Origin of the sequence: Streptomyces sp. NPDC002870, assembly GCF_042888505.1 — a bacterium.
GTDB lineage: Bacteria > Actinomycetota > Actinomycetes > Streptomycetales > Streptomycetaceae > Streptomyces.
The window spans coordinates 284396-339874 of record NZ_JBIAPW010000002.1; the positions used below are offsets into that span (position 1 = coordinate 284396).

The 55479-nt window shown below is 68.0% G+C and carries 57 protein-coding genes and 3 pseudogenes (1 of these 60 running past the window's edge); 41 read left to right on the forward strand and 19 right to left on the reverse strand.

Going from position 1 to position 55479, the window contains the following annotated elements; genetic code table 11:
• The 3 genes from ACFYWY_RS03745 to ligD all read right to left on the reverse strand — a co-directional run.
• Positions 1-148: the 5' portion of a hypothetical protein gene (locus ACFYWY_RS03745; RefSeq protein ID WP_389179109.1), read on the reverse strand. The gene continues 23 nt to the left of window position 1, outside the view; only the first 148 of its 171 coding nucleotides appear in the window; it begins with the start codon at positions 146-148; its stop codon lies off the left edge, out of view.
• Positions 145-1047 (reverse strand): DNA ligase, encoded by a 903-nt coding sequence (locus ACFYWY_RS03750; protein ID WP_389179112.1) that lies wholly within the window; start codon positions 1045-1047, stop codon positions 145-147. The genes ACFYWY_RS03745 and ACFYWY_RS03750 overlap by 4 nt, the downstream gene beginning before the upstream one ends.
• Before the next feature lie 213 nt (positions 1048-1260).
• A complete protein-coding gene (gene ligD, locus ACFYWY_RS03755; RefSeq protein ID WP_389179114.1) occupies positions 1261-2151 on the reverse strand; it encodes a non-homologous end-joining DNA ligase in 891 nt (296 codons plus the stop codon).
• A gap of 49 nt (positions 2152-2200) precedes the next feature.
• Between ligD and ACFYWY_RS03760 the strand changes: the two genes are divergently transcribed.
• On the forward strand, positions 2201-3295 hold the full coding sequence (locus tag ACFYWY_RS03760; RefSeq protein ID WP_389179117.1) for a Ku protein: 1095 nt from the start codon (positions 2201-2203) through the stop codon (positions 3293-3295).
• Between the two features lie 81 nt (positions 3296-3376).
• Here ACFYWY_RS03760 and ACFYWY_RS03765 read toward each other — a convergent pair whose 3' ends face one another.
• Positions 3377-3985 carry a TetR/AcrR family transcriptional regulator gene (locus ACFYWY_RS03765; RefSeq protein WP_389179120.1) on the reverse strand — a complete coding sequence of 203 codons (609 nt, stop codon included), beginning with the start codon at positions 3983-3985 and terminating at the stop codon, positions 3377-3379.
• Positions 3986-4030: 45 nt separating this feature from the next.
• Between ACFYWY_RS03765 and ACFYWY_RS03770 the strand changes: the two genes are divergently transcribed.
• From ACFYWY_RS03770 to ACFYWY_RS03780, 3 genes are read left to right on the forward strand one after another with little or no spacing between them, the layout of a single operon-like run.
• Positions 4031-4957: a DUF2867 domain-containing protein gene (locus ACFYWY_RS03770; protein ID WP_389179123.1), complete on the forward strand. Its 927-nt coding sequence runs from the start codon at positions 4031-4033 to the stop codon at positions 4955-4957.
• A gap of 42 nt (positions 4958-4999) precedes the next feature.
• The gene (cbiE, locus tag ACFYWY_RS03775; protein ID WP_389179126.1) at positions 5000-6250 is read left to right on the forward strand and encodes a precorrin-6y C5,15-methyltransferase (decarboxylating) subunit CbiE; all 1251 of its coding nucleotides are present in this window, start codon (positions 5000-5002) and stop codon (positions 6248-6250) included.
• A 10-nt stretch (positions 6251-6260) separates the two neighbouring features.
• Entirely contained in the window at positions 6261-6995 is a 735-nt protein-coding gene (locus tag ACFYWY_RS03780) for a cobalt-precorrin-6A reductase (RefSeq protein WP_389179129.1), read from the forward strand.
• Between the two features lie 43 nt (positions 6996-7038).
• Here the strand turns inward: ACFYWY_RS03780 and ACFYWY_RS03785 are convergent, their stop codons facing one another.
• A complete protein-coding gene (locus ACFYWY_RS03785) occupies positions 7039-7665 on the reverse strand; it encodes a precorrin-8X methylmutase (RefSeq protein WP_389179587.1) in 627 nt (208 codons plus the stop codon).
• 116 nt (positions 7666-7781) lie between these two features.
• Positions 7782-8405, reverse strand: coding sequence for a MerR family transcriptional regulator (locus ACFYWY_RS03790; RefSeq protein WP_389179132.1), 624 nt, complete (start codon positions 8403-8405; stop codon positions 7782-7784).
• An 85-nt stretch (positions 8406-8490) separates the two neighbouring features.
• Between ACFYWY_RS03790 and ACFYWY_RS03795 the strand changes: the two genes are divergently transcribed.
• From ACFYWY_RS03795 to ACFYWY_RS03805, 3 genes are all read left to right on the forward strand, one after another.
• Complete coding sequence (locus ACFYWY_RS03795) at positions 8491-8904, forward strand: DUF3291 domain-containing protein (protein ID WP_389179135.1); 414 nt, start codon at positions 8491-8493, stop codon at positions 8902-8904.
• A gap of 1218 nt (positions 8905-10122) precedes the next feature.
• Entirely contained in the window at positions 10123-10716 is a 594-nt protein-coding gene (locus ACFYWY_RS03800; RefSeq protein WP_389179139.1) for a carbonic anhydrase, read from the forward strand.
• On the forward strand, positions 10713-12257 hold the full coding sequence (locus tag ACFYWY_RS03805) for a SulP family inorganic anion transporter (protein WP_389179141.1): 1545 nt from the start codon (positions 10713-10715) through the stop codon (positions 12255-12257). The genes ACFYWY_RS03800 and ACFYWY_RS03805 overlap by 4 nt, the downstream gene beginning before the upstream one ends.
• Positions 12258-12331: 74 nt before the next feature.
• Here ACFYWY_RS03805 and ACFYWY_RS03810 read toward each other — a convergent pair whose 3' ends face one another.
• Both ACFYWY_RS03810 and ACFYWY_RS03815 read right to left on the reverse strand, forming a co-directional pair.
• The gene (locus tag ACFYWY_RS03810; RefSeq protein WP_389179144.1) at positions 12332-12700 is read right to left on the reverse strand and encodes a VOC family protein; all 369 of its coding nucleotides are present in this window, start codon (positions 12698-12700) and stop codon (positions 12332-12334) included.
• Positions 12701-12766: 66 nt separating this feature from the next.
• Positions 12767-13120 (reverse strand): hypothetical protein, encoded by a 354-nt coding sequence (locus tag ACFYWY_RS03815; protein WP_389179147.1) that lies wholly within the window; start codon positions 13118-13120, stop codon positions 12767-12769.
• A 725-nt stretch (positions 13121-13845) separates the two neighbouring features.
• Here ACFYWY_RS03815 and ACFYWY_RS03820 point away from each other — a divergent pair.
• The 7 genes and pseudogenes from ACFYWY_RS03820 to ACFYWY_RS03850 all read left to right on the forward strand — a co-directional run.
• Positions 13846-14400, forward strand: a complete 555-nt coding sequence (locus ACFYWY_RS03820; RefSeq protein ID WP_389179150.1) for a hypothetical protein — start codon at positions 13846-13848, stop codon at positions 14398-14400.
• Entirely contained in the window at positions 14397-15254 is an 858-nt protein-coding gene (locus tag ACFYWY_RS03825; RefSeq protein WP_389179153.1) for an AAA family ATPase, read from the forward strand. Before ACFYWY_RS03820 ends, ACFYWY_RS03825 begins: the two co-directional genes overlap by 4 nt.
• Before the next feature lie 24 nt (positions 15255-15278).
• Positions 15279-15806: a hypothetical protein gene (locus ACFYWY_RS03830; RefSeq protein ID WP_389179157.1), complete on the forward strand. Its 528-nt coding sequence runs from the start codon at positions 15279-15281 to the stop codon at positions 15804-15806.
• 440 nt (positions 15807-16246) lie between these two features.
• A complete protein-coding gene (locus ACFYWY_RS03835) occupies positions 16247-17176 on the forward strand; it encodes a DUF4344 domain-containing metallopeptidase (RefSeq protein WP_389179159.1) in 930 nt (309 codons plus the stop codon).
• A 249-nt stretch (positions 17177-17425) separates the two neighbouring features.
• Positions 17426-17917 carry a VOC family protein gene (locus ACFYWY_RS03840; RefSeq protein ID WP_389179162.1) on the forward strand — a complete coding sequence of 164 codons (492 nt, stop codon included), beginning with the start codon at positions 17426-17428 and terminating at the stop codon, positions 17915-17917.
• A complete protein-coding gene (locus ACFYWY_RS03845) occupies positions 17914-18267 on the forward strand; it encodes a YciI family protein (protein ID WP_389179163.1) in 354 nt (117 codons plus the stop codon). The genes ACFYWY_RS03840 and ACFYWY_RS03845 overlap by 4 nt, the downstream gene beginning before the upstream one ends.
• A gap of 391 nt (positions 18268-18658) precedes the next feature.
• A pseudogene (locus ACFYWY_RS03850) lies at positions 18659-19042 on the forward strand (DUF6596 domain-containing protein); the annotation flags it as partial.
• Positions 19043-19242: 200 nt separating this feature from the next.
• On the opposite strand, the gene ACFYWY_RS03855 reads toward ACFYWY_RS03850, so the two are convergent.
• A complete protein-coding gene (locus ACFYWY_RS03855) occupies positions 19243-19656 on the reverse strand; it encodes a VOC family protein (protein ID WP_389179166.1) in 414 nt (137 codons plus the stop codon).
• A gap of 251 nt (positions 19657-19907) precedes the next feature.
• Positions 19908-20915: a sigma-70 family RNA polymerase sigma factor gene (locus ACFYWY_RS03860; RefSeq protein WP_389179169.1), complete on the reverse strand. Its 1008-nt coding sequence runs from the start codon at positions 20913-20915 to the stop codon at positions 19908-19910.
• 257 nt (positions 20916-21172) lie between these two features.
• On the opposite strand from ACFYWY_RS03860, the gene ACFYWY_RS03865 reads away from it, so the two are divergent.
• Positions 21173-21964 carry an SDR family NAD(P)-dependent oxidoreductase gene (locus ACFYWY_RS03865; protein WP_389179172.1) on the forward strand — a complete coding sequence of 264 codons (792 nt, stop codon included), beginning with the start codon at positions 21173-21175 and terminating at the stop codon, positions 21962-21964.
• 154 nt (positions 21965-22118) lie between these two features.
• On the opposite strand, the gene ACFYWY_RS03870 is transcribed toward ACFYWY_RS03865, so the two are convergent.
• A complete protein-coding gene (locus tag ACFYWY_RS03870) occupies positions 22119-23027 on the reverse strand; it encodes a thermonuclease family protein (protein WP_389179175.1) in 909 nt (302 codons plus the stop codon).
• Between the two features lie 800 nt (positions 23028-23827).
• On the opposite strand from ACFYWY_RS03870, the gene ACFYWY_RS03875 reads away from it, so the two are divergent.
• The 6 genes and pseudogenes from ACFYWY_RS03875 to ACFYWY_RS03900 all read left to right on the forward strand — a co-directional run bounded on the left by ACFYWY_RS03875 (position 23828) and on the right by ACFYWY_RS03900 (position 28108).
• On the forward strand, positions 23828-24781 hold the full coding sequence (locus ACFYWY_RS03875; protein ID WP_389179178.1) for a cytochrome P450: 954 nt from the start codon (positions 23828-23830) through the stop codon (positions 24779-24781).
• 5 nt (positions 24782-24786) lie between these two features.
• Positions 24787-25452, forward strand: coding sequence for a hypothetical protein (locus tag ACFYWY_RS03880; protein WP_389179181.1), 666 nt, complete (start codon positions 24787-24789; stop codon positions 25450-25452).
• Positions 25449-26732 (forward strand): cytochrome P450, encoded by a 1284-nt coding sequence (locus ACFYWY_RS03885; protein ID WP_389179184.1) that lies wholly within the window; start codon positions 25449-25451, stop codon positions 26730-26732. Before ACFYWY_RS03880 ends, ACFYWY_RS03885 begins: the two co-directional genes overlap by 4 nt.
• Positions 26729-27412, forward strand: a complete 684-nt coding sequence (locus ACFYWY_RS03890) for an SDR family oxidoreductase (RefSeq protein WP_389179187.1) — start codon at positions 26729-26731, stop codon at positions 27410-27412. Before ACFYWY_RS03885 ends, ACFYWY_RS03890 begins: the two co-directional genes overlap by 4 nt.
• Before the next feature lie 197 nt (positions 27413-27609).
• Positions 27610-27828, forward strand: a pseudogene (locus ACFYWY_RS03895) (hypothetical protein); the annotation flags it as partial.
• Positions 27829-27880: 52 nt separating this feature from the next.
• Positions 27881-28108, forward strand: coding sequence for a hypothetical protein (locus tag ACFYWY_RS03900; RefSeq protein WP_389179190.1), 228 nt, complete (start codon positions 27881-27883; stop codon positions 28106-28108).
• 158 nt (positions 28109-28266) lie between these two features.
• On the opposite strand, the gene ACFYWY_RS03905 is transcribed toward ACFYWY_RS03900, so the two are convergent.
• The 3 genes from ACFYWY_RS03905 to ACFYWY_RS03915 form a co-directional block, all read right to left on the reverse strand.
• A complete protein-coding gene (locus tag ACFYWY_RS03905) occupies positions 28267-28545 on the reverse strand; it encodes a hypothetical protein (protein WP_389179590.1) in 279 nt (92 codons plus the stop codon).
• Positions 28546-28804: 259 nt separating this feature from the next.
• On the reverse strand, positions 28805-29335 hold the full coding sequence (locus tag ACFYWY_RS03910) for a hypothetical protein (protein ID WP_389179193.1): 531 nt from the start codon (positions 29333-29335) through the stop codon (positions 28805-28807).
• Positions 29336-29813: 478 nt separating this feature from the next.
• A complete protein-coding gene (locus ACFYWY_RS03915) occupies positions 29814-30644 on the reverse strand; it encodes a DUF2182 domain-containing protein (protein WP_389179196.1) in 831 nt (276 codons plus the stop codon).
• Positions 30645-30866: 222 nt separating this feature from the next.
• Here ACFYWY_RS03915 and ACFYWY_RS03920 point away from each other — a divergent pair, with 222 nt between their 5' ends.
• Positions 30867-31121: a hypothetical protein gene (locus ACFYWY_RS03920; protein ID WP_389179199.1), complete on the forward strand. Its 255-nt coding sequence runs from the start codon at positions 30867-30869 to the stop codon at positions 31119-31121.
• Positions 31122-31139: 18 nt separating this feature from the next.
• On the opposite strand, the gene ACFYWY_RS03925 is transcribed toward ACFYWY_RS03920, so the two are convergent.
• Complete coding sequence (locus tag ACFYWY_RS03925; protein WP_389179202.1) at positions 31140-31874, reverse strand: DUF899 domain-containing protein; 735 nt, start codon at positions 31872-31874, stop codon at positions 31140-31142.
• A gap of 293 nt (positions 31875-32167) precedes the next feature.
• On the opposite strand from ACFYWY_RS03925, the gene ACFYWY_RS03930 reads away from it, so the two are divergent.
• A complete protein-coding gene (locus ACFYWY_RS03930) occupies positions 32168-33028 on the forward strand; it encodes an SDR family oxidoreductase (RefSeq protein WP_389179205.1) in 861 nt (286 codons plus the stop codon).
• A gap of 7 nt (positions 33029-33035) precedes the next feature.
• On the opposite strand, the gene ACFYWY_RS03935 is transcribed toward ACFYWY_RS03930, so the two are convergent.
• On the reverse strand, positions 33036-33200 hold the full coding sequence (locus ACFYWY_RS03935) for a helix-turn-helix transcriptional regulator (protein WP_389179209.1): 165 nt from the start codon (positions 33198-33200) through the stop codon (positions 33036-33038).
• A 29-nt stretch (positions 33201-33229) separates the two neighbouring features.
• Entirely contained in the window at positions 33230-33565 is a 336-nt protein-coding gene (locus tag ACFYWY_RS03940; protein WP_389179212.1) for a hypothetical protein, read from the reverse strand.
• Between the two features lie 207 nt (positions 33566-33772).
• Here ACFYWY_RS03940 and ACFYWY_RS03945 point away from each other — a divergent pair, with 207 nt between their 5' ends.
• The 17 genes and pseudogenes from ACFYWY_RS03945 to ACFYWY_RS04025 all read left to right on the forward strand — a co-directional run bounded on the left by ACFYWY_RS03945 (position 33773) and on the right by ACFYWY_RS04025 (position 50614).
• Positions 33773-34780 carry a methyltransferase gene (locus ACFYWY_RS03945; protein ID WP_389179215.1) on the forward strand — a complete coding sequence of 336 codons (1008 nt, stop codon included), beginning with the start codon at positions 33773-33775 and terminating at the stop codon, positions 34778-34780.
• A gap of 247 nt (positions 34781-35027) precedes the next feature.
• The gene (locus tag ACFYWY_RS03950) at positions 35028-36233 is read left to right on the forward strand and encodes a beta-1,3-glucanase family protein (RefSeq protein WP_389179218.1); all 1206 of its coding nucleotides are present in this window, start codon (positions 35028-35030) and stop codon (positions 36231-36233) included.
• Between the two features lie 54 nt (positions 36234-36287).
• On the forward strand, positions 36288-36704 hold the full coding sequence (locus ACFYWY_RS03955) for a cysteine/serine endopeptidase inhibitor (RefSeq protein WP_389179221.1): 417 nt from the start codon (positions 36288-36290) through the stop codon (positions 36702-36704).
• 77 nt (positions 36705-36781) lie between these two features.
• Positions 36782-37516: a chitinase gene (locus ACFYWY_RS03960; protein WP_389179224.1), complete on the forward strand. Its 735-nt coding sequence runs from the start codon at positions 36782-36784 to the stop codon at positions 37514-37516.
• A 105-nt stretch (positions 37517-37621) separates the two neighbouring features.
• A complete protein-coding gene (locus ACFYWY_RS03965) occupies positions 37622-38683 on the forward strand; it encodes a trypsin-like serine peptidase (protein ID WP_389179227.1) in 1062 nt (353 codons plus the stop codon).
• Positions 38684-38964: 281 nt separating this feature from the next.
• A complete protein-coding gene (locus tag ACFYWY_RS03970) occupies positions 38965-40383 on the forward strand; it encodes a sulfatase (RefSeq protein ID WP_389179230.1) in 1419 nt (472 codons plus the stop codon).
• 160 nt (positions 40384-40543) lie between these two features.
• Entirely contained in the window at positions 40544-42031 is a 1488-nt protein-coding gene (locus ACFYWY_RS03975; protein WP_389179233.1) for a sensor histidine kinase, read from the forward strand.
• A 179-nt stretch (positions 42032-42210) separates the two neighbouring features.
• Entirely contained in the window at positions 42211-43086 is an 876-nt protein-coding gene (locus ACFYWY_RS03980; RefSeq protein WP_389179236.1) for a helix-turn-helix domain-containing protein, read from the forward strand.
• 112 nt (positions 43087-43198) lie between these two features.
• A complete protein-coding gene (locus tag ACFYWY_RS03985) occupies positions 43199-43603 on the forward strand; it encodes a winged helix-turn-helix transcriptional regulator (protein WP_389179239.1) in 405 nt (134 codons plus the stop codon).
• 103 nt (positions 43604-43706) lie between these two features.
• On the forward strand, positions 43707-44402 hold the full coding sequence (locus tag ACFYWY_RS03990) for a response regulator transcription factor (protein ID WP_389179242.1): 696 nt from the start codon (positions 43707-43709) through the stop codon (positions 44400-44402).
• Between the two features lie 125 nt (positions 44403-44527).
• Positions 44528-45748: an ROK family protein gene (locus tag ACFYWY_RS03995; RefSeq protein ID WP_389179245.1), complete on the forward strand. Its 1221-nt coding sequence runs from the start codon at positions 44528-44530 to the stop codon at positions 45746-45748.
• A gap of 132 nt (positions 45749-45880) precedes the next feature.
• A complete protein-coding gene (locus tag ACFYWY_RS04000; protein ID WP_389179247.1) occupies positions 45881-46378 on the forward strand; it encodes a CAP domain-containing protein in 498 nt (165 codons plus the stop codon).
• A gap of 18 nt (positions 46379-46396) precedes the next feature.
• The gene (locus ACFYWY_RS04005) at positions 46397-47227 is read left to right on the forward strand and encodes a glycoside hydrolase family protein (protein ID WP_389179250.1); all 831 of its coding nucleotides are present in this window, start codon (positions 46397-46399) and stop codon (positions 47225-47227) included.
• A gap of 93 nt (positions 47228-47320) precedes the next feature.
• A complete protein-coding gene (locus ACFYWY_RS04010; RefSeq protein ID WP_389179253.1) occupies positions 47321-47977 on the forward strand; it encodes a hypothetical protein in 657 nt (218 codons plus the stop codon).
• A gap of 570 nt (positions 47978-48547) precedes the next feature.
• Positions 48548-48737 (forward strand): annotated as a pseudogene (locus ACFYWY_RS04015) (site-specific integrase); the annotation flags it as partial.
• 322 nt (positions 48738-49059) lie between these two features.
• A complete protein-coding gene (locus tag ACFYWY_RS04020) occupies positions 49060-49356 on the forward strand; it encodes a GYD domain-containing protein (RefSeq protein ID WP_389179256.1) in 297 nt (98 codons plus the stop codon).
• Between the two features lie 826 nt (positions 49357-50182).
• Positions 50183-50614 carry a hypothetical protein gene (locus tag ACFYWY_RS04025; protein WP_389179259.1) on the forward strand — a complete coding sequence of 144 codons (432 nt, stop codon included), beginning with the start codon at positions 50183-50185 and terminating at the stop codon, positions 50612-50614.
• 271 nt (positions 50615-50885) lie between these two features.
• Here ACFYWY_RS04025 and ACFYWY_RS04030 read toward each other — a convergent pair whose 3' ends face one another.
• On the reverse strand, positions 50886-51419 hold the full coding sequence (locus ACFYWY_RS04030) for an HNH endonuclease (protein WP_389179262.1): 534 nt from the start codon (positions 51417-51419) through the stop codon (positions 50886-50888).
• Positions 51420-52213: 794 nt separating this feature from the next.
• Between ACFYWY_RS04030 and ACFYWY_RS04035 the strand changes: the two genes are divergently transcribed.
• Entirely contained in the window at positions 52214-54205 is a 1992-nt protein-coding gene (locus ACFYWY_RS04035) for an NACHT domain-containing protein (protein ID WP_389179265.1), read from the forward strand.
• 400 nt (positions 54206-54605) lie between these two features.
• On the opposite strand, the gene ACFYWY_RS04040 is transcribed toward ACFYWY_RS04035, so the two are convergent.
• The gene (locus ACFYWY_RS04040) at positions 54606-54971 is read right to left on the reverse strand and encodes an excalibur calcium-binding domain-containing protein (protein WP_389179268.1); all 366 of its coding nucleotides are present in this window, start codon (positions 54969-54971) and stop codon (positions 54606-54608) included.
• Between the last annotated feature and the right edge of the window lie 508 nt (positions 54972-55479).

Sequence of the window (55479 nt, forward strand, 5' to 3'; positions counted from 1 at the left end):
ACATGAGCACGCGGGCCGCCTCCCGCAACTCGTCCCGCCCCAGGGCGGCGTACACCGACACCGCGTCGATGTACGCCGCCCCGTCGGCGTTCTCGGCTGCGCGAGCGGGGCATCGGGCTGTCGCAGACACCAGCTGCCCGCTGCTCATCCCTCGGACCGAACACGTACGAAACGGGCGGTCTCGTGGCGTCCGGCTGCCTGGCGCAGTTCGACGAGGAGAGGGTCGGTGAGCATCCGCACGGGCCCGTGGTCCGGGTGGTCCGTCAAATCTTCCAAGCGACCGCGTACCAGCTCGCCGACCTGCCGTGACTGCGTTGCCGTCAAGCGCGGCGAGGTCTTCACAGTTCGATCATCGGGAAGCCGCACGAGAAGTGCATGCGGTCGGTCCGCCGGGCCGAAAACGCCGAGAAGCGTGCCATCCCTCGTATCGGAATGCCGGATCTTCCTCCAGGTCCAGGTTCCTCCTGCCCGATAGGGCGAGCTCAGTGTTTTCGCTACGATTCCTTCGACGCCCACGGCTCTCATGTCGCGAAACCAGACGTGGGCGGTTTCCTCGTCCAGCGTTGCCAGCACACGCTGGAGGGGTGGGCCGACGTCCTTCAGCGCGGCTCCGAGCAGCTCCCAACGCTCCCTGAGGGGCAGGGCCCTGACATCCCGGCCTGGAACAGCGAGGATGTCGAACGCGATGTAGGACACCGGGACTCCCGAGAGCTCGCGATCACTGTGGGACCGGAGCAAGTCGGTGAAGCTCAATCGCCCGTCCCGGTAGGCGCACAATTCACCGTCCAGCACGATTCCCGGTGGCAAGTGATCTCGCAGGTATGCGGCGATCTCGGGGAATTCCTTGGAGAGGTCCCTTCGTGAGCGGGACTGCAAGAAGACTTTTCCGCCCTCGAGGATGAAGGCGAGGGCGCGGAATCCATCGAGCTTGAGGGAGTACTGAAAGCCCCCGGGGGCGCTGCCTTGCTCGGGGATCTCGTCCGCAGGCCGGGGGCGCATGACATCGACGGGTGGTCGCAAGGCCACTGTCGGCGAGCTCTCATCCATGCGGCCAGGTTCGATCTGCGTGACCCTCAGGGCAGGGAGAGGCTCGCCGTCCTCGTCGGCTTGTCACCGGGACAGCCTCAACAGTTACGTGAGCCTTAGTTACGTGAGCCTTGTTCGCGGGCGGCGTGTGCGCGATCGAGGGGAATGACGACGGCCGATGCAGAGCGCTCACCGACTCGGCGAGCGCGACCTTCAGGGGCGGCCCGGGCGCGTTCACGGCAGCGGCCCGGCCGGGAGCCGCCCGGCCCGGTTGAGGTTGATGAGCGGGCCGAGCAGATCCCCGTACCGGTCCAGCCGTGGCGCGATGTCGCCGATCCGGAAGACGAGGCTCTGGTGTGCCTCGATCTCCTCCCAGGTGACGGGCGTCGAAACGGTCGGCTCGGTGCGGGCGCGCAGGGTGTAGGGGGCGGCCGTGGTCTTCGCGGCGGCGTTCTGGCTGTGGTCGACGAAGACCTTGCCGGGCCGCAGGGAGCGCTTCATCCGGTGCAGGATCAGGCTGGGCAGCGCGGCCTCGCCCTCGACGGCGAGGCTCTTGGCGTACGCCGACACCTTCTCGGAGGGGGTGGGCTCCACCGGCACGAGGACATGCAGCCCCTTGGAGCCCGAGGTCTTGGCGTAGGCGTGCAGACCGTCGGCCGCGAGCCGCTCGCGCAGCCAGAGCGCGACGGCACAGCACTCGACGATCGTCGCCGGGGCGCCCGGATCGAGGTCGAAGACCATGCGGTCGGCCACCGCGGGCTCGTCCGCCTGCCACTGCGGCGTATGGAACTCCACGACCAGATTCGCCGCCCACATCAGCGACGCGAGGTCCTGTACGAGGACCTGCCGGGCGTTCTTGTCCTCCGAACGGGGGACGGCGACGCTCCGGACCCAGTCGGGCGTTCCCGGCGGCGGATTCTTGGTGAAGAACAGCTGGCCGTCGGGCCCGTCCGGGTACCGCAGGAAGGACAGCGGGCGGTTGTGGAGATGGGCGAGGATCGCACCCGCCGTGGTGGCGTAGTAGTGCAGGATCTCGCCCTTGGTGGTCCCGGTGGCGGGGTGGATGACCTTCTCCAGATTGCTGAGCGCCAGGCGCCGCCCCTCCACCTCCGTGATCGGCGTCATACGATGAGAATCCCACGAATCCCGGAACTTCGGATGAAAGGGATGAAACGTGCGATCCATATGGAACGGCGCGATCTCCTTCGGTCTCGTCAGCATTCCGATCAAGCTGGTGAACGCCACCGAGAGCCACTCGGTCTCCTTCCGGCAGATCCACACCGTCGACGGCGGCCGGATCCGCTACCGCAAGGTCTGCGAGCTGGAGGAGAAGGAAGCGCCGGCCGCCGAGATCGGCAAGGGGTACGAGGACGCGGACGGATCGATCATCCCGATCACCGATGAGGATCTGGCGGCCCTGCCGCTGCCCACGGCGAAGACGATCGAGATCGTCGCGTTCGTGCCGGCGGAACGGATCGATCCGCTCCAGATGGACGCGGCGTACTACCTGTCCGCGAACGGCGTCCCGGCCGCCAAGCCGTACACGCTGCTGCGTGAGGCGCTCAAGCGGAGCCAGAAGGTGGCCGTCGCCAAGTTCGCCCTGCGCGGCCGGGAGCGCCTCGGCATGCTGCGCGTCGTCGAAGATGTGATCGCCATGCACGGGCTGCTCTGGCCGGACGAGATCCGCTCACCGCAGGAGGCGGCCCCGGACACCGAGGTGTCGGTCCGGGAGGCGGAACTCGACCTGGCCGACGCTCTGATGGACACGCTGGGCGAGGTCGACCTGGAGTCGCTGCACGACGACTACCGGACGGCGGTGGAGGCGATGATCGCCGCGAAGGTGGAGGGCGGCGAGGTGGCTCCAGAGACCGCGCCGGCCGAGCGCGTCGGCGGCAAGGTCATCGACCTGATGGCAGCGCTGGAGAAGAGCGTTCAGGCGGCGAAGGAGGCGCGCGGGGAGGAGGGCGAGGAGGTCGCCGACGTCACCTCGATCAAGGGGCGCAAGCGGGCGGCGGCTTCGCCGAAGTCGACGGGCGGTGCGGGGGCGGGCGCGGGGCCGGGCGCGAAGAAGTCCACCGCGAAGACGGCGAAGAAGACGGCGGCGAGCGCCAAGAAGACGACGGCGACCAAGACGACGGCGAGCAAGTCGACGGCGAGTAAATCCACGGCCACGAAGTCCACGTCCACGGCCAAGTCCACCGCGGCGAAGAAGACGGCGAAGAAGGCCACGGCCAAGAAGGCGACCCCGAAGAAGCGCGCCTCGGCGTGAGGCGGACAGCGCTGCCTGCGCGCTGCGAGGCACGCGGGCACGGGTGCGTCTGCGGCGACTGTTCCGCCTCGGCGGCGCCGTCTATGCCCGGCGCAGCAGGTTGTCCAGCACGGACCGGAGGTAGTCGGCGCGCTCTGCCCCGACGGGCAGCGTCTGCGGCACGGCATGGCTCAGCTGCGTGTGCCCGAGATAGCTGGTGTACGCGAGCAGCCCGCGCTGCCGCGCCTCGTCCTTCGGGAAGCCCAGCTCCTCGAAGAGATGCGCCACATAGCCGACCCGGCGCTCCGTCACCCGCTCAAGTACGGCGGCGACTTGGGGATGGCCGGCGGTCGCGAGCAGCGAGACTTCGAGGGGGTCGTCGGCGGCGGCCGCCGTCACCTGCGCGAAGAGGGTGCGCAGCCGCCGCTCGGGGTCCGGCTCTGACTCCATCGCGGTGATGATCTCCTCGGTGCAGATCTCCTCCCACCGGACCAGCGCGGCCTCGATCAGCGCATCCCGGTTGGTGAAGTGCCAGTAGAAGCTGCCCTTGGTCGTGCCGAGCCGGGCGGCGAGCGGCTCCACCGCGACGCCGGTGAGCCCGCGCTCCCCGATGGCGGCCAGTGCCGCGTCGGCCCAGTCGCGGGCCGAGAGCCTCTTGCGGCCCTGCCCCGGTCCTGCCTGCCGGGCCCCTTCTGCCTGCACCATGTCCATACGCTACCGTACGGTGAAACATACGCCACCGTATGGAGGTGCGTTATGCGCACGGTACGGAACGTTCACGAGCGGCTGATCGACGCCCCGGCGGAGGTGGTCGGCGCCCTGCTCGACCGCATCTCCTCCCCGGACGACCCGCTCAGCCCGAGCCCCGTCTGGCCTCCGATCCGGTTCGACGGCCCCCTCGGCGTCGGCGCGGACGGCGGTCACGGCTTCGTCCGCTACTCGATCGGCGCGTACGACCCAGGGCGCAGCATCCGCTTCGACTTCGGTCCGCCGGGCAACGGCTTCCACGCCCTCGCGACAGAACCGCTGGACGGCGGCCGCTGCCGGGTCAGCCACGTCCTCGAACAGCAACAGGGCCTCAAGGCATGGCTGCTGTGGACCCTGGCGATCCGCCCGATGCACGACACGATGATCGAAGAACTCATCGACAACATCGAACGCGCCGCATCCCCCGCCGGTCTGCCGCGCCCCTACCGCTGGACCCGCTGGGCGCGCCTGATGCACAGCTTGGTCTCGGACCGCCCGACCGCCACAAGCGTCCCGCCGGAAGCCGAACTGGCCCACCAGGCATTCGCTGCCCCGGACTTCGCCGACGCGTACACCCTCCGCCTCCGCCCGGGCATGCCCCGCGACCCCCAGGCCTGGCGCAAGGTTCTGCCTTTCCCGGTCCTGGCCACGGCCCCGGGGGAACTCCTGCTCGGCGAGGACGGCGGCCATCTCGACTTCCGCGCCTCGATCATGGCCGCCGACGACAAGGTCACGCTCACCACGGTGGTGAAGTTCCACAACTGGCGCGGCAGGCTCTACTTCGCGGTGGTCCGCCACCTCCACCCCCTCATGGCCCGCAGGATGCTCCGCCGCACCCACCGGCGCCTTGCCTTCGCGGCCCCGCCCGCAGCTGACCGGACGCCGTCGCCGCGCGACCCGTCACCAGCGCGGATGGACGAAACAGGCGCCCAGTAGAGTGCGCCTTCGTTCCTCTCTCCGTTCCCGAGGTGTCCGTCCGTGAGTTCCGCGAGTTCCGCGTCCCCCAGCACACCGGCCGTGACCGTCGTAGGGATCGGAGCGGACGGCTGGGACGGAATTCCCGCCGCCTCGCAGCAGGCGCTCCTCGATGCCGAGGTCCTCGTCGGGGGGCCGCGTCAGCTGGAGTTGCTGCCGCCCGCCTGCGCGGGTGAGCGGGTGACCTGGCCGTCGCCGCTGCGGCCCGCCGTGCCCGGGCTGCTCGAGGCCCACGCCGGCCGCCAAGTCGCCGTGCTGGCCAGCGGCGATCCCATGTTCTACGGGGTCGGGCGGGCGCTCACCGAAGTGCTCGGCGCCGGTGTGCCGCGGGTACTGCCGCACCCGTCGTCGGTGTCGTACGCCTGCGCCCGCCTGGGCTGGCCGCTGGAGGACACCGAGGTCGTGACGCTCGTCGGCAGGCCCACCGCGCGGCTCGGCGCGGCGCTGCACGACGGGCGGCGGCTGCTCGTCCTCAGCGCCGGGGCCGCGACGCCCGCCGACGTCGCGGCCTTCCTGCGCGAGCACGGGTTCGCCCCCAGCCGGATGCGGGTGCTGGAACAGCTGGGCGGGGAGCGCGAACAGCGGGCGGAAGGGACCGCCGACGCGTGGGACCTGCCGCCCGGCGATCCGCTGAACGTCATCGCCATCGACTGCCGCCGCGCCCCGGGCGCGCTGCGCCTCGGCGCCGTACCGGGGCTGCCGGACGCCGCGTACGAACACGACGGGCAGCTCACCAAGCGCCATGTGCGGGCCGCCACGCTCGGCGTGCTCGCTCCCGCCCCCGGCGAACTCCTGTGGGACATCGGCGGCGGCTCAGGCTCCGTCGCCGTCGAGTGGATGCGTACGCACCGCTCCTGCCGGGCCGTCACGGTCGAGCGCGACCCCGCCCGGGCCGAGCGCATCTCCCGCAACGCGGACCGGCTCGGGGTGCCCGGGCTGCGGGTCGTCACCGGCACCGCGCCCGAGGCGCTCGCCGGGCTGCCCACGCCGGACGCGGTGTTCGTCGGCGGCGGGCTGACCGTGCCGGGACTGCTCGAAGCGTGCTGGGAGGCGCTGCCTCCGGGCGGGCGGCTGGTCGCCAACACCGTGACGCTGGAGTCCGAGGCGCTGCTGGCCGACTGGTACGTGCGCCGCGGCGGCGAGTTGGTACGGCTCGCGACGGCGCACGCCGTCCCGGTGGGCGGCTTCACCGGCTGGCGGCAGGCCATGCCCGTGACGCAGTGGGCTGTCACCAAGTCGGGAGACGAACGATGACCGGCGGCCGATGCACGTACTGATACTCGGCGGGACCACGGAGGCCCGCCGCCTCGCCGAGTCCCTGCATCCGGCTGTGCGGGTCACCACCTCGCTCGCCGGGCGCGTCGCCGGCCCCAGGCTGCCCGCGGGCGAGGTCCGCATCGGCGGGTTCGGAGGGGCCGATGGCCTGGAGCAATGGCTGCGGGCGCACCGGGTGGACGCGCTCGTCGACGCCACCCATCCCTTCGCGGGGACGATCAGCTTCAACGCGGCGTCGGCCGCGGTCACGGCACATGTTCCCCTGCTGGCCCTGCGCAGGCCCGGCTGGGTCGCGGGCGAGGGCGACGACTGGCACATGGCCGGTTCCCTGGACCAGGCCGCCGGGATGCTTCCCGCCCTCGGCCGGCGGGTCTTCCTCACCACCGGCCGGATGGGCCTCGCCGCCTTCGCGGGCCTCGACGAACTCTGGTTCCTCATGCGGTCGGTGGACGCCCCGGAGCCGCCGCTGCCGTCCCGTACGGAGGTGCTGCTGGACCGGGGCCCCTTCACGCTCGACGGCGAGCGCGAGCTGCTGCGCCGCCACCGCATCGACGTCCTGGTCACCAAGGACAGTGGCGGGGCCGCCACCGCGCCCAAGCTCACCGCCGCCCGCGAGGCCGGACTGCCGGTGGTGGTGGTCCGGCGACCGCCGGTCCCGGACGGAGTACCGGTGGCGGTCACCGTGGACGACGCGGCCGCCTGGCTGCGGCAGTTCTCCGGATAGCGGCGACGCCCCGGCCCGCTCACTGTCCGTGTCACTCCTCCGCTCACTCTTCCTCGCTGGCAAGAGCGTTGACCGCGGCGGCGGCAATGGCACTGCCGCCCCGGCGTCCGCGCACCACCAAGTGATCGAGGCCCGAGGGGTGTCCGGCAAGCGCGTCCTTGGACTCGGCAGCCCCGACGAAGCCGACCGGCACTCCGATGACCGCAGCCGGGCGCGGGGCTCCCTCCTCGATCATCTCCAGCAGCCGGAAGAGAGCCGTGGGCGCGTTGCCGACGGCCACCACCGCGCCCTCCATGCGGTCTCGCCACAGCTCCAGGGCAGCGGCGCTACGAGTGGTGCCGAGCTCGGCCGCGAGGCCCGGGACCGACGGGTCGGACAGCGTGCACACCACTTCGTTGGCTGCGGGCAGCCGCTTGCGGGTCACCCCGCTGGCGACCATGGAGACATCGCACAGCACGGGGGCCCCGGCTCGCAGCGCCTCGCGGGCGCGGGCCACCACGTCCGGGGTGAACGAGAGGTCGCGTACGAGGTCGACCATGCCGCAGGCGTGGATCATCCGGACCGCGACCCGGCTGACATCGGCGGGCAGCCCCGCGAGATCCGCTTCCGCGCGGATGGTGGCAAAGGACTGGCGGTAGATCGCCGCGCCGTCCTTCTCGTACTCGAACACTGTGGTCTCGCTCATCTCGTCAAGGCGTCGCGGCCGGCGCGGCCGGCATGGCGGCGAGCATACCGACCGTGATGTCCTCGCCGTCCGCGGCGATGACGTGAGGGTCGCCGCCGGGGTCAACTGCGGTACCGAACGGTGGACTCGGCTTCCTGCGCGAGGCGGCGCAGGGCCAGCAGCGCCGGCTCCAGGAGGAATGTCAGCAGTACGGCGCGCTCAGCCTTCTCGAGCGGATCGTCCGGACCTTCGAGCTGGTCCAGGTCCAGGGCCGCGGTTTTCTCGGCGAGCTGTGCGTAGGGAACGAGGGAGTGCCAGTCGTAGTCCACGCCGAGAGAGCGCAGGGTGTGCAGCGTCTGGGTTATCACGTCACGGGCCGGATTGTGCTCCGAGACCGTCCAGCCCATCTCCGCCAGCAGCGCGCTCACTTCGGAGTCGTCCGTCTCGCCGTCCCCGTCCTTGGTGGCGCCGGGGGCAGGCCAGACACCGAACACGATGCCGAGCAGGTCGTGCATGTCGGTCGCGTACTCGGCGGTGGCTTCCAGTACGTCCTTGGCCGCACTGACCGACAGCCCTCGCACGCCGATCAGGGCGCGGATGAGCCGGAGGCGTCGCACGTGCGACTCCCCGTACTCCGCCTGCGTCGCCGCGGTGGCGCGCCCCGGCGGCAGCAGCCCTTCGCGTAGGTAGTACTTGATCGTCGCGGTGGACACCCCACTGCGGCGGCTCAACTCAGAAATTCGCATCCGCTCCCGCTTTCCACTGGCCGTTGGGTAGCGCCACTGTCTAATATAGATACTGCTACTCACCAACTATGGAAGCGAGACTATCGTGCCGACTCTTCCCTGGACGAAGCCGAACCCGGCTCGGCCCAACACCCGCGCCTTCGTCATGGCCTCCCGCCTCGAGGTGAAGTCCATCAAGGACGTGCCGGGTTTCTTCCTGAAGTCGCTCTCCACCTGGAGGCAGGTCCGCTCGGCGCCGGGCGCGCTGGGTGCGTCCCTCGAAGCTCAGCTGCTGAAGGGTGTCTTCTTCACCCTGTCCGCCTGGGAGGACAAGCAGGCGCTCTACACCTACGCGAGGACCGAGCCCCACAAGAGCATCATGATCGGCCTGCGCTCCACGATGCGCGGCTCGACCTTCACGTTCTGGGAGGTGCCGGTGGAGGAGCTGCCGATCGCCTGGAAGGACGCCAAGGCACGCATCGATGCCCAGACCCGCGCGGACGCGGACAGCGCCCGCTGATCACGGGGCGCGAGTCGGGGGCGCGGGTCGGGGCGCGATGCGCCCGTTGTTCGTTACGGATATTTCCTGCCCGTTCGCTTTAATCGGCGCTTCAGTCGGCGTTCGCGTCTGTTTCCTGGCGGAAGGCGTTCTCGCCGGCCGTCATGTCCCGGGTGCCGATGACGGAGAGCAGTTGCGCTACGGCCCGCTGCTGGACGGCCTCGACGACCCGGTGGCTGCACTCATCCCGCCGGACGCGGACGCAGCGCAGGTCGCCGATGCCGTCGTACGCCTGGGGGCGATGCCCGCCGGTACCCGGCCGTTGCCCATACGGCGCCCCCGGTCGGCAACTGCCGACCCGGGGCGCCTTCTTGGCGGCCGGTCGCGGTGTGACGGATCCCGCTGCCGACGGTCCGTACGGCGCTGCCCGGACGCAATCAGCGCCTCAACTGGGGTGACCCGCGGTAGCGCCGCATTGCGGCTGCTGTCAAGTGGTGTGACGCTCACGAATGTTTAACGAATCGCTGACTTTCGCGCCGTCGTGCTGTCACAGTGACTGAAGAGGCTGGAGTTACTGACCAGTTGGACCAATTGCTGAGGATCGAAGTCGGGGAGGGACCGTGACACGGCGTATCGCAGCAGTGGACGTACTCGTCGCGCTGGGCACCCTGTTGCTCGCGGTCCTCCTGCTCTGCCAGGCGGCCGTATCCGCCGCCGGAGGAGTGGAATTGGACGCCGGAGGGACTTCCCGAGAGGCCGACTCCCTACCCGAGTCGCCCGGCGAAGCCGAGCCACCAGACTCACCCGAGCCACCGGACTCACCGCAGTCACTTGACTCACCCGGTGATCCCAACTCACCCAACGAACACGGCTTGCGCGGCTCACCCGCCGACCCGTCCCGGGACGATCCGGATCCCCTGGACAAGCCGTCCCACAACCGCAACGGCGGCCGGCCCAACAGCCTGCTGACCGCCCACGCCCCGCCCACAGGCGATCGTCCCCCCGCCGCCCGACCCCTGAGCGCGGCCCCGCCGCCTCCCGGGTGCTCCACCGGCTCCTGGTGCACGGGGCACAACCCCGGCCCACCCGGACAGCGCCCCGCAGCACGGCCCGCCGTACTGCAAGTGTTCCGCCTCTGATCGATTCGTCGGCTCCCGCACGGCTTCCCCCACTCAGCACCTGCGATCCGACATGACGACTCACCACCGCGCGCCTTGGGCGCGCTGGAGGAACACCCCCATGCACATGCTCATGAAGAATGCCCGCGCCTTCCGGGACCGGGCCGCCGCCCGCGCCGACGAGTTCGGCCGCCTCGCGGACGGTCAGTCCCCACAGGCGCTGTTCATCACCTGCTCCGACTCGCGGGTGATCCCCTCGCTGATCACCGGAGCCCGTCCCGGCGAGCTCTTCGAACTCCGCACGGCGGGCAGCATCATCCCCGAACACGACCCCGACCGGCACTCGAGCGAGGCGGCCACCATCGAGTACGCCGTCGAGGTGCTCGGCGTCGCCGACATCGTCGTCTGCGGCCACTCCCACTGCGGTGCCGTCGGCGCGATGGTGCGCCGCGAAGACCTCTCCGCCGTCCCCGCGGTCCGCGGCTGGCTGGAGAGTGCGTCACCCCCGCCCCTCTTCGCCAATGCTTCGTCCCCGGCCATCGCCGAGGCCGTCCAGCACCATGTGCTGTGCCAGCTACGGCAGTTGCGCGACTACCCATGCGTCACCCGCCGGGTCGCGGAAGGGCGCCTCAGCCTGCACGGCTGGTTCTACGAGATAGACACCGGCTCCGTGCTCGTCCACCGGCCGCACGACGACGCGTTCCTTCCGCTGTGAGCGCCGCCGACACCCGCGAACGCGGGAACCGCGGACGCCACCGGAGGGCGGCGCCACAGCGCGCGGAGCGACCCTCCGCCTCTACGCTGCGAGCCGATGTCACCGCGTCCGTCGTCGTATTCCTCGTCGCCCTGCCGCTGTGCGTGGGCGTCGCCGTTGCCTCCGGCGTCCCGGCGGAACTCGGCCTGGTCACCGGCATCGTCGGCGGGCTCGTCACCGGACTGCTCCCCGGGAGCAGCCTCCAGGTCAGCGGACCCGCCGCGGGACTGACCGTCCTCGTCCTCGAAGCCGTCAACGAATTCGGACTCGGGGCGCTGGGCGTGTTCGTCCTCACGGCGGGCGTGCTCCAGCTGGCCATGGGCGCACTGCGGCTCGGCCGCTGGTTCCGCGCCATCTCCATCGCCGTGGTGGAAGGGATGCTGGCCGGGATCGGACTCGTGCTGATCGCCGGTCAGCTCTACGCCATGGCCGACGCGAAGGCGCCAGGCTCGGGCCCCGCCAACCTCGCGGGCCTGCCCGAGCTGCTCATCCGTACGGCCCGCACGCCGGAGGCGCTGACCGCCTTCGCTCTCGGCGCGGTCACCGTCGTACTGATGGCCTTGTGGAAACATCTGCCGCCGAAGGTCCGAGTGGTCCCCGCACCACTGGCCGCCGTGGCTTTGACCACCTCCGCCGTGGCGCTGTTCGCACTGCCCGTGAAGCGGGTCGAGGTGCAGGGGCTGCTGGGCGCGATCCGGCCACCGTCCACCGACGACCTCGGCAGGATCACGGATGCCGGAGTGGTCGGGGCGATCGGCACGGTCGTCGCCATCACGCTCATCGCGTCGGCGGAGAGCCTGTTCAGCGCCGCCGCCGTCGACCGGCTGCACAGCGGACCCGGCACCGACTACGACAAGGAGTTGATGGCGCAGGGCGCGGGCAACGCCGTCTGCGGAGCCCTCGGGGCGCTGCCGATGACCGCGGTCATCGTGCGCAGCGCGGCCAATGTGCAAGCGGGTGCCCGGACCAAGGCGTCACGGGTGCTGCACGGGGTATGGCTGCTGCTCTTCGCGGCGCTCGTACCGGCCGCGCTCGGCCTCATCCCGGTCGCCTCGCTCGCAGGCATCCTGGTCTTCTCCGGCTGGAAGCTCATCCCGCTGAAGGAACTCGGGCCGCTGTGGCGCGAGCACCGCGGGGAGGCGCTGATCCTGATGGCGACCGCGGTCGCCATCGTCGCGACCAACATGTTCGAGGGCGTGCTGGCCGGGCTGCTGCTCGCCGTCGCCAAGGCGGCGTGGGAGACGTCGCACGTCCAGGTGCACGTCGACGAAGGCTCCGACCGCAGCGGCCCCCTCCGTGTGGTCGTCTCGGGCAACGCGACCTTCCTCCGGCTGCCCCGGATCCTGGACGCCCTAGAGGGACTGCCGAAGGACCGGCACATCGAGCTCGACCTGCTCGACCTGCGCCATCTCGACCACGCGTGCAGTACGGCGCTCGCCAACTGGGCCGACCGCCACAACAAGGAGGAAGGAGCCACCCGCGTCCTGATGCCCGCGGTCTGATGCCCGCGGTCTGACCCGCACGGGCACCTCCGCCTCGCACGCTTCCCGCGGCGGGGCGGAGGTGTCCGGGTCCGTCAGCCGTGACTGGTGTCGATGACACAGAAGCGGTTGCCGTCGGGATCGGCGAGCACGACGAAGTCGGCGTCGTCCGGATAAAGGTCCCAGTCGACGCGCTGGGCACCGAGGGACACCAGCCGCTCGACCTCGGCGGCCTGGTCGGCCGCGTCCCCGGCGTACAGGTCCAGATGGATCCGCGGATGTTCCTGCACCGGCGTCTCGCTGACGCCGAGCGCCAGCTGAGCCCCGGCCCCTTCCGCCGGCACCAGGACCACCCAGTCGCCTTCGATCTCGTCGCGCGGTACGTATCCCAGGGCCTCCGTCCAGAACGCGGCCGCGCGCGGCACATCCGAGACACCCAGCACAACGGATCCGATTCTCAGCATGCGCCGATTCTGGCGGACAGCACGTTGCCTGACGCTGCAGGGGCAGGCCTCACGAGGCGTGCCGGCCTAGGACCGCGGAGCGTGCACAGCGAGGACGTGCCCTTGCGCATCGACGGTCAGGGCGACCCGCTCGACCCTGTTCGTCGCCATGAGAACGACCCACACGATGGCCCACAGAAAGCAGGTGACGAGGCTGAGGATGGCGTGCAGCACATGGTTCACCGGCTGGCCACGGACCAGCACCGCCTGGGTCTCCGAGCGGGACTCCACGCGCCATCCGCTCGCGATCCGCTGGCTCACCGCCCAGTCGAGGATGCGGCGTTGCTGCGCCTCATCGGGCACGCTCCCTTCGAGGCCGAAGTAGCCGGGTGGCGGCTGAAGCGGTTCCCCCCATCCGGCTGTCACCTTGCGGAGCCTCATGAGCTCACCTCCAGATGTGGGGCTGGGCAACCACGGGGACAGGCGAGGCCATGTGTCCAGGGTGCGTCGCGTGGCCGGTCCCAGCACGCCGAGATCGGTGTGGCGTCGGCGGTACGGGCACGGCAGGACGCCGATTTGCGGCTTCATGTGACAGAGCGTGGCCGGATGCCCGGACGCTGAACATGGAAATCGCCGGTACGGAGAGTGCGCACACCGGTACGGTCGGTTGTCTGTCCGGGGTGGCGGTTGTTCTTGGTGCTGAACGAGGCTGGGCAGAGGGACGCCGAGGGACGCCCGGCTCCGCCGGAGGACACAGACGGCGGCGGCAGCCCTTGACGAGACATTCCGACGCCTCAACCTCAAACCCCGCTCCAAACAACCCACTTCATCGCATGTCGCACGTCGCGCCGGTCCAACCGGACAGTCAGGCCACCCAAGGCTGCACTGCGCTCTCTGCGTGAGTGGGATCCCGAGAAGCACACACCCGCGGCGGCGTGGGCCGAGCGACGATTTCTCGCGCCGGATACACACACCCACCCTTTGTGCGGCGAAACACCAACACCAGGTCGCTCGTGGAACTACGCTTAAAAGACCGCGGTGATGCGAGAGCAGATCGGCTCGTTCAGGGATGCCCGATCGCGAACACGCCCACAGCCCTGCCATTCTGCTTGCCTCGCCGGGCATTCGACTGTCGACCGTGCAACGGAACTTCCCGTGGGGGGAAAATGATCGAACAGGTCGTCGCCGGGGTGCTCACGTCCTTTGGTGGCGCATTGGCCGAACGATTCGCCAACGGCAGAGGAGAGTCCGTCGAGGTCCAGCCGATCGCTCGCGACGTGAGAGAGCTGATGGCCACGCAGGAACGAACCGAGGTGGCCGTCAAGGAACTGACGGCTCTTTTTCGAGACGTCATCGAACACATCGACGGTTTAGTGTGGTCCCAGGGCAAGCTTCGCACTCGCACGTCAGTGCGTTTCGAGCCCACAGAAGCCGCACCCACGCTCGGCGACGCGCTGATCAATCTGGATCGGTATATCAGGCAGTTACAGGCGCGCGGTGAACCAACCCCACCGGGAAATCCGCAGGAGCCGGCCCCACCATTGGAGCCGACCCCGCCATTGGAGCCGGCCCCACCGGAGCCCACCGCACCCACGGATCCTCCCGCGCCGCCGGCCGGAGAAGCGGGGGCAATGCCCGAGACGCAGACACTGTTCGCAGAGATCGATCGCGACATTCAACGTCGCCGATCGGGCAACGCGGAGGGCGAACCCTCTTCATGATCGAACCTGTCATCTCGGAAAGATTCACGAAGGAAATCGGACAGCACCTTGTGCTGAGTTACGTGGCGCTGGCCGAACACCCTCTGATTCTCGGCATTTTCGGGCCACCAGGCGAGGGAAAGACATTTCAGTTGCGAACGCTCCTTTCCAGGTTCGGAGTGGAGATCTTCTCGATCAATGCGGCGGATCTGGAGAGCGACCGCGCTGGGGTGCCGGGAAAGCTCGTGGTCGAGCAGTACGTGTCCGCAGCCCATCGCATCGCGGCCGGCTTCCCCGCTGCCATCATCGTTGACGACATCGACACCACGCTCGGCGAGTGGGCCAGAAACACCGGAACGGTCAACCATCAGCAGGTGCTGGCCCAGTTGATGCACCTGGCGGACCACCCGCAGTCGATCGAAAGAATCGGAACCGTCCGACGTGTCCCCGTCTTCGTCACCGGCAACGACCCTGCAAAGGTTTACACCCCCTTGAGGCGACCGGGACGCATGGCCATCCTGCACTGGGAACCGGACGAGAGGGAACGCGCGGATACCATCTCCGCAATCCTGTCGGAAACCTTGCCGGCGGAGAAGGTAGAACAGCTGCTCGATCTCTACACCCACCGCCCCATCGCATTCTTCACGCAATTGGACGGCGCGGTGAAGCGGCGCGTGGCCGCCAGTGTGATCACGAAGTCGACAACCGACCTCGTCACCCTGGTGTGCAAGCCCACGCAATATCTTCGGTACATCGAGGCGGCGATTGCTTCATCGAGGGATGACATCAGTTCCACCGTCGACGAACTCGCCCGAACGCTCGACACCTCATTCAATGCGGCCGGACTGTCGTATCTCGGCGGTACGGGCGGGTGAAAGCTGATCACTCCGGGGGAACCAATGCAAACACTGACATACACGGAAACGAAGACGCGGACGGAGACGGTTGTCGACCAGTTCGACATGTTCCTGCGGTACACCGGCCTCCGCGAATCTGCCCGCGACAAGATTCTCAAGGGAATCGGGCAGCGCTGGTTCTCGGGTATCGGCGTGTACCTCCTCAACGCCGGCGGCTTGCGTATCCTTGAGGCCGAGGTAGCGGTCGACTGGAAACTCCACTCCGACTTGACCCTGCTTTCGCCCACGGTTCGAACCGACCTACCCGGCTGGGAAAGCGGGGCCGCACCGGAGATCACCGTGATCGGTCACCGGTTCGGAAGAATTGCCCGAGAGCAGGGGGTCGAGCCACGTTACTGGGTGAGGTGGACCAGCGAACTCCGGGCGAATGAATCCCACTACCTGGCCTGTTGTGAGGAAGCCGGAGTGACCCCTGGATCAGGCCTCCCCAACTGGGCGTCGTCGCCGTCGACTCTCACCTATCAGGTACAGGATCTGAACGAGGTGAGCGCGATGATCCGGAAGACCTAGTGCAGCGGGACGCCTGGAAGCGGGGCTGTACGCGCTGCCCCCGGGTACTCGAAATGGTGCGCTTGTACTGCCAGCGATTGAGGAGGGCTTCCGGCCTTCTTCCCCCCGCTGCAGGCCGCCCAGGTCATCGCCTGGTGCGAGATCATGGCCAGCCCGAACTAACGGGACGAAAACCGGTACAAATGGATCATTGCGGACGAAGGGCCCGTCGATCATAATCCGCGTGTCAGGTTCGAGTCCTGCCTCCGGCATCCGGCCGTCGGCAGGATCGAAGCTGCGATACCGCTCGCCGTCCCCGGCTCGTTACGTTCTTACGTTCGGGTCCCTCCTCCGGCATCGGGAAGTGGCTCCGGAGACCACGAAAGTGCAACCGCCCGCCCCAACGCCCTGACCAAGGAAAAGAGCTGACCAGGGTGCTGAGCAGTGGTGGGTACTCCGCCATGTCCAGGACTGCTTTCGCGGGGGCGCTGCTCGTCGCCGGCTTCGCAGTCGCCTCGTGTGGCGGCGACGGCAACAAGGCTGACGCGGCCGGCAAGGTCACGGTCGTCTACCAGGACAACGCGATCAAGCCGAAGGACCGGCAGGCCGTAGCGGTGATCCGGAAGTCCCGCGTGCTCGAGCAGGTCGCCGACTGGGTGAACAAGTCGGTCGCCCTCCCGCATGACATGGTCGTGAAAGTCACCGACAAGGTCCCACCGGGGGTTACGGATGCGGTCACCCAGCCCGACGGCAGGACGATCTATGTGCCCCCGCCGTTCCTGACCCAGATCGAAGGGGTCCTCAGCAACGTGGTCAAGACCGTCAAGCGTCCCGCCCTGTTTCCCGAGGCCAGGTTCAACGCCGACGACCTGACCGCGCTGTCGACCCAGTTCATCTTCGGCCACGAGATGGGCCATGCTCTGCAGCGTCAGCTTCTGCTTCCGAACCTCGGCCTCGAGGAGGACGCCGCCGACGGGTTCGCGTCGTTCTACACCGTCAACGAGGTTGGACCGGGGCCGTCGCTGGCAGCCGCGATCCTCTTCGACGAACTCGCCCGCGAGGAGGGCAAGCTGACGCTGGAGGGGCTCTCGAGCGATCACCCCGTCACCCAGCAACGGGTCTTCAACTTCCTTTGCTACCTAGAGGGGAGCGACCCGAAGCGGTTCCGCGGGCCCCTGGTCGGTGCCGGTTACCTGCCGAAAACCCGCGCCCCGTTGTGTCCGCAGGCATGGGCGATGCTGGACTTCGGCTGGTGGACCCAACTCAAGCCACATTTCAACGCGGCATTCAAGGACCAGGGCGACAAGACGCAGGAGGCCGCACGCGACCAGCTGATCGCGGAGACGAAGGCCTTCGCGAAGGAGCTCGACAAGTTCCGCAGCGGCCAATGAGCATTCAGAGCCATCGGCCCGCATCTCCGGCCGTCCCGCAAGGTCGCGGGCCTGTGATCGGTAGCCGGTCCTCCGCCACCGTCACGGTGGTACGTGGAGGCGTGGCCGCCGCGCTGCCGGGCACCTGCCCTCGGCGGACGATTCTCGGGAATCGTTCGGTGTGGCTGTCGTATCCGCCGACTCGCCGATCGTCTTCTTGGTAGAAGGGCCGTCCGGCCCTGCGTAAGAGCCACAGAAGGAGACGATCCCATGTCATCGTCAGCCGTCACGAAGCCGATCCCCGACGCCTACCGGCGGGTCACCCCGTGCCTGGTCGTCCAGGGCGCCGCCAAGGCGCTCGAGTTCTACGGCGAGGTGTTCGGAGCGACCGTGCGGCTGCGCTTCCCGGGCCCTGGGGGGACCGTCGTGCACTCCGAGATCGAGATCGGGGACTCGGTGGTCATCGTCGAGGACCCCTCGCCGTACACGGGGACCGAGGCGCCGCCGGCCGCCGGCCTGGCCGGCAGCCCGACCTTCCTGTTCATCTACGTCGAGGACGTGGACGCGGTCGTCGCACGGGCCGTGGAGCTGGGAGCGACGCTGAAGCGGGCGCCGGAGGATCAGTTCTACGGGGACCGGGACGGATCCATCGTGGATCCGTACGGGCACACGTGGACCGTAGCGACGCATGTGGAGGATGTGCCGCCGGAGGAGATGGCGCGGCGGATGGCCGCCCTTCAGGAGCAGGGGAGTGACGCATGAAGTACGTACTGTTGTTCGTGGAGACCGAGGAGTTCGCCGGTGAGTTGCAGGCGATGAGCCCGGCCGAGCGGGCGAGGGCGTTCGAGCGCGTCAACGAGTGGTTCGCCGCCCACGCCGGAAAGATCACGGGTGGGCAGAAGCTGCGCACGCCGGGGACGGCGACGACCGTGAGGTTGGAGGGCGGGGAGCCGGTCGTGGTCGACGGGCCGTTCGTGGAGGGCAAGGAGGTCGTGAGCGGGTACGCCGAGATCGAGGTCGCCGATCTGGACGAGGCGCTGCGTATGGTGCGGATCTGGCCGGGCTGCCCGGTGGTCGAGATCCGGCCCGTGGAGACCGGGCCGCTGGGGTGAGTGCCGCGGACCGGTCGTATGCAGCCGACGAGCTCGCCCGCGTGGTCCGGGAGCACGCGGGCCGGCTGGCCGCCTCGCTGATACAGGTGATTGGCGACTTCGCGGCGGCGGAGGACCTGGTGCAGGACGCCGTGCTGGCGGCGCTGAAGCACTGGCCGCAGGACGGGATTCCCCGCGGCCCGACGCCTGGCTGTTCGCGGTGGCCCGGCGTCGCGGGTTCGATCTGCTGCGGCGTCAGGAGAACTACCGGCAGAAGCTGGCGCAGCTGCAGCTGCAGTTGCCGTCGGACCGGGGCGAGGCGCGGGAGCCGGACGAGCGGCTGCAGCTGGTCTTCACCTGCTGCCATCCGGCGCTGACGCAGGAGGCGCAGATCGCCCTCACCCTGCGGGTGGTGTGTGGTCTTACCACCGCGCAGATTGCCCGGGCATTCCTGGTGCGGGAGTCCACCGTGGCGCAGCGCATCACCCGCGCCAAGCAGAAGATCACCAAAGCGGGGATCCCGTACCGGATTCCCGATGACGAGGAGCTGGAAGGCCGCCTCTCCCAGGTCCTCGCGGTGATCTATCTGCTGTTCAACGAGGGCTATCTGTCCACAGCCGGGCAGGCGCAGTCGCGCGACCTCGCGGACGACGCCGAGTGGCTGGCCGCCCTGCTGCACCGGCTGATGCCGACCGAGCCCGAGGTGGCGGGGCTGCTGGCGCTGATCCGGCTGCACCGCGCCCGAACCGCCGCTCGCTTCACCCCTGATGGCACGCTGGTACGGCTGCAGGACCAGGACCGCTCCCGATGGGACCACGAGGAGATCGCGGCGGCCGCGGGGTTGCTGGCGCGCGCCATCAGACGGCAGCGCCCGGGCCCGTATCAGCTCCAGGCCGCGATCGTGGCCTGCCATGCGGAGGCCGCACGATGTGGGCGCCGATCGCCCTCCCCGCAGCCGACCAGACGGGCCATCAGCCTCTGCTGGTTTGGCTCCGGTCAGCTCTGCGACTGGGTGATGTTGACCATCCAGGGGATGCCGAACCGGTCGGTGCACATGCCGAACACGTCGCCCCACATCTGCTTCTCCAGCGGGACGGACACGGAGCCGCCGGTGGACAGCTTCTCCCAGTAGCCGCGCAGCTCGGCGTCGTCGTCGCCGCTGAGGCTCACCGAGAAGTTGTTGCCTTTGGCGAGTTCCATGCCCGGTGGGGTGTCGGCGCCCATCAGAGTGAAGCCGCTGGGCGCCTCCAGCTTGCTGTGCATGATCTTGTCGGCCTGCGGGGTGTCCTTCTGGCCGAACTCCCCGAAGGTGTTGAGCGCGAGTGTGCCGCCGAAGACCTCCTTGTAGAACTCCATCGCCTGTAGGGCGTTGCCGTCGAAGCTGAGATACGGGTTGAGGCGCGAGGCCATGTCAACCTCCCCGAATAGGGCAAACGATCAGATACGGGCAGATTAGCGCGGGTCACTGACAACGTCCTGCCGCGCGCGACCGCATGACCCGGTCGCCAGCCGTCTGTGAACCTGGCGGGTGAGATTTTCGCCAGGCGTGCGGCGGGGCTGTGGTCGCGCCTTACGAGGCCGCGGGGGCTCGCGAGCACTTCGGCGAGGCGGTCCAGTACGCCGGGCCAGCCGTGCCCCATGCCGTCGAAGGCGGCCTCGGCCTATCGGCCAGGAAGCGATCGCGGCAGCCCGAACCATGGGAGCACGCTGTTGTCGAAGCGGGTGAAGGCGCAGATCCGGTCGCCGGTGAGGGTGAGGACGAAAAGGCCGCTTCCATGGCGGATGCCGGTGGCGGCACGAAGGTAGGCACCGAACGCCGGCTGGCCATTGGCTCGCGTCGGCACGAGGTCCACCCTCCTGCCCGAGCCGAAGATGCTGCCGAAGAGACGGGCCACGACGTCCCGGCCCTCGTATTCGAGGGGGATCGGCGGCATGGAGACGAAGACATCGTCGGTGAGCAAGGCGACCAGCGCGTCCAGATCCCCGGACTTGTAGGCGCGGACGAACTCCGCCATGAGCGCCTGCTCTGAGGCTGAGCCGGGGGCGGGAGCCGGTTCGCGCTCGTCGGCGGGCGGCTGCCGGCGCCGCAGACTGGCGCGGGCCCGTTTGAGAGCGCTGTTGACCGACTCGACGGTCGAGTCGAGCATCTCGGCCACCTCGTTCGCGTGGAATCCGAGGACGTCGCGCAGGATGAGCACGGCGAGCTGGCGAGGCGGCAGGACCTGAAGAGCAGTCACGAAGGCCAGCGAGATGGCTTCGCTCTGCTCATACCTGGCCTCCGGGCCGAGCGGCACGTCGACCGCACCCTGAAGAAGTGCGTCGGGATAGGGCTCGAGCCATACGACCTCGCCGAGCCGGGTCGGCTCGGGCGGTTCAACCTCGGGCATGTCCCACTCCCGGGCCCGGCGTCGGCTCGCCGACCGACGCGCGTTGAGGCACGTGTTGGTGGCGATCCGGTAGAGCCAAGAGCGGATCGAGGCGCGTCCCTCGAACCCTCCGAGGCCCCGCCAGGCTGCCAGCAGTGTGTCCTGCAGGGCGTCCTCGGCGTCCTGCAGGGAACCGAGCATCCGGTAGCAGTGCACCTGCAGCTCCCGGCGGTGCGGCTCGGTCAGCTCTCGGAACGCCTCGCCGTCCCCAGCACGCGCCCGGGTGATCAGTTCGGTTGTCACCACTTCGCCCTCGCCTCACGTCTCTCCCGCACCTTGTCGCACTCATCGTGTACAGACACCGGCTGAGGGTCGAACTGGGCGGTCGACGGCCGCCCACTTCCCCGGCGTCGAGGTGTCTGCATCATCGACGGCTCGGACGGTCCGGGCGTTGGCGGATGGTGAAAAAGGGCAGCCGCGCGCAGATGAGTTTCAGCCGTCGGTCATAACGCAGTTGAGGCGGGTGGGTGCGACCACCCGGGCACAGAAAGGAACCGGGGATGATGCTGAAGAACAAGGTTGCGGTGATCTACGGAGCCGGAGGCGCGATCGGCAGCGCTGTCGCACGCGCCTTTGCGGCTGAGGGGGCCAATCTCTTTCTCACCGGGCGCCGTCTGGCACCCGTCGAAATCGTCGCCAAGGACGTCGTTTCCGCCGGCGGGTCCGCCGAGGCGGCGGAGGTGGACTCTCTCGATGAGCAGGCTGTGGACGAGCATCTGCAGTCCGTGATCGAAAAGGCGGGGCGCGTCGATATCTCGCTCAACGCCGTCGGGATCCCGAATACGGAGATTCTGGGTGTGCCTCTGGTGGAGATGGATGTCGAGAAGTTCTCCCTGCCGATCACGACCTACACGAGGTCGTACTTCCTGACCGCGCGCCTGGCGGCCCGGCGGATGGTCGCGAATGGATCAGGGGTGATCATGACCGTCACCGCACTCCACTCGCGGACGGGTATCCCCTTGGTGGGAGGCTACGGTCCGGCGATGGCCGCCAAGGAGGCACTCACTCGAGACCTGTCCGCCGAACTCGCACCTCAGGGCATTCGCGTGGTCGGTCTGCGGCCACAGGCCATGCCGGAGACACGCACGATCAAGGAAGCCTTCGAGCCTCGCGCCAAGGCATCGGGAATGACCTGGGAACCGTGGCTGGAAGCCCTTGCCGGCCGGACCCACGCACGACGGCTCATGACACTCGAGGAGACAGCGAATACGGCGGTCTTTCTGGCGTCCGACAAGGCGAGCGGCATGACCGGAACTACCGTCAACTTGACCATGGGAAGCCTGGACGACTAGTGCTGTGACCGCATAGGTACGACCGGGGGCGGGGCGTTGATGTGATGGGAGATCCGCGTGGCGTACCGGTAGCCAGCGTCCTACGGCATGCTCGTGGGCGCGAGAGTCGCGGCGCCGGACCAGCGGCCGGCAGCCGACGCTCTCGCAGAACACTCTAGTCGGCGCCCACCAGCCTCGGAGATGGCTGAAGATTCAGCCTTGCCACCGCCTCCTGTACATCCTGCGGCCACAGCCACAGCCGATAGACCGGCGGCACCTCGAAGTAGTTCTCGGGCCCGTGCAGAACCCGGTCGCGCATGTCCACGCAGTACCGGCTCCGCCACGCGAACAGCTCGCGCGGAGTCATGGACCGTCCCTCGATCTTCTTCTTGGTGATGTCGTGGAGCTTTTCGACCGCGCGGTACTCGTACGCCAGCAGCGTCTCGTCCGACGCCCAGATGCCCTTCCCCTCCGCCACCGCCTTGTCGCCCGCGGCCAGCAGCAGCGGAAGGTCCTGCTCGCCCGGGATCGACGGGTAGATGATGAAGGGCGCCGCCCAACCCGCCGCGATCAGGTCGAGGTTGAAGGTCGAGCGCTCCTCCCTCGGCATCGTCTTGCGTTCCTGCGCCGAGAAGTTGGGGGCTATGTACGCCAGCAGGCGGTGGTTGTCATCGAACGGAGCGTCAGCCGTGTGGATGTACAGGTTCCGCGGGCGGCCGTTGGGGCGGGCCAGTCGTCTGGCGATGTTCTCCTTCGAGAAGTCGGACGCCTCCGTGCCCTGCTGGAAGTGCAAGCTGCCCGCGCGGCCCGTCTCCAGCTTCGGGAGGAGGAAGTCCGCGAGCCCAGGAGAGATCGGGGCGTCGCCCTGGTGGATCCACTCGGCGAGTTGCGAGAACTCCGCGTCGATCAGCGCCGCCCGTTCCGCCGAGCCCGCCGTCACCTCAGGGGTGTCGACGGAGAGCATACGGATCGGCATCCGAATGTTCGGGGTGTCGCCGTCGTGGACGTCTGCCAGTGCGCGGGAGCCCAGCGACGGCATCGTGGCACCGGCGGGTGACCACAGGATCTGTACGGGATCGATCACGACAGACTCCCTCCGACTCGCGACCGCGGGAACACGTCCAGCTCAACGCGGACCAGGACCCTTTGTGATCGTCAGTCAGTTGAATGGTGGAGTTCTACGGCTGCGACATAGCCGCGCTGCCAGCATCACGCGGCAGGGACCGGCCCGCAAGCCGGATTTCCTGCTTCCGCATAAAAAGTCCCGGTACCCAAGAGACGGCCGGGGTATTCATCCGCATACATCGGGTGGTTGTAACCCTTTGCATTTAGCGCGCATGAAGAGGTCAACCGGGGACGGTATATCGCGTCAGGGGCTGAATCGTCGATCGCGGAATTGCAGAATGAACAGCAATTCATCTCACCACCAGCGCCGACGAGCGCAAGTCCATTGCGGACGAGAGGCGACTCACCCGTTCGGAGTAATCCGGTTGTGCTCCAAGTCGCACATCACCCGATCGGAGTGGTCAATGGTGGTGAGCTGACGCGAGATCTCCGTTCCACCCCGCAAGGGGCACCTCCGCCCCATGGGCAAGGAAAGGACTGGACGGGCCACAACCACCGTCACCGCGAGGGGTTGATGCCATGGGAACCATCGGCTCCACTGACGCCCTTGCAGATGTTCACGCCGGCGACCCGTATCCCGTGTATGAACGACTGCGTGAGACGGAACCGGTGTACCTGTTCCGGACCGGCTCCTACCTACTGACCCGTTACACGGACTGTCAGCGTGCTCTGGTCGAACGGGAGTGCTTTCTGGCGCCGGGCGGCGACGGCCCGTCCGGCCGGACAGTGCACCATCCGACGCCTGTTCTGTCGCGTGTCATGAGCTCACAGAACCCACCCCGGCACACCAGAATGCGTACCGCGGTGGCCAGGCGATTTGTCGAGCATGTGCGACGTCAGCAGCCGTGGCTCAGCAAGTTCTGCGACCAACTGCTCGAACCTGCGGTCGAGACCCTCCGTAACGGGGTGGCCGACATGACCGCACTTGCCGAGGCATTTCCCCGCGACACGATCATGCACTTGCTCGGGTTGTTCCCGGGTGATCGAGACCTTGTGTCGATGCTCGTCGCCGACATCTTTCCCACCTCCGGGCCCTTGCCCGGACAGGACCGTGCTGGTGCTGCGGCGATGCGGATGCTCACCGACTACCTTCAGGGGGAAGTGGTTCGCCGGCGCCGCGCGCCTGGCGATGATCTGATGTCCGAACTCGTCCGTGCGCACACCGACTGCCCTGAGGCTCTGCCTCATGACGAACTGATCAGTGTTCTCACCGGACTCATGGTCGCCGGATACCCGCAGATAGCTGCGGGGATCGAGACCGGGGTCGTTCTGATGATGCGCCACCCGGACCGGGCGGTCTTCCTGGACGACCCCGTCCGCGCCCGGCTGTTCGTCGACGAGGTGCTCCGCTACGACGCGCCCGTACAGTTCACCCCTGCCCCCCGAATCCCCACGAAAGCGGTGGTCCTCAGCGGAGTGACGATACCGGCGGGGGCACAGGTCTGGCCGGTGCTGGGTGCCGCCAACCGGGATCCCGGAGTGTTCTCACAGCCGGATGAGTTCAGGCCGGGGCGCGACGGCCCACGTCACCTGAGCTTCGGCGGAGGTGCGCACTACTGCCTGGGCGCCGAACTGGTGTACCTGGAGATGTCGATGCTGCTGCGGCGGCTACGGCACCGTCTTCCGGATCTCGCGCCGGCCCAGCCCCCTTGTCAGCGGTTCGGTCGGCTACGTGGTTTCACGTCTGTTCCTGTCATACGTGGGGAGCGCTGATCGTGATGAACGGTAGTGATCCCAATGAACACGCGGACAGCGTGCATGTCTTCGTGGAGAGTGCCCCTTGCTCCACGTTCCTTGACGCCGCTGTTCGTGTCTATGAAGCGATCAGGCCGGGCTTCCCCTACTCGTGTTTCGGTGTGCTGGTCGGCTCCATGCGTGGCGAGAGTGCCCGCATCGAGCGCGTCGAGTTCGGCCGCAATGTCCGGGCCACCGACAGTGCGGCCCTGGGGGAGTTCTCCGAATCCATAGTTCCCTGTTTCGGAACGGCTTACAAAAACCCCCACCGCGGGTACTGGTGCGATTCCACCGACCTGCTTCGTATCATGCGGGACGCCGAAGTGGACGAGCTTGACATCCTCGGGTCCATACACCTCCATCCCGACTGGCACAACATCGACTCACCGGGCGGCAAAGGGCCATCGTTGAGCGAGCACCCGACGCGGATGGACAAGTATGCCTTCGCCAATACCGGGTGGCCAGTCAATCTCATTTGTTACCTGGAGCGTCGGAACCGCAGCATCTATCACTCGTGGGGCGCATGGACCCCACGTACCTCTGATCCCTCGAACCCGCATTGCGACGCGTTGCCGGTGCGCCTGGCCCTGCCCGCTCATGCACGAGTCCGCAGGACACAACCGACTCCGCAGTACATGGAGGGCCCGTGAATTCCGAACAGGCCGACAACGCCGTCACTTTCCGCATGCCACCCGAGCGCATGGCCCCCGACGGCGTCACCGATCTCATGGAGCAGAAGAATTACGTCAACGCCCCGTATCCGCTGCTGGCGCAGCTGCGGGCCGAAGGGCCTGTACGGCGCGTGATGTTCGCCGGTGTTCCCGTGTGGCTCGTCACGCGCCATGAGGACATCCGGGCAGCGAGCAAGGATCCACAGTTGAGCAACGATCCGCGGCGCGGTAACAGGGCCGTGCGGTCTGCTCCGTGGGTTTTCGCCACCGAGACCTACACCGTCACGCGCAACATGCTCCGCTGCGACCCCCCGGACCACACCAGACTTCGTGCACTGGTGGCAGGTGAGTTCACCCCGGGCCGCATCGAAGCCCTGCGTCCACGCATCCAGGAGATCACGGACGATCTCATTTCCCGGTTCCTTCCGCTGGGACGCTTCGATGTCATCACCGACTTCGCGAAGCGTCTGCCGCTCACGGTCATTTCGGAAGTGCTGGGCGTGCCTGCCGAGGGACGGGACACCTTCGCGCGGCTTGCGGGCGTCTACGTCGAGATGAGCGAGGGCGACCACAGCCGCATGCCTCATGCCGCCTCCGAGATGCGGGACTACCTCAGCGGACTCCTGAGAGCGAAGAGGGAGTCGCCCACCGGTTCCGACGACCTGCTGGGACGGCTTCTCGAGGCCGATATCCAGGAGGACGAGGCGATCAGCATGTCCTTCCTCCTCCTGGTGGCCGGATTCGAGACGACCGCGAATCTCATCGGCAGTGGGGTACTGGCACTGCTGGAGCACCCCGGGCAGCTGGACATGCTCCGGAGGGACCCGCACCTCATGGGGCAGGCTGTCGAGGAAATCCTGCGCTACAACGGCCCCATCAAAATGGCGCCCGTACTGCGGATCACGACCTGCGACATGCAGATCGGAGACGTCACCGTTCCCGGGGGCGGAGAAGCTGTACTTCTGTCCTACGGCGCCGGCAATCGGGATCCGGACCGCTTCGCCGAGCCCGACCGGTTCGACATCCTCCGCGACAGCCGAGGACACCTCGCGTTCGGGCACGGGCTCCACCACTGTCTGGGCGCGCCGCTCGGCAAAGCGGAAGGCACGATCGCGCTCCTCGCCCTCCTGGAACACTGCGACGAACTTGCCCTCGCTGTCGATCCCTCCGAACTGACCTGGGGACACAGCCGGTTCATGCGTGGGCTGACAAGCCTGCCGGTCACCTTCCGGCCCGTTCCGCGAGGTACTGCGCCATGACAACTCAACGACCGCGCGCACTCGTGACAGGAGCCTCCCGGGGCATCGGGGCGGCCATCGCCCGCGCGCTTGCGCCCACATACGATGTGCTTCTCGGCGGCCGCGATGCCCGGTCACTCGAGGTACTCGCCCGCGACCTGCCAGGAAGAGCCCGACCATGGGTGGCCGATCTGGCACACCCCGGCCAACTCGCCCAGGCCACGGCGGATATCGATCGTCTCGACGTGCTCGTGCACAATGCCGCCGTCGCCGAGCCCGGCACGATCGCCGATGCCTCACTGGACGTGTGGCAGCGAATCTTCGCGGTCAACCTCTTCTCGGCCGCCGAACTCACTCGGTTGCTCCTGCCATCGCTCCGCCACGGCCGAGGACACGTGGTTCTGATCAACGCGGGATCCGGACTCCGGATCAAGTCGAACCGTGGTCCCTACGCCGCCAGCAAATACGCGTTGCGAGCGTTCGCGGACGCCCTTCAGACCGAGGAGAAATCCAACGGAGTCCGAGTGACTTCGATCCACCCGGGCCCGACCGACACCGAGCTGCAGCGGAAGGCAGCCGAAGGGGCGGGCCACGAGTACCGCCCGGAGCAGTTCCTGCGGCCTGAGTCGGTGGCGGCCATCGTGCTGAACGCGGTACGGGCGCCGGCAGACGCGACTGTGACCAACACCGTCATCGATTGAACACTGCCCCGCAGTCGGCAGAAACAATGCGGTGACGAACTGCCTCAGCCGTTGAGGTAGGGCCGGCCCCGCTCGATGAGGGCAATGTCGCGACACCTGCGAGGTGCTCGGCTTCGTACCGGGCGCCACCTCCCAGGAGGCCCCGAGCCCCCAGCCGGACAACGACACAGACTGACCGCCAATCGAAGCCGACGGGCGGCCGGACGGTGTACGAGCATGACGCCCAAGGCCGCCTCGTCCGCCGCACCCGCAAGCTGCTGAGCGGGCAGCAACGCACATGGACCTTCACCTGGAACGCCGAGGACCGTCTCACCGACGCGACCACACCCGACGGCAACCACTGGCAGTACACCTACGATCCGCTCGGCCGTCGCACCGCCAAACAACGCCTGGGCGCCGCCGGCGCGATCGCGGAACGCCTGGCCGCTGAGCACCAACCCCCATCTGATCGTCAGCCCTATCACCGCCATGCACGTCGACCGCCCGGCGGTCGGCATCACCAACTTCAAAGCGTTCCGCGATCGGATCGGGTTCAACGCGACGCAACTGCTGCAGGACCGGCTCCTCGACGAGGCTCGTGGATCCGCAGACCCCGTCCGGCTGATGCGCCTGTTCGGGATCACTTCCTCAACCGCGATCCACTACGTTCACGCAGCCCACCCCGAACACTTCACCATCGACCCGACGCAGGAATAGAGGCCGCGAACCCGCTGGTGTCTTCCTTCCCGTGGGGACCGGCCCCGGGTCCACCCGCCGACAGCTCCGCGCGCTGGAGCTGCGGCCGACTGGCCAGCCGATAGCGGCACAGCTCATGCGCGTATCCCGCCACCACCGCAACCCACCGGCCGGTGGCGTCAGGCGCGTTCCGGCTCGTTCGTCTCCTCGGTGGCCGGGGCCCGGCCGCGACGACGGCCCAGCAAGGCGCTTCCCACGATCACCAGGCCGATGGAGACGACCTTGGCGGCCTGGTAGTAGCCGGCCGCCAGCTCCTCTGGGGTGCCGGACAGCCGGAAAAAGACCCACGCTGCTGCGAGACCCCCGAAGACGATCAGTGCGACAGCCCCCCACGTCCCGAGGTCCGCCCACCAGATCCCCGGGTCGTAACCCCGCTCCTCGGTCTGCTCAACGTCCATGTCGGTCACGGTCTGTTCTCCTGTGTGTGGTGATGGTCGCGAGGGAAGACGCGGGCCCGGTGCGGGCGGTTCACCGGGCCGAACGTTCCCTGCAGGGAGCCGACAGCCTGCCAGCCGGCGAAATCCCCCCGCTCGCCCGCCCACTTCGAGCGGGGTGATGGACGACTCCCGCCGGGGTGCCGGCAGGACCAGCATCAGAAAGGCCACCCGTTGGACCGCTACGCACCCGTTGCCGCCACGTGGCCTGAGCGCGGGAACCTCACAGGAGACCGGCGGCCCGCCGAAGCGTCGCCCGACCGTCAGGTCTGATCAGCCCCTCCGGCAGCATCTCCACCACACTCGCGTGCTCCGCGAACACTGCCCTGCACTGCTCACGCTCGGGATGATCACTGTCGCTGCCGAACCACAGCAGCGCAGCCTCGTTGTCGGCATCGACCGGCTCGGAGAACTCGGCGACCATGACCAGAAGATCCAGCAGTTCGGACCGCTCAGGAACCTGCGGGTCAACTGCGAGGCGGAGCAGGAACGGTAGGACTGCCGGCATGGCCGCGTTCATCTCGGCGATGCTGTTGAACATGGCGTTGGTGAGCACTCGCTGGGCCTCAGACTCGGCAGCCTGATCGAGAAGGCCATACAGCAACGCCGGGATCGCGGCGGGGCACCCGGGGAACTCGGACCAGCGGACATCCTCACAGCCGTGGAGGGCACCATGCCCACGGCCGGCATCAGCTGCCTGCGGGTACGCGTGGAGAAAACGAGCGACCGCCGCCTTCTTGGCGGCCACGTCCATCACGCACATCCGTCTGTCCCCCGCTCCTGCTGGCATGAGCCCGTGGCTCCGTGTCAACCGCACTCTTTCGCGACCGGAGATCCGCGCACAAGACAGGACGGCGACCCGTGTTCGACCCGCGGGCGCCGATGGCCCCGCTCGGCTTCGCTGCGGGAGCCGCGTCCTGTCTCCGGCAAGCAGTGGACGGACTCCGGAGAACGGCACGGCCGCGGGGGCCTGAAGGCGCGCGAGGCAGCCACCGACCGGCCGGTCCCCATCCCATCCGTCTTGGTCACCATCCTCCGGGCTCACCTGAAGGCGTTGGCGCGACACCAACCCGACCGCGCTCGCAGCGAGCACGCGCCTCCGACTACCTGCGTACCTCGACCGTTGGCTGCCCACCCAATACAGCTGATCCGAACGGGCGCGAGGGTCCTGGAGCCGCTTGATGACGTCGACCTTGTCCTGCGCGGCCCAGACGGCGGGCCGACGACAGCGCTCAGTGTGCCCGACCCAGCATCTGGTCCATCGACGGGCCGGACCTCTCGAGGCCCGGCAGCAGCCAGTCCTGGAACGGGGCGAGCACGGCCAGGACGAGGAAGACGAGGCCCACCGCCCAGCTGAGCCACGGGCCGCCGCGCCAGAGCTTCTCCAGGAATATCACCGCCGCCAGCCCCGCCATGGCCGCCACGTTCATGAAGCCGAGCGGGATCAGGACGATCATCAGGCCCCAGCAGCACCCGATGCAGTAGAGGCCGTGTTGCGTACCCACCCGCAGGTCCTTCGCCCAGGGCCGGGAGCGGGCGTACCGCAGGAGCTGGAACATCGGGTTGCGGCAGTGCCGCAGGCAGACTCGTTTCAGCGGCCCGAACTGCTGCAGTCCCGCGAGCAGGAACGCGGCCGCGCCGATCCAGCGCCCCGCGCCGGGATGGCTGTCCACGACCCGCCCGGTCGCCGCCAGGGCTCCGTACGCGAGGAGCCCGAACCCGGCCCAGGCGAGCAGATAGCCGCCGACGAACTCGGCGATGCGCAGCGTGCGGGTGCCGCCGCCGGTGCTCCGGTTGATGGCCTGCACCCAGGTGAGGGCTACGGGTGCCAGCGACGGCAGCATCATGGCCGCCATCATGGTGACCCACAGTGCCAGGAAGAGCGGGAGCGCCAGGCCCATGGTGCCGGGCTCCACTCCCATGTCACGGGACTGCGCGAGGGTGAGCGTCCATGCCAGAGCGGCGATCAGCACCAGGAGAGTCCAGCCGAGGGCCAGATCACGCCTCGGCAAGAGGATCCCCGGCCGGGTGGGTGCCGGCGGGGCGAGCCGGAGATGCGGCATGGCACGCCTTCCAAGGACGCCCGCTGCCCCGGTCACCGTGGCGGCCTGTGCAGAGGCGATGACTGACGCCGCAGTCGGCGGCGGACACTCCGGACATGTCCAGCAGATCACGGAATCGGAGGGCCCGAAAGCAGAGGACGGGTGGGCCCGGCCTGATCTCCCCCCGGACCGCGACAGCTCAACCACCGGCGCTCGTACCGCTGCACGGGCGGGCGTCTCTCTATGACCGGCCCGCCGCGTGCTGCGACCGGGCGGCGTGTTCGTCTACACCGTGCGACACACCGGCGACGTCACTACGGCACCGGAACCGCGTACGGCGACGACATCTATGAGCACGGCGGCTTCGCCGTGCACCTCTTCCCCCGCGACCTGGTCGACGCGCTCGCCGACGGCTGGACGCTCGAGAGAGTCCACGCCTTCGAGGAGGGCGACCTGCCGCGCCGCCTGTGGCGTGTCACCCAGACCTTGCTCCGCTGACCGCGCCCTGCGCACGCTTCAGGTCTCCCCGTACTCGTCGTGGCGGCGCAGCCAGTACATCTGCTCGCCCTCCTCGTGGCGGCCCATCGGCGTCCGGTCGAGGAGGCCGTAGTAGGCCATGGCGGGTTCGAGGCCGCGCGCGGTGGTGACGTACGTCCGGTAGACGGTGCCGTCCGAGAGCGCGTAGGCGCTCAGCCCGGGCCCCTCGGTGACGTACCCCAGGACGTCCGTGCCGGACAACGCCGCCATCTGACTCACAGTCGGCGGGATGTCGCCCTCGAGGAACGGCCTGAGCTCGTCCTCGGTGTTCAGGAAGCCGAGATCGCGGTGGAAGTCGCTGCCGGCGGTGGAGACCCAGTCGAAGCTCCAGCCCATCCGCTCCCGGTAGGCGAGGAGCTTGTCGAGCGGCGCCCGCGAGGAGCAGATCAGTGTCACGTCGCGGGCCTTGAGGTGGACGACGTTGGGGGAGAGGGTGTCCGCGATGGAGGAGCAGACCGTGCATCCCGCCTCGTACGGCGGGCCGAACATGAAGTGGTAGACGAGCAGCTGCGAGCGCCCGTCGAAGAGGTTCGCGAGGGACCTGGTCCCGCCCTCGGTCTCGAAGCGGTAATCCTTCTCGACCGGCACCCAGGGGAGCTCCTTCCGCTTCCGCGTGAGTTCGTCGTTGCGACGGGTGAGCGCCTTCTCCTCCGCGAGCAGCTCCGCTCGGGCTGCCTCGAATTCCTCCTGTGTGCCGACCTTGTGCTCGGGCATTGCCTCTCCCTCCTGTGTGGGAGCAGACCACCGGACCGCGTGTGGCCGCGTGCAGCGGCTGCCGGTAGTGACTGCACCGGCGTTCCCGTCCGTCTATGTCCACGGTACGCGCGAGGCGGCGGGCGTTCGACCCTTCACGCTCCTGTCTTGGTGCCCGGCGTCTCTCTGACCTGCTTACTCTCCTCTGGGGAGTTAACTAACTAAAAAGTGGTCACTTCCCAATGGGGAGTTGCTTCTGTGTACTGCTGGCGGGGCGCTCGAGCCCTCCCAGACCTACGTACCAGGAGTGAGACATGTCGATCGCCGTTACCGGAGCGACCGGGCAGCTTGGCCGGCTCGTCGTGGAGGAGTTGCTGCGGCGCGGAGTGGCGTCGCAGGACATCGTCGCCACCGGGCGGAACACCGACCGGCTGGCCGATCTGGCCGAGCGGGGCGTTCACGTGCGGCGGGCCGACTTCGCCGATTCTGGGAGTCTCGTCCAGGCCTTCCAGGGGGTGCGGAAGGTGCTGATCGTGTCGACGACGACCGTCGGTGAGCGGTACGACAACCATGTGCGGGCCATCGACGCCGCCAAGGACGCCGGTGCGGAACTCATCGTCTACACCAGCACGCTCAACGCCCGCACCGCCGGCATGATGCTCGCCGACGCTCATGCGAAGACCGAGCAGTATCTGCGCGACAGTGGCATTCCCTTCGTCGTCCTGCGCAACGGCTGGTACCTGGAGAACTACACGTCACAGTTCCCGCTCTACCTGGAGACCGGCGTCGTGCCGGGCAGTGCCGGTGGCGGCCGGGTCAGCGCCGCCTCCCGGCGTGACTACGCGGAGGCCGCGGCGGTCGTTCTCGCCGGCGAGGGGCATGCGGGGTCCGTGTACGAACTGGGCGGGGAAAACGCCTTCACGCTCGCCGAGTTGGCCTCCGCGCTGTCCGACGTCTCAGGCAGGCATGTCATCTACAGCGACCTTCCCGCCGAGCAGTACCGTGCCGCGCTCCTCGACGCCGGGCTGCCCGCCGAACTCGCCGAAGTCCTCGCCGACTCCGACCTCGGGCTCAAGCGCGGCGAGTTGTTCACCAGCAGTGGGGATCTGCGTCGGTTGATCGGTCGGCCCGCGGTCGGTCTCGCCGATGTGCTCACCGGCGCGCTCGAGTCCTGACGCAGCGTCAGCCCGGGTCCGGCAGGTAGTGCTCCCCGAGCAGGCGGGCCACCAGCTGGCCGCGGCTGCGGACACCGACCTTGGAGAAGATCGACTTCAGGTGGTCCTGAACAGTGTTGACGGAGATGTGCAGTTGGGTGGCGATGGCACTCGACGGGGTTCCGGCGATCACCCGCTGGAGCACCTGTCGCTCGCGTCGGGTCAGCGCGTGAGGGCTTGCCGTACCTCGCGGGGTGCCCGGCTCAGGATGCCGACGCCCGCCCCGGACCTGGCCAGCGTCACGAACTTGTGCACGTCGTCGACCAGGTACTCGTTGTGCGCGGCGAGCGCGTACACATCCGGCGGGACGCCGTAGGAGACGTCGTCGGTGATGAGCAGCGTCCACGGGTCGATCGTGCCGAAACAGGCCGCGTCCCAGTACACGAGGCGGGACAGCCGACCGGCGACCCGGCGGCGCAGCCGACGCGAATCGGCCTCCTGCGAGCAGATCGTCTCGACATCGCGGACCGCTTCGCGCTGGGCGGTGGACAGCCTCATCCGGCAGCTCCCCTTCCTCGGCACTCCCGCGATGCTACCGGGCGGTGAAGATCCCAGAAATTGGGGATACACGCGATCACCTTCCCCACCGTAGCGTTCTCGCGGCCCGCGCCGGGCGCACCACGAATTCACGTGGAAGAACCGCGGTTTATCACCACGCGGAGGCTTTCGTCCTCCGCCGAACAGGAAGACAGGGAAGACATCCTCATGTCCACCAGAGAAGTGCCGAAGCCCGTGCAGATGCTCCAGTTGCTCGCGGGCTTCCAGATATCGCAGGCGCTGTATGTCGTGGCCAAACAGGGCCTGTCCACCGCCCTCGCGGACGGCCCGCTCACGGTCGAGCAGCTCGCTGCCGCGACGGGCACGAACGCCGATGTGCTCCGGCGTATCGTCCGTGCGCTCGCGCCGCTCGGGGTTTTCCGGACCGATGAAGGTCTGGTCGAGGTCACCGATCTCGGCGCGACCCTCGCCGACGGACAGCCCGGCTCGGTCCGTGACCTGGCGCTGTTCTGGATGGAAACCCACTACGCGCCCTTCGGTGAACTCCTGCACACGGCCGTGACCGGTGAGAACGCCGCCGGCCATTACTACGGTGAGCCGTTCTTCGACTGGATCTCCAGGTTCCCGGCCCAGGTCGAGACGCAGAACCGTGCCATGGCCGGTGTCACCAAGGGCCTGCGAGCCGGGATGTTTGATGACTATTCGATGCCGGAAGGAGGTGTCGTCGCCGACGTCGGAGGGGCTGACGGGGCCATGATCTGCCAGTTCCTGGCCGGTGAGCCGGACCGGCGGGGCATCGTCTTCGACCGGCCCGAGGTGGTGCCCGCGGCGCGGAAGGTGCTGGCCGAAAACGGGCTCGCGGACAGGGTGGACGTCGTCGCCGGGGACTTCTTCGAGTCCGTACCCCAGGCGGACGTGTACGTGCTTTCCTACATCCTCCACGACTGGGACGACGGGTCCTGTCTGCGGATCCTGCGGACGGTCAAGGCGGCGGCCGCTCGTGGCGCGCGTGTCGTGCTCGTCGAGTCCGTGATCCCGCCCGGCGACGCCCCCCACCCCGCCAAGTTCGTCGACCTGACCATGCTGGCCATGCTGACCGGACGGGAGCGCACCGCCGAGGAGTTCGAGGCGCTGCTGGACGCGGCCGGATTCACCCTGGACCGAATCGTCGCCACCCCCACGCCGTTCTCGTTCATCGAGGCGACCCTGCGCTGAATCCCGGTCCACCCATTTCACACTCATTTCCCTGGGCTGTGCCTGCCCGACGCTTTCGTCGAAAACGTCGGGCAGGCACAGCCCTCTTTTTCGTTCGCGTCCGCGCAAACAACGCAACAACTGTCCGTCCCGCAGCAACTTTTGATGACCGTTGCGCGTCACCGCTGGCTAGGTTTGACCGCGTTCACGCAAGGAGCGTTCGAGAAAGGAACGGACTTGCCCCGTGGTAAAGAAAGGGAATTCCCGCATGGTGCCGCTTGATTCACCGGTGTTCTCCCGACGCTGGGCGCTCACCTCGCTGGCCGGTGCCGCCGTGGCCGGCGCCGCGCTCGCCGCGGGCGCGCGTCCGGCCCTCGCCGCGGACGAGGACGGCCCGGCCCTCCCGGAGGAGCGCGCCGGCGGCCTGCCTCTGGTCATCCACAACAACAGCGGTGAGTACGCCAACCGCAACGTCCACCTGTACATCGTCGGCAGCCGGGGCGACCGTCACGTCCGGGTCACACCCCGCGGCACGGTCGAGCCGGTCAAGGTCTCCGACAACAAGGACAACGGCTTCACCGACTACGCCATCCCGCTCGACGCCCGCGGCACCACGCGGATCCGGCTGCCATACATGTCCGGCCGGATCTACGTCTCCCTGGGCGGCAAGCTCAAGCTCAAGGCCGTCCGGGACGGGGCCGGGCGGCCCGCGCTCCAGCACCCGGCGGGCTGGGTGAAGTCCGACCCCAACTTCCCCGTGCTGCACGACTTCGTGGAGTTCACGCACAACGCGTCCGGCATGTTCTGCAACACCACCATGGTCGACATGTTCAGCGTGCCGCTGATGATCCGGCTGTCCGGGAACCGGGACCAGACCACCGGCAGGATGCGGCAGGGCGGCCGGGCCCGGATCTTCCGGGCCATGGAGAACACCCCCGGCTTCGGAAGGCTGGTCGTCAGCGGACGGCGGGTCATCGCGCCGAGTCACGGACTCGACGCGGGCCGGTTCGGCAAGCACTACTTCGACCCGTACATCGACAAGGTCTGGCAGGCCTACCGGCAGCAGCCGCTCCATGTCCGTACCGTCGCGGGCGTGTTCACCGGCCGGGTCGACAACGGCAAGCTCACCTTCCACGGCCCGGCGACGGTCTCCTTCGCCAAGCCCTCCACCCGCGACGTGCTGTTCTGCGACGGTGCGCTCGCCGCCCCCAACGACGGGGTCACCGGTCCCGTGGCCGCGATCCTGGGCGCCGGCTTCAACCGCTCGACGCTGCTCAGCCATCCGAAGCAGCCCACCACCCGCGCGGCGGCCTTCTACAAGCCGGAGATCACCAACCACTACGCGCGGGCCATCCACGCCCAGATGGGCAACGGCAAGGCGTACGGCTTCGCCTTCGACGACGTCGCCGAGTGGGCGTCGTACATCCAGGACACCCAGCCGAAGGCCATGCACCTGACGCTGACCCCGTTCTGACGGGCCGGTACGGCCGCTCTCCTCTTCCGATCCTCCGACGAAAGGCGATCTGCCATGCCCCTTTTCCGTCGTACGCAGTCGGTCCTCGCCGTCACCCTGGCGGCGGCCGTTCTCGGTGTCGCCCAGGCGTCGCCCGCCTCCGCCGTCCCGATCGGCAAGGTCCGCCAGGGCAAGGCGACCTACTACAACGAGGCCGGCACCGGCGCCTGCGGAAAGCCGCTCGACGCCGCGACACAGATGCTCGTGGCGGTCTCGCCGAAGTGGTGGAAGGCCGCCAATCCCAACAACGACCCGCTCTGCAAGGTCGAGGTCCGGCTGACCTTCCGCGGCAAGACCATCACCGTCCCGGTCAGGGACAAGTGCATGGAATGTGGGCCCAAGCACATCGACCTCAGCCAGCCGGCTTTCGCGAAGCTGGCCAATCCCTCAAAGGGCGTCATACACAAGGTCACCTGGAAGTTCGTCCGTTGACCAGCTCGTTCCTTCGTCCGCTGACCCACCGATTCATTCCATCGGTTAACAACCCATTCAATCGAGGAGTTTCCACCATGCCGAAGATACGTACCGCTCATGCCCTTCTGACCGCTGTGCTGCTGGCGACGACCGGGGCCGGCCTCACCGCGGCGACCGCGTCCGCCGCACCTGCCGCGCCCGCCGCCCAGGGTGACTTCGTCGTCAGCAAGGCGGAGTACAACAAGATGTTCCCCAACCACAAGCCCTTCTACAACTACGAAGCCCTGGTCAAGGCGATGAAGAAGTACCCGGCCTTCGCGGGCAAGGGCAACGCAGGGACCAAGAAGCGTGAGGCGGCCGCTTTCCTCGCCAACGTCCACCACGAGACCGGCGGCGGGCGCTACATCGTCGAGCAGAACCAAGCCAACTGGCCGTCGTACTGCGACACCTCGCAGCCGTACGGCTGCCCGGCGGGGCAGTCCGCGTACCACGGTCGCGGGCCGATCCAGCTCAGCTGGAACTTCAACTACAAGGCCGCCGGTGACGCGCTCGGCATCGACCTGCTCCACAAGCCGGGGCTGGTGCAGAAGAACCCCGTCGTGGCGTGGAAGACGGGACTGTGGTTCTGGATGACCCAGTCCGGCGCGGGCACCATGACCCCGCACAACGCCATGGTCAAGGGCAAGGGCTTCGGCCAGACGATCCGCAGCATCAACGGCGCCATCGAGTGCAACGGCGGCAACCCGGCCCAGGTGCAGAGCCGGGTGAAGACGTACAAGAAGTTCACCAAGATCCTCGACGTCAAGCCGGGCAAGAACCTCAGCTGCTGACCCGCTGAGCCGGTGCCGGACGCCCGTGAACTCCCCGGGCGTCCGGCACCCCAATGCGACGCCCATGCCGTAGCACCACCTCACACCTTCTTCGGAGCCGAATCCATGAGACGTACCGCGATGCTGGTCAGCGCCCTCAGCCTCGCCGCACTGGGCGCCACCGTCGGGCCGGCGCAGGCGGGGCCCGAACCCGCCGACAGTGAGACCCGCGCCACCGCCTTCTCCGACCAGGAACAGGACACCGCCCTGGAGTTCTGGACCGACGCCCGGCTGAACGCCGCCAAGGCGATGGCCGCGCCCGCCGCCGCCCCGGAGGCGCCGGCCGTCACGTCGTCCGTCACGTCGTCCGCCATGTCGTCCGCCATGTCGTCCGTCATCGATGATGGCGGGCCGCGACTGTCCGTCCCGTCGGTGGTCTTCCCGGACGCGGAGACCACAGCGTCCGCCGCCGACGAGACGCCGCTGTCCACGCTCGCTTCCAAGCCGAAGGCCTGGAAGCGGGGCGGGCTGATCAGCAGGACCGCGGGCAAGGTGTTCTTCGAGAACGCCGCCGGCGGCCTGTTCGCCTGCTCGGCGACCGTCGCCAACAGCAAGAACAAGTCGGTCGTCCTCACCGCCGGGCACTGTGTGGTGGACGCCCGCACCGGCGAGGTCTTCCGCAAGTGGATCTTCATCCCGGGCTACCACAAGGGCAAGCGCCCGCACGGCACCTTTACCGCGAAGAAGCTCTTCCACCTGAAGTCGTACGTGTCCAGCCAGGGCAACGCCAACTGGGATGTCGCCTTCGCCACCCTGCGCAAGCGTGACGGCCGCCCGTTGGCCAAGGTCGTGGGTGGTGCGCAGGGCATCAAGTTCAATGCCCCGAACGGGCGTTACGTCCATTCCTTCGGCTACGGCGGTTCGCGCGCCGAGGGCAACGGCGAGCGGCTGAACCACTGCCAGGGCGAGGAACACCGCGACCTCGGGCGCCCCGGCTCCACCATGTGGGGCATCGACTGCGTGCAGACCGGCGGATCCAGCGGCGGTGCCTTCCTCGCCGAGTTCAAGGCCGACAAGGGTGTCGGTGTTCTGGTCGGCAACATCGCCGTCGGCACGGACGTCAGCGAGTACCACCCGCGTCTCGGCGACCGCGCCCGCAAGCTCTACAAGGCCGCGAGCACGGCCTGATCCCCGCCCGGGGGTGGCGTTCCCCTCCCTTCCCCCCGCCTCTGGGCTCCCCGGAACACCGGGCGCCGTCACGGGTTTTCGTGCCGGCGCCCGGTGTTCCTTTTTTGCGTGCCGGATTAATTGCCGCAGAGCCGGAATAAATCCCCCAGCACTTATGGGTGTTGACCGGCGCGGAATCCGGCTGCCACGCTTTCGATATGATTCGTACTCGTCAATTACTGACCCTGATAGTCGGCGGAGTGGCACTGGCTCTGGCGGCCCCGAGTGGAATGGGCGGGGCAATGAACAGTCCCGCCGTCACCACACAGCCGGTCGCGGCCGCGGCGGAAAAGCCGAACATTGTCTTCGTCCTCACCGACGACATGTCCTCGAACCTCCTGCCGTACATGCCGGAGGTTCAGAAACTCCGGTCGCAGGGCATGACGTTCAGCGACTTCGTGGTCAGCAACTCGCTCTGCTGCCCGTCCCGGGCGTCCATCTTCACCGGCCGGTACCCCCACAACACCGGAGTCCTCAGCAACGAGGGGCCGAACGGCGGGTTCGGCGCCTTCCACGGCGGCGGAGAGGAGCGGGACACCTTCGCCACGGCCCTTCAGGCCAAGGGCTACCGCACCGCCATGATGGGCAAGTACCTGAACGGCTACAGCCCCAACGACACCGTCGCGGGCCAGAAGCCGTACGTACCGCCGGGCTGGAACCAGTGGGACGTCGTCGGCGGCGGCTACCAGGGCTACGACTACAAGCTCGCCCACAACCACAAGATCGAGTCGCACGGCCACAAGCCCAAGGACTATCTGACCGACGTGCTGAGCAATAAGGGCACGGCGTTCGTCAGGAAGTCCGCGGCGGCGAACAAGCCGTTCCTGCTGGAGATCGCGCTCTTCACGCCGCACGGCCCCTCCACGCCGGCGCCCCGCCACGAGAACGCCTTCCCCGGCCTTGAGGCCCCGCGCAGCCCCGCGTTCGACAAGCTGCCGACCAACGCCCCGCCGTGGCTGGCCCGGCAGGACCGGCTGACCCAGCGCGAGAAGAACACGATCGACCGGAAGTTCCGCAAGCGCGCCCAGGCGCTCCAGTCGGTCGATGGGATGATCAGGAAGCTGCGCAACGCCCTGACCAGGGCCGGCGTCGCCGACAACACCTACATCGTCTTCGGCTCCGACAACGGCTTCCACCTGGGCGAGTACCGCCTCGAGGCGGGCAAGCAGACCGCCTTCGACACCGACGTCCGGGTACCTCTGGTGATCGCCGGACCCGGTGTCGCGGCAGGCAGGACGAGCAACGCCCAGGTGTCGAACATCGACCTCGCGCCCACCTTCCAGCGGATCGGCGGCGCCCCGGTGTCGTCCCGGGTGGACGGGCACAGCCTGCTTCCGCTCCTGGACGGCGGCTCCGACGCCAACTGGCGCACGACCAACCTGATCGAGCACCGCCACGCCGAAAAGTCGCCGGGTGACCCCGACAACAACGGCGGGGAGAGCATCAGCCCGCCGAACTACCACGCCCTGCGCACCAACTCCTACACCTACGTCGAGTACGGCAGCGGAGCGAAGGAGTACTACGACCTCCGCACCGATCCCTACCAGCTGCACAACACCGTGGGGCAGCTCGGCGGAGCCCGGCTGGAGAACCTGCAGGACGCACTCAAGCGACTCAAGAACTGCCGTGGCGACGGCTGTTGGAGCGCCGGGAACCCGTAGATCCTCTCCCGGAGACGCCCCCGCCGCGTAGTGTTGGCGGGGGCCGTCCGAACGCACTGGACGGGCCGGGGTCGGCGGAGTGCGGGTGACGAGTGCTGATGGTCGACGAAGGATTCGTCCTGCGTACGGATGCCGGTGAGCGGACGACCGGTGGGAGCCGGTGAAGCTCTCCACCCGGCTCGCCTTCACCGTCGGCGGCGGCGTACCCGTGCTGATCGTTGCCTGCGGATGGCTGCTGCTGAGCCTGATAACCGATGACCTTCGCCAGCAGCAGGACGCCCAACTGCAGGCCCGTGCCACCGTCGTGGCCAAGAACACCAAGAACTACCTGGACGCGGCCGGAACCGGCCAGCCGGTTGTCGAGGAGGCCCGCCGCCAGCGGCTCATCAAGTCCACCAGCGGCATGGGCGTACGGGTCACCGGACCCACGGGCACGCTGCGAGCCGGTCCCCAACTCCCGCCCGCGCAGCTGCCGTACAGCGCCCCGAAACCGCTGAAGGTGACCGTCGAAGGCCGGGACTGGCTGGTCTTGTCGTTGCCCGTCGCGATCGACCGGAGGCGGGACCGGCCCAACCTCTGGCTGTTCTCACCGGACACCGTCGAGGAGGAGCTGGCGCTGGTGCGCCAACGTGTTTACGCCGGAGCCGCGCTGGCCCTGCCGCTGGCGGGAGCGGCGGCCTGGGCCATCGCGAACCGGGCGGTGTTGCCGCTGCGCCGGCTGCAACGGCGTACCAGCGAACTCGACCCGCGCACCAGCTCCGCCCGGCTGGAGCACCGCCCCACCCGCATCGCCGAGGTCGACGACCTCGCGCTCACCCTGCAGACAGTGCTCAACCGCTACGACGAGCAGGTGGCACGTACCGGGGAGGCTTTGGCCACGGCCCGGTCGTTCGCGGCGGCGGCCTCCCACGAGCTGCGTTCGCCACTGACGAGTATCCGCGCCAACCTGGATGTCCTGGCAGGCCCGTTCGAGCTCGAAGCGGCGGAACGGGCGGAGGTGCTGGCCGAGTTGGTGGCCGAGCAGGAGAGGCTGGTCGGCCTGCTCACGATGCTGCGGACTCTGGCGCAGGGCGATCTGGTCGAGGCGGAGGCGTTCGCGGCGCTGGACCTGGGGGAGTTGGTGCACTCCTGCGTCGCCGGACTGCGCCGCGCCCACCCCGAGACCGAGGTTTCCGTGCGAGCGGCTTCGGGACTGATCGCGCACGGCTGGGCGGAGGGGCTGCGCTCGGCGGTGGACAACCTGCTGACCAACGCCCGGGTGCACGGCAGGGTCAGCGAACGTGCCGCCACCATCGCGGTGACCCTGCGGCAGTCCGACCGGCCGGGCGAGCGGATCGCGGTACTCACCGTGGACGACGACGGCCCCGGCGTCCCGCCCGAACGCCGGGAGAAGATCTTCGAGCGGTTCTGGCACGGTCCGGACAGCCCCGGCTCCGGGCTGGGCCTCACCCTCGTCGCCCAGCAGGTCACCCTGCACCAGGGGCAGGTCTCGATGTCGGACCGCCCGGACGGGCAGCGCGGCACACGCTGCGAGGTACGGCTGCCGCTGACCGGCGTGCGGGAGTTCGAGCACACACTGCCGTTGCTGCGCCGCGACTGGCTGAGCGGCACGGCGGAGGCGTCCGGAATCAATCCCGCCCGAGACTGATTCCTTCTGGCTCGAATTCACCCCACCCGGGGTCGGCGATTCAGGGTCGGCAATTCCTGTGCTGAATTAATCCCGACCGGCGTCGATTATTCCCGCAGGGATTCCTTGAGAACAGCACCTCCTCCTTGTCATGGTTCGGGGGAGAGCTGTCGGACCCGAGGAAGAAAGGAACGCCGACGTTGGACGGAACCACTGCGGTGGCCCACACGATGTGGCGCGCGCTGCACGTGTGGAAGCGGACGCTGGGCAAGGGCGTGCACACGCTTCCGGTGCCGCCGTCGACGGGAATCGGGCTGAGTGTGCACGTGAGCGGCATCCTCGCCGTCCACGGGGGCCGCGGGGACACGCGGGAGACGATCCTGCTGCCGGAGGACGTCTGCGTCACCCCCGCAGAACCCAACCGGCCGCTGGTCGTGTCCCCGAAAGGGAACAGGCCCGCCGTGATCGCGTCCCTCGCCATTCCCGAGGCCATGGTGCGCCGGCTCGTCGGAGAGGAATTCCGGATGGGGGAGCGCCAGTCCCCGCACCTCTGTCCGGCTGTCACCTTCGACCCGGTGCTCGCCGAAATGGTGAAGGCGGTGGTGGCCGCCAGTGAACTCGGTGCCGACGACGTGTACGCGGACTCGGCGGCGCGTTTCATCCTCGCCCACCTTCGTATTCCGCGGTCGCGCGCCGCCGCCCCGAAGGAGCCGGCGGGCGGTCTCACCCAGCAGCAACTGGAGACCATCACCTCGTATATGAGAGCCAACTTTGCGCGGCCCATCACCCTGGACGATCTCGCCGCCCTGGTCTCCTTCAGCCGCTTCCACTTCCTGCGCTGCTTCAAGAACGCCACGGGCGCCACGCCCTACCGGTATCTCACCGAGCTGAGGATCGCGTCGGCGCGAACGCACCTGGAGAACGGCACCGAGACCATCGCGGCCATAGGCCAGCGCTGCGGCTTCTCGGGCTCCGAGCACTTCTCCCGGAGCTTCCGCCGGGTCATGGGCTGCACACCGTCGCAGTACCGCACGATGCGGCCCGAGTCGCCCGCGGCCAGGCACTCTCCGGCGTAGAGTGCCCGTCGCTCCGGAGAGTTTCCTCCCCTGGATACGCTTACCGCGGCAGCGGGACGTGCACGCGACGAGGGGTGAGGGCATGGCGGGTGAGGGCATGACGGGTGAGGGCATGACGAAGGAATCGTGCACCGAGTGGGACCCGTACGCCGGCGGCTGTCCGTCCCGCGACGTCCTGCACCGCATCGGCGACAAGTGGACCGTGCTCGTACTCGGGGAGCTGGCGGAATCCGGAGCCAAGCGCTACACCGCTCTGCGCAGGAAGCTTGAGGGCGTGAGCGAGAAGATGCTCACGCAGACACTCCGCGCGCTGGAGCGGGACGGTCTGGTCCGCCGGACCATCCACCCGGAGATCCCACCCCGCGTCGAGTACGAGATCACCGAGCTGGGCGCCACTCTGCGCGAGCCGCTGGTGGCGTTGAAGAACTGGTCGATCAGTCATATGAGTGACGTCATCGAGGCGCGGGCGGCCTACGACAGCCGTGGCGATACGGCGTCCCGCCGGTCCGCGGGCTGAGTGGCGAGCGGCCTCGGACCAACGGGGAATGAACCCGGAGGCAGTTGGCCCACGCCTAGCATCGCGCCCGCGGGCGTAGGCAACGCCTTGAGAGGAGCGACGCATGGCCGGCAGGGCCGGACGAGTTCTCGTGGCCGACGACGACGTGAGCACGCGGCGTTCGCTGGAACGCGGACTCCGGCTGGGGGGCTTTGAGGTGACGCTGGCCGGTGACGGCCGTTCCGCGATGGAGTCGATGAACAGACTCCGTCCGGACATTGTGGTCCTCGATGTCTGCATGCCCGACCTGAGCGGCATCGACGTGTGCCGGACACTCCGCGAGAACGGGGACGACGTGCCCGTTCTCATGTTCTCCGGACTGGACGAAGTGGCCGACAGGATCGCCGGGTTGCAGGCCGGCGGCGACGACTACCTGGTCAAGCCCTTCGCGCTCCAGGAACTGACGCTGCGCTTGCACGCCCTCCTGCGGCGCCGCCCACCCACCGCGACGGACCGGGTCCGGGTCGGCGGCCTGGTCGTGGAACCGTCCGCCCGCAAGGCATGGCTGGACGGACAGCTCCTGCACCTGACGCCCCGCGAGTTCCACCTCCTGGAGATGCTGGCCCGGAACGCGGGCCTGGTCCTGACCCGCGGCCAGCTGCTCGAACACGTCTGGGGCTACGACGCCGGCGTCCGTACGGACGTCGTGGACACGTTCGTCAGCTGTCTGAGGCGCAAGACGGAGGCAGACGGGCGTCCTCGCATCCTGCACACCGTGCACGGTGTCGGATTCGTGCTGCGCGTGGACGGCCCGGCCTGACCGCCCGTTCACTGCGCCGGGAGGGGCGGTTCAGGAGGGGCGGTCCCGATCACAAAGATTCCACAAGAGCGGTCCCTACTTTCCTTCTTGCGGCAGGCCGGGTCTGCCGCAAGGAGGGGGCAGAAGTGCCGAACGCGACACGCAACACCACATGGGCACGGGGACAGTACGGGGATCAGATGCTGCGCTTGCTGCGCCAGTTCGGCCCCCTGACACGGAGCGAGCTGGGGCAGTTGTCCGGGCTGTCGCGCACCACGCTCTACGAGGTCGTCAGCAGGCTCGTGGACAGTGGCCAGGTGATCGCCGCGGTGCCGGACAACACTCCACGCAGGCGGGGGCGCCCGGCGGAGAAGCTGGTTCTGAACCCGGAGGCCGGCCGTGTCCTGGGCATCGACTTCGGGCGGCGGGCCGTTCGCGTGGTCGCGGTGGCGGGGGACCACGACGGCCTGGAGCGCCACGGCTTGGAGCACGACGCCATCAGTACGGCGAGTGAAGCGCATTCCCCCACGGCCCAGTGGCCGGACCGTATCGTCATCGCGCGTCGGCTCGTCGGCACCCTGACCGGTGGACGACTGCGACTCGACGCCCTGAACGGTGTGGGAGTCGCGGTGACGGGCCCGGCAACCGACTCGCCCGCCGCGGTCGACCAGCGGGCCATGGCGGTGATGATGGGCCGCAGCTTCGGCACACGGGTGCGGTTCGACAACGCCGCGCGGCTCGCGGCCCTGGCCGAGACGGTCTGGGGCGCGGCCCAGGGACAGCGAGACGTGCTCTACCTGGAACTCTCGGACCCTGTCGGTGGGGCGCTGGTGAGCGGTGGCGTGCTGCACCGTGGCGCACACGGCCGGTCGGGGGAGTTCGGGCACATCACCGCGGAGCCCGGAGGCGCGCCATGCCCCTGCGGTGGCCAGGGCTGTCTGCAGACCGTCGCGTCGACCACGGCCATGCTGAACTCGTACCGACCCGGGGCGGACTTACCGGACTTGGTGGCCGCGTTGGGTTCCGGAGATCCGGCCGCCCACGCGGTGCTTCGCCGGGCCGGCACCCACGTGGGAAGGGTGCTGGCCGGTCTGGTCAACGCGCTCGAACCCGGCATCGTCGTCGTGGGCGGTGAATTCGTCACGGCCGGCCCGACCCTTATGGAGTCGGTGCGGCGTGAACTGCTGGCGAACGTCGTGCGGTGCGGCTCGCGGCCGTTGCTGCTCGTCCGTCCTGCGAAGTTGGGCGACCACGCCGCCGCTCTCGGGGCCGCGTCACTCCTTTGGCAGCCCGGCAGGGCTCCTTCGCATTCCGTCGGAAAGGGCCTTGGCGCGGCGGTCAGGATGTCGGGCCTCCGCGCGAATTAATGGCGGGCAGGACCGGATTAAATTGACCGCATTCAATCTGGAATGGAAAGCTCAAATGAGCCGAATCAGCGCTCGGCTCACGCCATTTAGGCTGCTCATCACTCGAACTTCGACCAGACGGGAACGGAAAGAATGCGCATATCCAGGTACCTCGCCACGGTTCTTACGGTCACCGCGGCAACCACCGCATTGTCGGCCACCTCCGCCGCCTCAGCATCGGCGGCACCGTCCGCCGAGTCGCTGCGAGCCGGCGTGCTCAAGCTGACGAACGCGGAACGGGTGAAGGCCGGTTGCCCCAGGCTGAAGAAGAACTCCGCGCTCGCCAGGGCCGCCCAGCGACACTCCGCCGACATGGCCAGGCACAACTTCGTCGGCCACGACGGCTCCAACGGCAGCACGATGGTGACCAGGGCCAGGGCGGCGGGTTACACCGGCTTCAGTTCGCTCGCGGAGAACGTCGCCCCGGGTCAGAAGAGCGCCGCCGCGGTCGTCGAGAGTTGGATGAAGTCCCCGGGGCATCGGGCCAACATTCTCAACTGCTCACTCAAGCACCTGGGCGTCGGCTACGTGAAGAAGCCCGGTTCCGCGCACGGGACTTACTGGACGCAGGACTTCGGCGCCAAGTTCTGACACGGGAGCGTGGAAGCCATGCGGAAGCTGCGCTTACTCCTGGTGCTGCTGGCCGTCCTGACCATGCTCACGTCCACCGGGAGCAACCAGGCCGACGCGAGCGCATCCGCCGTCGCGGTGAAGAAGAAGGGCATCAGCGCCTGGAAATTCAACGGGGCAACCGGGGCGATGGCCGACGCGAAGGTCGGCTGGTTCTACACCTGGGCCTCGGACAAGCAGAAGATCAAGCCCCCGCCGGGCGTCGAGTTCGTGCCCATGATCTGGGGCCGCGACTTCGTGACCGACGCTCATCTCAAACGGGCCAGGGCACAGGGCAAGAACCTGCTCGGATTCAACGAACCCGACCTGGCGGACCAGGCGAAGATGTCGGTGAAGGAGGCGCTCGACCTGTGGCCCCGGCTGCAGTCGACCGGAATGCGCCTCGGAGCACCCGCGGTGGCCGCCGGCGGTGACCTGGCCGGCGGCTGGCTCGACCGCTTCATGAAAGGCGCCGCCGCCCGCGGCTACCGGGTCGATTTCATTCCCTTGCATTGGTACGGCTCGGACTTCAACGCCCAAGCCGCGACCGGTCACTTGAAGAACTACCTCCGTGCCGTGTACCAGCGCTACAAGAAGCCCATTTGGCTGACCGAGTACGCGTTGATCGACTTCTCCAGCGGTACGCCAAGGTATCCGACCAAGGCCAGGCAGGCCGCCTTCGTGAAGAAGTCGACCGCCATGCTGGAAAAGCTGCCGTACGTCAAGCGGTATGCGTGGTTCACGCTTTCCACGCAGCGCGGCCATGGCACCGGCCTCTACAACGGCGCGAAGGCCAACCGCGTGGGTGCCGCCTACCGCGCTGCGCGGTAACGAGGTTCCCCCTTCTTTTCATTCTCCCTCTTCTCTTCTCAGGAAGGACGCGAAATGCGCGATCGTCAGCCCACGGGGCGTGTCCTGGCGGTAATGGCCGCCACTTCCTCTCTCGCCGTGATGGCGGGCGCCGGCTCGTTGGCCCACGCCGACACCGGGTCCCCGGACGGGGCCCAGGCCGCAGAGGTCGACGTGACGGAGGCGGCGGCGGAGATACCCTGCGCCAAGTACCTCCAGAAGAAGCACACTTATCGGACGGACCCCGCGGGCCCCTCCTGGCAGACCTACAAGACGGACAAGCTGGGCAGGCCGGCCCTCGCCGACATCCGGGTCGGGGCTGTGGATCGGGACTCGAAGCCCGGCACGTGCGAGACCACCGTGGGTGAGTGGGGCGGTCCCGGGCACGTTGGCGCGCGGATGATCCCCGCCGGCGTCAGAGGTGCGGGCCACCGCGCCAATGTCGTCCCGGTCACCAAGTCGGCCGACAGGATCCTGAAGGCCGTGGAGAGCGAGACCCTGCAGTGCAACGCGGACTACAAGATCGTCACCCTCGGGGTTACCGCCCACTACAAGAAGAACGACAACGGAGTTGTTCCGTCCGGGTTCAGCCTTTCCCTCGAGGTGAAGAACCGCGCCATCGAATTCGGCATGAACTCGTTCCTGGCGTTCGACAACAAGGAGTACACCAAGGCCGGCGAGCGCAAGCTGCTTGACTCCCTGGCCGACCAGGTGAAGGCGATGCGCTGCTAGCACGGCGGCCGTAGTCACACCCGGACGGCGAATCCGTCGGGGTACGGTTTTTTCGGGAGGAAACGAGATTGGGGTCACCGGTCTGCGGTACGGCCGGATCTGGTGGCGCGTTCGGCCAACGAATGCCTGGCGAAAGGCCCTTGACCTGTAGAAACCTGCCAGCAGGAGAGGTCGGACTCGGCGTACAGGGCAATGCACGGCCCGAAAAGAGCAACGGTCAGGAGACCGTGGGAGTTTTGGAGTGCACACAAAAACTCCTGACCTGTATTTCTGCAGGTCAGGAGCTCTTCCCGGAGTGCCTCGGCAGGATTCGAACCTGCGCACACGACTCCGGAGCCATTCACCTCTCAGGCAACATGCAGGTCAAGAGCGTGGCTGTGCCGAGGACGCAGCCGCCCGAACCTGTCACAGCGCAGATCAACCCGTACCGAGCGACCAGTGCCTTGCGGAAAGCGTCCTGCCCACGTCGAACCGCCGCTGTTGTCCGTCGCCGGCCTCCCGGCAGCTCTAACGGATGCTGGCGGGCTGCGCCTGAGGCGCGCCCCTGGCGTGGAAAACAGATGCCTCGGGCGGGGTCCGTACGACCTGCGCCACTCCGCGCTCTCCACGTGGCTCAACGCAAGCGTGGACCCGACCGAGGTTGCGGAGCGCGCGGGTAAACAGCGTTGAGTTGCTGCTCAGTCGGTACGCCAAGTACCTCGACGGCCGCCAGGAGGTCGCCAATCGGCGTATCGAGGATCTGTTACGTGAGTACGAGTGACCCGCCCACGGCGGTATGTCCCGAGGCCCCTGGATCTGTCTGGGGGCCTTCGCCATGTCGCAAACCGACCTGGGCGGATGCCCGGCATTCCCGTCCACAGACAGTACGCAGCGGTGAGCTTTCTGTCTGCAGTCGCCGTCCGCCCTCGTTGCCGTCGGCGCTGCCGTCGGCACCTTGGTTCGTGCTGGCGAGCTGGCCGCCGCTTGAGGAGTTCGGTCGCTCGTAGTCACTCGTTCGGCGTGCTCCTAAATGCGCATTACGCGCATGGTGCTCAGAATTGATCGACGATGTGTTGTGTCTCCTTCATAGGGGTGAAAAGACCATGCCGACGTATGTCTCGTTGCTGAACTGGACCGATCAGGGGGTCCGGGGCTACAAGGACACCTCGCAGCGTGCCGAGGCCTTCGCCGCGGCGGCACAGAAGCTGGGGGTGAAGGTCCTGAACCTTTACTGGACCGTCGGTCCGTACGACATCGTGGCCGTCGTAGAGGCGCCCGATGACGAGACCGCGACTGCGGTGCTCCTGCAGGTCGCCGGGTTGGGCAACGTCCGTACCACCACCCTGCGGGCCTTCGGCCGGGAGGAGATGGACCGCATCATCGCCAAAGCCACTGGCTGAGGTTTCAGATCGAGGACCTGTCACCCGTGTACGAGTGACACGCCCAGGGTGGGAAACTCCGAAGCCCCTGGATGTGTCCCGGCGCTCGCCATATCGTCGGCCGACCTGCGCCGATGACCGGCTTCCCTGTCCACGGATAGTCCACGGACCCGACATACGGCCGCTTCGAGCGGCATACGGCTGCACATACGCCAAGACCCCGTCCTCAGCTAAAGCGCTGATGGCGGGGTCTTTGGGCACCTCATACTGGGTGCCCCCGGCAGGATTCGAACCTGCGCACACGGCTCCGGAGGCCCCTTGAACTCTGGACGTCTTTGCTGGTCAGACCCTTGCAGCGGGCCTGACCGGAGATCCCGGTCCACGAATGGGCCGCGACTGTCGATCGTGCCGCATGGCTGCCTTCTCCCTGTCCCGTCTGCTGGTTGCCGCTCCAGCAGCGAGATGCTCCAGCGGAGTAGCGATAGTCGCGCACGGGGAGTGCGAAGTTCTGAGAAAGGTCACGTCACTGATGGGGCGGTGGTTGGATGCTGGGCCTGGCTCACTACGCTCGATGCCATGTGCAGAGACCTTCGCACCGCCGGCGCTGTGGGCAGCTCAGCACCGAGACATGACGCTGTCGTATAGGGCTTACGGAGAACGAGGCCGTCCTTGGTGAGCTGCCGGAAGGGTTCTCGCTCGGGGGTTGAAGCGGACGGCTCCGGAAGGCGGTGGGCGAACGGTGGGAGCCATTCGTCGCCACTCGGAACGCATCAAGGGCCCACGGTCATGGGGGTCGAGTACGAGATTCACCAGCGGATAGCTCACTCCATGGGGCAGGATCGCAGCCATGACTGCTCACGAGCTCAAGGCCATTTGCGATGCTTGCAAGCAGCCCGTCGACGACCGTGACGGATGCATCTGGATTGACAACGGAATGATCAACGAGCGCCAGGAATCCGTTCGCGCCTGGGAGAAGGAAGGCATGGATAGGACCCCAGCTGGAGAGCTTGTCATTCGTAACGCAATGGAGATCATGAACTACCCGGGCGGAGTCCGATGGAACGTTCACCACTCGGCGTGTGATCTGGACATCGATGCCGATGCCTACTCGATCGAGGTGGAGCGGCTTCGCAGTTGGGCAGATCTCGCCCACTGGACCGCACACCTCATGGGCAAGGCCTGGCTCGGCGACACGGACTGGAGGAAGGTGCTTGATTCCGCTGCGCACGGCGAGGGCACTCGCATTACCCCTGTGGCGGCCCCGCGACTGCATCACTAATGCTCCGACTCTCTTCCCAGTTCAGAGCATGTCCAGGGAGCATGCCGCAGCCTCTCTGACCTGCAGAAACGTGCGGATCGGCTGCGCATCCGGGTGTGCCTGTCTACGAGGCTGCGGGCGCAACGCCCATCGGGCGCTTAGCTGACCAAGACAGGCACCGCCGACTACGGCGTGCCCTTCGAGGTTCCTCACGACAATGCAGTGTGCGACGCATCAACAACAGGTTCTGGTGCGCGGCGGCTCACCCTGACTTGCTGCAAGACTGGCATTGCTAACCAAGCGAGCGAGCATTCGCCAGCCTGGTTACCAGGTCCCTACCCTTCTCTGTGATCGTGTAGAACTCCTGCGATCCTCCGGCGAAGTCGATGACTGCATTGGATCCGTTAGGGATCAGGATTCCCAACTCCCGTTTCAGCCCGCGGACGAAGAGGCCATCTTTTACGAGGTGCATCATTGCTACGTCTGACGCAGCAGGCATCGGGATGGAGTTGATCTCTGAGTTCTCCGCAAACAGGGTCAACACACGCCGCTCGATCTCTCCGTAGCGGCCATTAATGACGCCAAGATTCGCCTTGTACTGGAGCATCGCCTTACGGTCGATCTCTCCCTTGTCAAAGCGTGAATGACAGGTAGGGCAAAGCGCGATCAGATTCTCAAACTTGTGCTCGCGCACTTTGTGCCAAGGTTTGATGTGCGCAATCTCAGTCGTGCTCGCGCGGCATGTGGGAATTGCGCAGCGATGTCCCGCCTCAACGAGCACGGCGCGCTTGACTTCTACGGGGACAGCGGTCCGGCCTTGTGCCATGTGCTGAGACTAGTAGGCACCGCTGGCAACGGACCCCCGAATGTATGCAGCTGAAGCCCACGCGCGGCGTTGCTCGGCCACGAACGTGTCCAACGGGTCCGCAACTGGCACCCGACCGCGAAGCGTATGCGGGACAGCAACGGTCGCGGCCGCTGATGTGCAAGGACGTCCGCGGGTCACAAGCTGAGCGGCCCTGCCTCTCTCCTAGCGGGGTTGTCGGTACCGTGACACTCAGTCAGGATGGCCCCGTTGCTCCCCATGTCAACGTCCACGACCTCCTCGACGATGGGATGGTTGCCTGTTCGTGCTGCTTTCACCGTCACCAATTGACTGTGAGGATGTCGGCGGCATCACTCGAGTCGGCCGACAAATCATCAACGGGACAGCGTGGGTTGGTCAGATGTAGGTCAGACCCCCTTCGGCGGCGCCACCGACATCCTCACAGTCGGCCGTGGCTGTCAGGGAGCCGCTCGATGCGAACTACCGGCGGGGCGGTCGCTGCGGTCTGCGAGGCTGGTCAGCCGGTCATCTGGAGCCGGTGATAGTCGGCTGCGGTCGCGGCGGTTGCTGTACCTCGCTGCTGTACTGCAATGGCTCTGGCTGTCCTGGGCTCACTAGCGTGTTGGCTTCTGCCGTGAACGGCGCACCGGCAGGGACGAGACACGGCAGGATGACTCGCCGTGAACCGTGGAGGACATGGCCGAGGGCCGAAGCGTGTAGGTATCTGGTTCCTGCTGTTGATGGTGCTGGGGACGGCCGGGGCATTGGCACTGGTCCGGTATTTTGCGTCTGGGATGGCCGAGACCGCAGCTACGTGGCTGATGGGCCTGCCCCTCGCCTACCTGGCGTGGAAGGCCTTTTACCACGACCGCGTCGAAGCAGCCGCCCTGGACTTGGGGACGGTCGCCGATCAACTGGCGCAGGCGGTGCAGAAGCAGTGGGACCACGAGTCCGCCACCCGCCGGATGAATGACCCGTATCCGCTGCCGGTCGCCTGGCGTCCCGCTGACGCCGATCTGGTCGAGCCCTGGCCTCTGCTGGCCGAGGTGGCCCAGAGCTGGCCTGGTGGTCCGCCAGGGGATCCCGCCCGGTGGCCTGAGGAGGTCGCGGGCCTGGCGGGCGCTGCCGCGCAAATCGGTGAGGTGTTCACCCAACTCGTGCCCACCCGCCGCCTGGTGGTCTTAGGCGAGCCCGGCTCCGGCAAGACCATGCTGTTGGTCCGGCTGCTCCAGGATCTGATCGAACAGCGGCCTGAGGGCGGCTCGGTGCCGGTGCTGGTCTCCCTGGCCTCCTGGGACCCCCGCCGGCCATTAGAGGGCTGGCTGGCCGAGCAGCTCCGCCGCAGCCACCCCGGCCTGCGCGTTCCCGCCGCGGCGACCATGCCCCGGGCGGACGCGATCGACTTAGCCCAAGCCCTGCTGGACAACCGGCTCATCCTGCCGCTCCTCGACGGCTTTGACGAACTCCCTCCCGCCATGCACCCACTGGCCCTCAGCGCCCTCAACCGGGCCCTGCCCGCGAAACAGCCGCTGGTCTTAGCCAGCCGCGTCACCGCCTACCGCACCGCCGTGCAGCGGCCCGACGTCATGGTGCGGCTCAACGGCGCCGCCGGTATCCACCTGCTGCCGCTCATCCCTGAGCAGGCCGCCGCCTACTTGCGCCGTGACGCAGGCGGTGAGCACACTGCCGCGGCCGACCGCTGGACCACCGCGGCCATCCACCTGGGCACCGACACGCCTGTCGGGCAGGCGCTGAGCACCCCTTTGGGCCTCTTCTTGGCCCGCACTATCTACAACCCCCGCCCACACATCTCGGCCGCCCCCGACCCCATCCCCCACCCGGACGAACTGTGCGACACAACCGCCTTCCCCACCCGGGCCGCCCTCGATGCTCACCTGTTCAACGCCTTCATCCCTGCCGCCTACACCCCTCACCACCCCCACCCGCCCCGCTGGCCGGTACCCCGGGCCTACGGCACCTTGGCCTTCCTCGCCCGGCACCTGGAGACCAACCGCGACAGCAGCCCCGACCTGGCTTGGTGGGAACTCCACCAAGCCCTTCCCGGGCCTGCCCGCCGCCTGACGATCAGGTTCACGGCCGGACTCACGGCCGGACTCACGGCCGGACTGGCGGCCGGCCTCACGTTCGGGCTAGCGGTCGGGCTCGCGGCTGGACTCGCGGCTGCGCTCGCGTTCGGGCTCGCGGGCGGGCTCACGTGCAGGTTCGCGAGTGCCCCGAGTACGCGGCTGCGCTGGTCATCCGGCTCGCTCGCGGCCAGGCTCGCATTCGGGCTCGCGTTCGGGCTGGCGGCCGGGTTCGCGGGCGGGTTGGCAGCCGGGCTTGCAGCCGGGCTGGCGATCGGGCTCACGGTAGGACTCACGACAGAGAAACCTGACCTAACCACTATGATCGGGCCCGCGACACTGCTTACCCAGGACCGCCGTACCTACTTCGTGGGCGGGCTTACGGCCGGGCTGGCGGCTGGGTTCGCAGCCGGCCTGGCGGCCGGGCTGGCGTTCGGGATCGCGGTCGGGATCGCGGTTGGGATCGCGTTCGGGCTCATGATCGGGCTCGTGGGCGGGCTCAGCAGGACAGCATGGGCAGGCTTGGTGATAGCCAGGTCATACCTGGCGGTGCGGCGCAAAGCCCCGTGGGATTTGATGGCATTTCTCCAGGATGCGCACGAGCATCGCGGTGTGCTGCGGCAGACCGGGGCCGTGTACCAGTTCCGACACCTCGACTTGCAACGCCACCTTGCCCAGCAGCCCTGGCCGCCCCCCACCTGACCGGCGCCTCGATTGTTCATCACCAACCCTGAAAACCGTCGTGGCAGGAAGCGGTGGGGAACAGTGGGCACGATCGGACAGCCGCACTTCGACCCGTAGCTCTAGCCGTGACGGTCAGCGGCGGCCATACCGGGGTCAGTTGTTGTGGTTGCGGTACTTCGCATCTGTACCGACCGCGTGGGACTTGTCAGTGAAGTTCGGTCTCCCCCGCTTCGAACGGAGGCTCCACCTGGTAGCTGGGGTCACATCGCCTGCGAACCCATCGGGCGGCGCGGTACTGGGCGTCGCGTCGTTGAATGGATGTCAGCAGGACCCTCGAAACGAACTGCACGCATCCAAGGCGAACCTTGCCTGAAGCCCCCCGCGCCGTCCGCGGGAGGGGCTACTTGTATGCCTTGCGCTATTCGCAGGCGACGCCGTCACCGTCGCGGTCCAGGTGGCCGCCGTAGCCCGGATCCCCCGTACGGATCGGAGCAGCGCCAGCGGCGCGCACCTCGGTGCAGTTCGCGTAGTAGGTCGAACCGCCCGACCCACCGCCGTCGTCGTCGCCGCCCGCAGCGGGGGCCACCGTGACACGTACGGCCTTCGTCTTCGTCACGGTCGGCGCAGGTTCCGGCTCGGCCGTCACCGTCTCCGTGGCGGCCGGCGGCGGAGTGGCGGTGACCGTCGCGGTCACGGTTGCAGCAGGTGCTGCCTTCTTGCTCGCCGAGGTGTCGGTTTTCGTCTCGCCGTCAGACCCGGCGACGATGCCTATGAAGAACACCATCAGCGCGGACGGGATCAAGATCCGCTTACGTGCCCACTTCGGGCGCTCCGGCTGAGGGGTCGGAGGCGGGTACGGGTTGGGGCCCCCGGGGGCTGGCGGCTGGCCCCAAGGCGGCGGCTGCGACGGTGTGTTGTGTGACATGAATCCCCCAAAGGGACGCGACGAGAGAAGCCGACCGTAGCGGATACACCGTTGGATACTGGGCAGTTTCGCCAGATAGGGGAGCCTCGCCAAGCTTCAATCTCAGAGGCGGAATCGCGGTCCGGAGACGTTCGACTAGACGAGGTCTGCGCTGGTACCCCGGCAGGACTCCAACCTGCGACACCCGCTTCAGGAGCGAGGTGGGGCGAGTTGGGCGCTGACCTGGCTAACGCTGACCCGGTGCCCGCGGTACCTGAGCCCCGCTGGCAGCTGCCATTCCCCGTGAGTCCCCGCTCCATCGCCGCTTGATCGCCAACGGTCCGCGACTGCTCAATAGCCGAGAGGCCTCGTTCGTTGCACCCCACAC

Excerpts from the sequence above, each read along its gene's own strand:
- ACFYWY_RS03825 (WP_389179153.1), top strand. The coding sequence starts at position 14,397 with ATGATCGAACCTGTCATCTCGGAAAGATTCACGAAGGAAATCGGACAG.
- ACFYWY_RS03875 (WP_389179178.1), top strand. The coding sequence starts at position 23,828 with ATGAGCTCACAGAACCCACCCCGGCACACCAGAATGCGTACCGCGGTG.
- ACFYWY_RS03830 (WP_389179157.1), top strand. The coding sequence starts at position 15,279 with ATGCAAACACTGACATACACGGAAACGAAGACGCGGACGGAGACGGTT.
- ACFYWY_RS03985 (WP_389179239.1), top strand. The coding sequence starts at position 43,199 with ATGACGAAGGAATCGTGCACCGAGTGGGACCCGTACGCCGGCGGCTGT.
- ACFYWY_RS03960 (WP_389179224.1), top strand. The coding sequence starts at position 36,782 with ATGCCGAAGATACGTACCGCTCATGCCCTTCTGACCGCTGTGCTGCTG.
- ACFYWY_RS03800 (WP_389179139.1), top strand. The coding sequence starts at position 10,123 with ATGCACATGCTCATGAAGAATGCCCGCGCCTTCCGGGACCGGGCCGCC.
- ACFYWY_RS03790 (WP_389179132.1), bottom strand. The coding sequence starts at position 8,405 with ATGCGAATTTCTGAGTTGAGCCGCCGCAGTGGGGTGTCCACCGCGACG.
- ACFYWY_RS03970 (WP_389179230.1), top strand. The coding sequence starts at position 38,965 with ATGAACAGTCCCGCCGTCACCACACAGCCGGTCGCGGCCGCGGCGGAA.
- ACFYWY_RS03845 (WP_389179163.1), top strand. The coding sequence starts at position 17,914 with ATGAAGTACGTACTGTTGTTCGTGGAGACCGAGGAGTTCGCCGGTGAG.
- ACFYWY_RS03780 (WP_389179129.1), top strand. The coding sequence starts at position 6,261 with ATGCACGTACTGATACTCGGCGGGACCACGGAGGCCCGCCGCCTCGCC.
- ACFYWY_RS03925 (WP_389179202.1), bottom strand. The coding sequence starts at position 31,874 with ATGCCCGAGCACAAGGTCGGCACACAGGAGGAATTCGAGGCAGCCCGA.
- ACFYWY_RS03920 (WP_389179199.1), top strand. The coding sequence starts at position 30,867 with ATGACCGGCCCGCCGCGTGCTGCGACCGGGCGGCGTGTTCGTCTACAC.
- ACFYWY_RS03770 (WP_389179123.1), top strand. The coding sequence starts at position 4,031 with ATGCGCACGGTACGGAACGTTCACGAGCGGCTGATCGACGCCCCGGCG.
- ACFYWY_RS03810 (WP_389179144.1), bottom strand. The coding sequence starts at position 12,700 with ATGCTGAGAATCGGATCCGTTGTGCTGGGTGTCTCGGATGTGCCGCGC.
- ACFYWY_RS03905 (WP_389179590.1), bottom strand. The coding sequence starts at position 28,545 with ATGGACGTTGAGCAGACCGAGGAGCGGGGTTACGACCCGGGGATCTGG.
- ACFYWY_RS03880 (WP_389179181.1), top strand. The coding sequence starts at position 24,787 with ATGAACGGTAGTGATCCCAATGAACACGCGGACAGCGTGCATGTCTTC.
- ACFYWY_RS04025 (WP_389179259.1), top strand. The coding sequence starts at position 50,183 with ATGACTGCTCACGAGCTCAAGGCCATTTGCGATGCTTGCAAGCAGCCC.
- ACFYWY_RS04040 (WP_389179268.1), bottom strand. The coding sequence starts at position 54,971 with ATGGTGTTCTTCATAGGCATCGTCGCCGGGTCTGACGGCGAGACGAAA.
- ACFYWY_RS03900 (WP_389179190.1), top strand. The coding sequence starts at position 27,881 with ATGCACGTCGACCGCCCGGCGGTCGGCATCACCAACTTCAAAGCGTTC.
- ACFYWY_RS03820 (WP_389179150.1), top strand. The coding sequence starts at position 13,846 with ATGATCGAACAGGTCGTCGCCGGGGTGCTCACGTCCTTTGGTGGCGCA.
- ACFYWY_RS03945 (WP_389179215.1), top strand. The coding sequence starts at position 33,773 with ATGTCCACCAGAGAAGTGCCGAAGCCCGTGCAGATGCTCCAGTTGCTC.
- ACFYWY_RS03815 (WP_389179147.1), bottom strand. The coding sequence starts at position 13,120 with ATGAGGCTCCGCAAGGTGACAGCCGGATGGGGGGAACCGCTTCAGCCG.
- ACFYWY_RS04020 (WP_389179256.1), top strand. The coding sequence starts at position 49,060 with ATGCCGACGTATGTCTCGTTGCTGAACTGGACCGATCAGGGGGTCCGG.
- ACFYWY_RS03965 (WP_389179227.1), top strand. The coding sequence starts at position 37,622 with ATGAGACGTACCGCGATGCTGGTCAGCGCCCTCAGCCTCGCCGCACTG.
- ACFYWY_RS03910 (WP_389179193.1), bottom strand. The coding sequence starts at position 29,335 with ATGGACGTGGCCGCCAAGAAGGCGGCGGTCGCTCGTTTTCTCCACGCG.
- ACFYWY_RS03765 (WP_389179120.1), bottom strand. The coding sequence starts at position 3,985 with ATGGACATGGTGCAGGCAGAAGGGGCCCGGCAGGCAGGACCGGGGCAG.
- ACFYWY_RS03835 (WP_389179159.1), top strand. The coding sequence starts at position 16,247 with ATGTCCAGGACTGCTTTCGCGGGGGCGCTGCTCGTCGCCGGCTTCGCA.
- ACFYWY_RS03930 (WP_389179205.1), top strand. The coding sequence starts at position 32,168 with ATGTCGATCGCCGTTACCGGAGCGACCGGGCAGCTTGGCCGGCTCGTC.
- ligD (WP_389179114.1), bottom strand. The coding sequence starts at position 2,151 with ATGACGCCGATCACGGAGGTGGAGGGGCGGCGCCTGGCGCTCAGCAAT.
- ACFYWY_RS04000 (WP_389179247.1), top strand. The coding sequence starts at position 45,881 with ATGCGCATATCCAGGTACCTCGCCACGGTTCTTACGGTCACCGCGGCA.
- ACFYWY_RS03865 (WP_389179172.1), top strand. The coding sequence starts at position 21,173 with ATGATGCTGAAGAACAAGGTTGCGGTGATCTACGGAGCCGGAGGCGCG.
- ACFYWY_RS03855 (WP_389179166.1), bottom strand. The coding sequence starts at position 19,656 with ATGGCCTCGCGCCTCAACCCGTATCTCAGCTTCGACGGCAACGCCCTA.
- ACFYWY_RS03990 (WP_389179242.1), top strand. The coding sequence starts at position 43,707 with ATGGCCGGCAGGGCCGGACGAGTTCTCGTGGCCGACGACGACGTGAGC.
- ACFYWY_RS03955 (WP_389179221.1), top strand. The coding sequence starts at position 36,288 with ATGCCCCTTTTCCGTCGTACGCAGTCGGTCCTCGCCGTCACCCTGGCG.
- ACFYWY_RS04005 (WP_389179250.1), top strand. The coding sequence starts at position 46,397 with ATGCGGAAGCTGCGCTTACTCCTGGTGCTGCTGGCCGTCCTGACCATG.
- ACFYWY_RS03840 (WP_389179162.1), top strand. The coding sequence starts at position 17,426 with ATGTCATCGTCAGCCGTCACGAAGCCGATCCCCGACGCCTACCGGCGG.
- ACFYWY_RS03940 (WP_389179212.1), bottom strand. The coding sequence starts at position 33,565 with ATGAGGCTGTCCACCGCCCAGCGCGAAGCGGTCCGCGATGTCGAGACG.
- ACFYWY_RS04010 (WP_389179253.1), top strand. The coding sequence starts at position 47,321 with ATGGCCGCCACTTCCTCTCTCGCCGTGATGGCGGGCGCCGGCTCGTTG.
- ACFYWY_RS04030 (WP_389179262.1), bottom strand. The coding sequence starts at position 51,419 with ATGGCACAAGGCCGGACCGCTGTCCCCGTAGAAGTCAAGCGCGCCGTG.
- ACFYWY_RS04035 (WP_389179265.1), top strand. The coding sequence starts at position 52,214 with ATGGCCGAGACCGCAGCTACGTGGCTGATGGGCCTGCCCCTCGCCTAC.
- ACFYWY_RS03750 (WP_389179112.1), bottom strand. The coding sequence starts at position 1,047 with ATGGATGAGAGCTCGCCGACAGTGGCCTTGCGACCACCCGTCGATGTC.
- ACFYWY_RS03915 (WP_389179196.1), bottom strand. The coding sequence starts at position 30,644 with ATGCCGCATCTCCGGCTCGCCCCGCCGGCACCCACCCGGCCGGGGATC.
- ACFYWY_RS03890 (WP_389179187.1), top strand. The coding sequence starts at position 26,729 with ATGACAACTCAACGACCGCGCGCACTCGTGACAGGAGCCTCCCGGGGC.
- ACFYWY_RS03950 (WP_389179218.1), top strand. The coding sequence starts at position 35,028 with ATGGTGCCGCTTGATTCACCGGTGTTCTCCCGACGCTGGGCGCTCACC.